General features: G+C 59.0%; 53 protein-coding genes, 1 tRNA gene and 4 pseudogenes (1 of these 58 running past the window's edge). 29 read left to right on the forward strand and 29 right to left on the reverse strand.

Going from position 1 to position 55,511, the window contains the following annotated elements; translation table 11 throughout:
• Window positions 1–236 precede the first annotated feature (236 nt).
• The 3 genes from CYD26_RS12780 to CYD26_RS12790 form a co-directional block, all read right to left on the reverse strand.
• Complete coding sequence (locus CYD26_RS12780; RefSeq protein WP_102052761.1) at window positions 237–1,532, reverse strand: NAD(P)/FAD-dependent oxidoreductase; 1,296 nt, start codon at window positions 1,530–1,532, stop codon at window positions 237–239.
• Between the two features lie 84 nt (window positions 1,533–1,616).
• On the reverse strand, window positions 1,617–1,790 hold the full coding sequence (locus CYD26_RS12785) for a DUF3094 family protein (RefSeq protein WP_099775779.1): 174 nt from the start codon (window positions 1,788–1,790) through the stop codon (window positions 1,617–1,619).
• A gap of 168 nt (window positions 1,791–1,958) precedes the next feature.
• Complete coding sequence (locus CYD26_RS12790; RefSeq protein ID WP_065758826.1) at window positions 1,959–2,588, reverse strand: DUF1780 domain-containing protein; 630 nt, start codon at window positions 2,586–2,588, stop codon at window positions 1,959–1,961.
• 189 nt (window positions 2,589–2,777) lie between these two features.
• Here CYD26_RS12790 and CYD26_RS12795 point away from each other — a divergent pair, with 189 nt between their 5' ends.
• Window positions 2,778–3,467: an energy-coupling factor ABC transporter permease gene (locus CYD26_RS12795; RefSeq protein WP_102052762.1), complete on the forward strand. Its 690-nt coding sequence runs from the start codon at window positions 2,778–2,780 to the stop codon at window positions 3,465–3,467.
• Here the strand turns inward: CYD26_RS12795 and yacG are convergent.
• From yacG to CYD26_RS12815, 4 genes are read right to left on the reverse strand one after another with little or no spacing between them, the layout of a single operon-like run.
• On the reverse strand, window positions 3,464–3,667 hold the full coding sequence (gene yacG, locus CYD26_RS12800; protein ID WP_065758824.1) for a DNA gyrase inhibitor YacG: 204 nt from the start codon (window positions 3,665–3,667) through the stop codon (window positions 3,464–3,466). The two genes, CYD26_RS12795 and yacG, sit on opposite strands and share 4 nt — an antisense overlap.
• Complete coding sequence (gene coaE / locus CYD26_RS12805) at window positions 3,664–4,287, reverse strand: dephospho-CoA kinase (protein ID WP_065758823.1); 624 nt, start codon at window positions 4,285–4,287, stop codon at window positions 3,664–3,666. The genes yacG and coaE overlap by 4 nt, the downstream gene beginning before the upstream one ends.
• Window positions 4,284–5,153, reverse strand: coding sequence for an A24 family peptidase (locus tag CYD26_RS12810; protein WP_102052763.1), 870 nt, complete (start codon window positions 5,151–5,153; stop codon window positions 4,284–4,286). Before CYD26_RS12810 ends, coaE begins: the two co-directional genes overlap by 4 nt.
• Window positions 5,154–5,155: 2 nt before the next feature.
• Window positions 5,156–6,319, reverse strand: coding sequence for a type II secretion system F family protein (locus CYD26_RS12815; RefSeq protein WP_102052764.1), 1,164 nt, complete (start codon window positions 6,317–6,319; stop codon window positions 5,156–5,158).
• A 212-nt stretch (window positions 6,320–6,531) separates the two neighbouring features.
• Here CYD26_RS12815 and CYD26_RS12820 point away from each other — a divergent pair, with 212 nt between their 5' ends.
• The 3 genes from CYD26_RS12820 to CYD26_RS12830 all read left to right on the forward strand — a co-directional run bounded on the left by CYD26_RS12820 (window position 6,532) and on the right by CYD26_RS12830 (window position 7,976).
• Window positions 6,532–6,942: a pilin gene (locus CYD26_RS12820; protein ID WP_065758820.1), complete on the forward strand. Its 411-nt coding sequence runs from the start codon at window positions 6,532–6,534 to the stop codon at window positions 6,940–6,942.
• Between the two features lie 82 nt (window positions 6,943–7,024).
• Window positions 7,025–7,099: transfer RNA gene (locus CYD26_RS12825), tRNA-Thr, on the forward strand.
• Between the two features lie 262 nt (window positions 7,100–7,361).
• Window positions 7,362–7,976 (forward strand): hypothetical protein, encoded by a 615-nt coding sequence (locus CYD26_RS12830; protein WP_102052765.1) that lies wholly within the window; start codon window positions 7,362–7,364, stop codon window positions 7,974–7,976.
• A 106-nt stretch (window positions 7,977–8,082) separates the two neighbouring features.
• Here the strand turns inward: CYD26_RS12830 and CYD26_RS12835 are convergent, their stop codons facing one another.
• The 4 genes and pseudogenes from CYD26_RS12835 to CYD26_RS12850 form a co-directional block, all read right to left on the reverse strand.
• Window positions 8,083–8,949 (reverse strand): oxaloacetate decarboxylase, encoded by an 867-nt coding sequence (locus CYD26_RS12835; protein WP_102052766.1) that lies wholly within the window; start codon window positions 8,947–8,949, stop codon window positions 8,083–8,085.
• A 211-nt stretch (window positions 8,950–9,160) separates the two neighbouring features.
• A complete protein-coding gene (locus CYD26_RS12840) occupies window positions 9,161–9,463 on the reverse strand; it encodes a hypothetical protein (RefSeq protein WP_102052767.1) in 303 nt (100 codons plus the stop codon).
• Window positions 9,464–9,528: 65 nt separating this feature from the next.
• Complete coding sequence (locus tag CYD26_RS12845; protein WP_256588016.1) at window positions 9,529–10,233, reverse strand: YafY family protein; 705 nt, start codon at window positions 10,231–10,233, stop codon at window positions 9,529–9,531.
• A gap of 126 nt (window positions 10,234–10,359) precedes the next feature.
• A pseudogene (locus tag CYD26_RS12850) lies at window positions 10,360–11,399 on the reverse strand (DMT family transporter).
• Between the two features lie 104 nt (window positions 11,400–11,503).
• Here CYD26_RS12850 and chrA point away from each other — a divergent pair.
• Complete coding sequence (gene chrA, locus CYD26_RS12855) at window positions 11,504–12,871, forward strand: chromate efflux transporter (protein ID WP_102052768.1); 1,368 nt, start codon at window positions 11,504–11,506, stop codon at window positions 12,869–12,871.
• Here the strand turns inward: chrA and CYD26_RS12860 are convergent.
• Window positions 12,854–14,326: a sensor domain-containing diguanylate cyclase gene (locus CYD26_RS12860; protein WP_256588017.1), complete on the reverse strand. Its 1,473-nt coding sequence runs from the start codon at window positions 14,324–14,326 to the stop codon at window positions 12,854–12,856. The genes chrA and CYD26_RS12860 overlap by 18 nt on opposite strands.
• Window positions 14,327–14,659: 333 nt before the next feature.
• Here CYD26_RS12860 and CYD26_RS12865 point away from each other — a divergent pair, with 333 nt between their 5' ends.
• The 3 genes from CYD26_RS12865 (at window position 14,660) to CYD26_RS12875 (ending at window position 16,424) form a co-directional block, all read left to right on the forward strand.
• Window positions 14,660–14,998, forward strand: coding sequence for a hypothetical protein (locus CYD26_RS12865; protein ID WP_065758808.1), 339 nt, complete (start codon window positions 14,660–14,662; stop codon window positions 14,996–14,998).
• Between the two features lie 155 nt (window positions 14,999–15,153).
• Complete coding sequence (locus CYD26_RS12870) at window positions 15,154–15,441, forward strand: DUF3077 domain-containing protein (RefSeq protein ID WP_065758807.1); 288 nt, start codon at window positions 15,154–15,156, stop codon at window positions 15,439–15,441.
• A 38-nt stretch (window positions 15,442–15,479) separates the two neighbouring features.
• Window positions 15,480–16,424: an alpha/beta fold hydrolase gene (locus tag CYD26_RS12875; RefSeq protein WP_099775768.1), complete on the forward strand. Its 945-nt coding sequence runs from the start codon at window positions 15,480–15,482 to the stop codon at window positions 16,422–16,424.
• Between the two features lie 257 nt (window positions 16,425–16,681).
• Here the strand turns inward: CYD26_RS12875 and CYD26_RS12880 are convergent, their stop codons facing one another.
• From CYD26_RS12880 to CYD26_RS12895, 4 genes are all read right to left on the reverse strand, one after another.
• Entirely contained in the window at window positions 16,682–17,023 is a 342-nt protein-coding gene (locus tag CYD26_RS12880) for a HopJ type III effector protein (RefSeq protein ID WP_102052769.1), read from the reverse strand.
• A complete protein-coding gene (locus tag CYD26_RS12885; RefSeq protein WP_065758804.1) occupies window positions 17,016–17,312 on the reverse strand; it encodes a DUF1244 domain-containing protein in 297 nt (98 codons plus the stop codon). Before CYD26_RS12885 ends, CYD26_RS12880 begins: the two co-directional genes overlap by 8 nt.
• A 36-nt stretch (window positions 17,313–17,348) precedes the next feature.
• The gene (gene folM / locus CYD26_RS12890; RefSeq protein WP_099775765.1) at window positions 17,349–18,044 is read right to left on the reverse strand and encodes a dihydromonapterin reductase; all 696 of its coding nucleotides are present in this window, start codon (window positions 18,042–18,044) and stop codon (window positions 17,349–17,351) included.
• 87 nt (window positions 18,045–18,131) lie between these two features.
• Window positions 18,132–18,707, reverse strand: coding sequence for an antibiotic biosynthesis monooxygenase (locus CYD26_RS12895; protein WP_102052770.1), 576 nt, complete (start codon window positions 18,705–18,707; stop codon window positions 18,132–18,134).
• Between the two features lie 218 nt (window positions 18,708–18,925).
• Here CYD26_RS12895 and CYD26_RS12900 point away from each other — a divergent pair, with 218 nt between their 5' ends.
• The gene (locus CYD26_RS12900) at window positions 18,926–19,876 is read left to right on the forward strand and encodes a MerR family transcriptional regulator (RefSeq protein ID WP_102052771.1); all 951 of its coding nucleotides are present in this window, start codon (window positions 18,926–18,928) and stop codon (window positions 19,874–19,876) included.
• Between the two features lie 11 nt (window positions 19,877–19,887).
• Here the strand turns inward: CYD26_RS12900 and CYD26_RS12905 are convergent, their stop codons facing one another.
• A complete protein-coding gene (locus tag CYD26_RS12905) occupies window positions 19,888–20,496 on the reverse strand; it encodes a hypothetical protein (protein ID WP_102052772.1) in 609 nt (202 codons plus the stop codon).
• Between the two features lie 69 nt (window positions 20,497–20,565).
• Complete coding sequence (locus CYD26_RS12910) at window positions 20,566–21,024, reverse strand: PAS domain S-box protein (protein WP_065758799.1); 459 nt, start codon at window positions 21,022–21,024, stop codon at window positions 20,566–20,568.
• A gap of 146 nt (window positions 21,025–21,170) precedes the next feature.
• Between CYD26_RS12910 and CYD26_RS12915 the strand changes: the two genes are divergently transcribed.
• Complete coding sequence (locus CYD26_RS12915) at window positions 21,171–21,626, forward strand: flavodoxin (protein ID WP_099775761.1); 456 nt, start codon at window positions 21,171–21,173, stop codon at window positions 21,624–21,626.
• A gap of 204 nt (window positions 21,627–21,830) precedes the next feature.
• A complete protein-coding gene (locus CYD26_RS12920; RefSeq protein ID WP_099775760.1) occupies window positions 21,831–22,730 on the forward strand; it encodes an alpha/beta fold hydrolase in 900 nt (299 codons plus the stop codon).
• A 743-nt stretch (window positions 22,731–23,473) separates the two neighbouring features.
• Here CYD26_RS12920 and CYD26_RS12925 read toward each other — a convergent pair.
• Window positions 23,474–23,692, reverse strand: coding sequence for a hypothetical protein (locus CYD26_RS12925; protein ID WP_099775759.1), 219 nt, complete (start codon window positions 23,690–23,692; stop codon window positions 23,474–23,476).
• Between the two features lie 333 nt (window positions 23,693–24,025).
• Here CYD26_RS12925 and CYD26_RS12930 point away from each other — a divergent pair, with 333 nt between their 5' ends.
• Window positions 24,026–26,797: a hypothetical protein gene (locus CYD26_RS12930; RefSeq protein WP_145991790.1), complete on the forward strand. Its 2,772-nt coding sequence runs from the start codon at window positions 24,026–24,028 to the stop codon at window positions 26,795–26,797.
• Here the strand turns inward: CYD26_RS12930 and CYD26_RS12935 are convergent.
• Window positions 26,769–27,548, reverse strand: a complete 780-nt coding sequence (locus tag CYD26_RS12935; protein WP_065758794.1) for an IclR family transcriptional regulator — start codon at window positions 27,546–27,548, stop codon at window positions 26,769–26,771. The two genes, CYD26_RS12930 and CYD26_RS12935, sit on opposite strands and share 29 nt — an antisense overlap.
• Window positions 27,549–27,720: 172 nt before the next feature.
• On the opposite strand from CYD26_RS12935, the gene hmgA reads away from it, so the two are divergent.
• The 3 genes from hmgA to maiA are packed head-to-tail and all read left to right on the forward strand — an operon-like array spanning window position 27,721 to window position 30,960.
• Window positions 27,721–29,022, forward strand: coding sequence for a homogentisate 1,2-dioxygenase (gene hmgA, locus CYD26_RS12940; protein ID WP_102052775.1), 1,302 nt, complete (start codon window positions 27,721–27,723; stop codon window positions 29,020–29,022).
• 3 nt (window positions 29,023–29,025) lie between these two features.
• Complete coding sequence (gene fahA, locus CYD26_RS12945; protein WP_102052776.1) at window positions 29,026–30,318, forward strand: fumarylacetoacetase; 1,293 nt, start codon at window positions 29,026–29,028, stop codon at window positions 30,316–30,318.
• Window positions 30,319–30,333: 15 nt separating this feature from the next.
• Complete coding sequence (maiA, locus tag CYD26_RS12950; protein WP_102052777.1) at window positions 30,334–30,960, forward strand: maleylacetoacetate isomerase; 627 nt, start codon at window positions 30,334–30,336, stop codon at window positions 30,958–30,960.
• 18 nt (window positions 30,961–30,978) lie between these two features.
• Here the strand turns inward: maiA and CYD26_RS12955 are convergent, their stop codons facing one another.
• Window positions 30,979–31,785 (reverse strand): SirB1 family protein, encoded by an 807-nt coding sequence (locus CYD26_RS12955; protein ID WP_102052778.1) that lies wholly within the window; start codon window positions 31,783–31,785, stop codon window positions 30,979–30,981.
• A 119-nt stretch (window positions 31,786–31,904) separates the two neighbouring features.
• On the opposite strand from CYD26_RS12955, the pseudogene CYD26_RS12960 reads away from it, so the two are divergent.
• A pseudogene (locus CYD26_RS12960) lies at window positions 31,905–32,924 on the forward strand (Leu/Phe/Val dehydrogenase).
• A 5-nt stretch (window positions 32,925–32,929) separates the two neighbouring features.
• On the opposite strand, the gene CYD26_RS12965 reads toward CYD26_RS12960, so the two are convergent.
• Window positions 32,930–33,196 (reverse strand): YebG family protein, encoded by a 267-nt coding sequence (locus CYD26_RS12965; RefSeq protein ID WP_065758788.1) that lies wholly within the window; start codon window positions 33,194–33,196, stop codon window positions 32,930–32,932.
• A gap of 276 nt (window positions 33,197–33,472) precedes the next feature.
• On the opposite strand from CYD26_RS12965, the pseudogene CYD26_RS12970 reads away from it, so the two are divergent.
• The 6 genes and pseudogenes from CYD26_RS12970 to CYD26_RS12995 form a co-directional block, all read left to right on the forward strand.
• A pseudogene (locus CYD26_RS12970) lies at window positions 33,473–33,721 on the forward strand (phosphate-starvation-inducible PsiE family protein); the annotation flags it as partial.
• 146 nt (window positions 33,722–33,867) lie between these two features.
• A complete protein-coding gene (locus tag CYD26_RS12975; protein WP_102052780.1) occupies window positions 33,868–34,305 on the forward strand; it encodes a phosphate-starvation-inducible protein PsiE in 438 nt (145 codons plus the stop codon).
• Window positions 34,306–34,754: 449 nt separating this feature from the next.
• Window positions 34,755–37,919, forward strand: a complete 3,165-nt coding sequence (locus tag CYD26_RS12980; protein ID WP_102052806.1) for an Eco57I restriction-modification methylase domain-containing protein — start codon at window positions 34,755–34,757, stop codon at window positions 37,917–37,919.
• A 68-nt stretch (window positions 37,920–37,987) separates the two neighbouring features.
• Window positions 37,988–38,221, forward strand: a pseudogene (locus CYD26_RS12985) (phosphate-starvation-inducible PsiE family protein); the annotation flags it as partial.
• 280 nt (window positions 38,222–38,501) lie between these two features.
• On the forward strand, window positions 38,502–38,861 hold the full coding sequence (gene tnpB, locus CYD26_RS12990) for an IS66 family insertion sequence element accessory protein TnpB (protein WP_244160011.1): 360 nt from the start codon (window positions 38,502–38,504) through the stop codon (window positions 38,859–38,861).
• A 17-nt stretch (window positions 38,862–38,878) separates the two neighbouring features.
• On the forward strand, window positions 38,879–40,423 hold the full coding sequence (locus CYD26_RS12995; RefSeq protein WP_102052781.1) for an IS66 family transposase: 1,545 nt from the start codon (window positions 38,879–38,881) through the stop codon (window positions 40,421–40,423).
• Window positions 40,424–41,150: 727 nt separating this feature from the next.
• Here CYD26_RS12995 and CYD26_RS13000 read toward each other — a convergent pair.
• Window positions 41,151–41,555 carry an HPF/RaiA family ribosome-associated protein gene (locus CYD26_RS13000; protein ID WP_102052782.1) on the reverse strand — a complete coding sequence of 135 codons (405 nt, stop codon included), beginning with the start codon at window positions 41,553–41,555 and terminating at the stop codon, window positions 41,151–41,153.
• 325 nt (window positions 41,556–41,880) lie between these two features.
• Here CYD26_RS13000 and CYD26_RS13005 point away from each other — a divergent pair, with 325 nt between their 5' ends.
• Window positions 41,881–43,848: a ligand-gated channel protein gene (locus CYD26_RS13005; RefSeq protein WP_102052783.1), complete on the forward strand. Its 1,968-nt coding sequence runs from the start codon at window positions 41,881–41,883 to the stop codon at window positions 43,846–43,848.
• A 21-nt stretch (window positions 43,849–43,869) separates the two neighbouring features.
• Here CYD26_RS13005 and CYD26_RS13010 read toward each other — a convergent pair whose 3' ends face one another.
• Entirely contained in the window at window positions 43,870–44,745 is an 876-nt protein-coding gene (locus CYD26_RS13010) for a helix-turn-helix domain-containing protein (RefSeq protein ID WP_065758834.1), read from the reverse strand.
• A 135-nt stretch (window positions 44,746–44,880) separates the two neighbouring features.
• Here CYD26_RS13010 and CYD26_RS13015 point away from each other — a divergent pair, with 135 nt between their 5' ends.
• Window positions 44,881–45,786 carry a DMT family transporter gene (locus CYD26_RS13015; protein WP_102052784.1) on the forward strand — a complete coding sequence of 302 codons (906 nt, stop codon included), beginning with the start codon at window positions 44,881–44,883 and terminating at the stop codon, window positions 45,784–45,786.
• Window positions 45,787–45,790: 4 nt separating this feature from the next.
• Here the strand turns inward: CYD26_RS13015 and CYD26_RS13020 are convergent, their stop codons facing one another.
• Both CYD26_RS13020 and CYD26_RS13025 read right to left on the reverse strand, forming a co-directional pair.
• A complete protein-coding gene (locus CYD26_RS13020) occupies window positions 45,791–46,762 on the reverse strand; it encodes a D-glycerate dehydrogenase (RefSeq protein WP_102052785.1) in 972 nt (323 codons plus the stop codon).
• Window positions 46,763–46,846: 84 nt separating this feature from the next.
• A complete protein-coding gene (locus CYD26_RS13025; RefSeq protein ID WP_099775749.1) occupies window positions 46,847–47,794 on the reverse strand; it encodes a LysR family transcriptional regulator in 948 nt (315 codons plus the stop codon).
• Between the two features lie 187 nt (window positions 47,795–47,981).
• Between CYD26_RS13025 and CYD26_RS13030 the strand changes: the two genes are divergently transcribed.
• Genes CYD26_RS13030 through CYD26_RS13045 form a run of 4 tightly spaced genes read left to right on the forward strand, consistent with a single transcriptional unit; the run spans window position 47,982 to window position 52,761 of the window.
• A complete protein-coding gene (locus CYD26_RS13030; RefSeq protein WP_099775748.1) occupies window positions 47,982–49,508 on the forward strand; it encodes an efflux transporter outer membrane subunit in 1,527 nt (508 codons plus the stop codon).
• Complete coding sequence (locus tag CYD26_RS13035) at window positions 49,505–51,691, forward strand: FUSC family protein (protein ID WP_102052786.1); 2,187 nt, start codon at window positions 49,505–49,507, stop codon at window positions 51,689–51,691. The genes CYD26_RS13030 and CYD26_RS13035 overlap by 4 nt, the downstream gene beginning before the upstream one ends.
• Window positions 51,681–51,881 (forward strand): DUF1656 domain-containing protein, encoded by a 201-nt coding sequence (locus tag CYD26_RS13040; RefSeq protein WP_065758779.1) that lies wholly within the window; start codon window positions 51,681–51,683, stop codon window positions 51,879–51,881. The genes CYD26_RS13035 and CYD26_RS13040 overlap by 11 nt, the downstream gene beginning before the upstream one ends.
• 10 nt (window positions 51,882–51,891) lie before the next feature.
• Entirely contained in the window at window positions 51,892–52,761 is an 870-nt protein-coding gene (locus CYD26_RS13045) for an HlyD family secretion protein (protein ID WP_102052787.1), read from the forward strand.
• Between the two features lie 35 nt (window positions 52,762–52,796).
• Here the strand turns inward: CYD26_RS13045 and CYD26_RS13050 are convergent, their stop codons facing one another.
• From CYD26_RS13050 to yaaA, 3 genes are all read right to left on the reverse strand, one after another.
• Entirely contained in the window at window positions 52,797–53,621 is an 825-nt protein-coding gene (locus tag CYD26_RS13050; RefSeq protein WP_065758777.1) for an SDR family oxidoreductase, read from the reverse strand.
• A gap of 71 nt (window positions 53,622–53,692) precedes the next feature.
• Window positions 53,693–54,157, reverse strand: a complete 465-nt coding sequence (locus CYD26_RS13055) for a multidrug transporter (RefSeq protein ID WP_102052788.1) — start codon at window positions 54,155–54,157, stop codon at window positions 53,693–53,695.
• 87 nt (window positions 54,158–54,244) lie between these two features.
• Window positions 54,245–55,024, reverse strand: a complete 780-nt coding sequence (gene yaaA / locus CYD26_RS13060) for a peroxide stress protein YaaA (RefSeq protein WP_065758775.1) — start codon at window positions 55,022–55,024, stop codon at window positions 54,245–54,247.
• A gap of 116 nt (window positions 55,025–55,140) precedes the next feature.
• Here yaaA and CYD26_RS13065 point away from each other — a divergent pair, with 116 nt between their 5' ends.
• Window positions 55,141–55,511, forward strand: the start of a protein-coding gene (locus CYD26_RS13065; RefSeq protein WP_102052789.1) for a polysaccharide deacetylase family protein. The gene runs 760 nt beyond the window's last position; only the first 371 of its 1,131 coding nucleotides appear in the window; it begins with the start codon at window positions 55,141–55,143; the stop codon falls past the right edge of the window.

The following is a 55,511-nucleotide window of genomic DNA, read 5'->3' on the forward strand; positions in this document are numbered from 1 at the left end:
GAACCGCCGTGTACGGAACCGTACGCACGGTGGTGTGAGAGGACGGCGGGTGTGAACTCGCCTCCTACTCGATTCTGTGTCCCTTCCCCGTGTGAGCTTTCTACAGCTCCTGCCGTTTGTTCCGCTATCAAAAGCGTTGAGCCTGAAAAGCTGCCTCAATCTACGGGCGCTATGTGCCATGCAGCGCAGAACACCTGTCGGGTGGCCACCTGAGCGACCACCCGACAGGTGTGGCATCAGTGCAGCTTCAAGCGTGGTTCAGTGCCGCGACCGATGCGGCTGCCGAGCATCAGCATCAAGGTGCGGAAGGTGCCGTAGAGCGCCATCTGGTGCATGCGGTACAACGAGACGTAGAACATCCGCGCCAACCAGCCTTCAAGCATGACGCTGCCCGTCAGGTTGCCCATCAGGTTACCCACTGCCGAGAAGCTGGACAGCGACACCAGCGAGCCGTAATCACGGTAGGCATAGGTCGGCAAGGGCTTGCCTTCCAGGCGAGCCTTGAGCCCCTTGGCCAGCAGCGAGGCCTGCTGGTGAGCGGCCTGTGCCCGTGGCGGTACATTGCGGTCGCTGCCAGGTTGTGGGCAGGCGGCACAATCGCCAAAGGCAAAGATGTCGTCATCCAGGGTGGTCTGCAGGGTAGGGCGTACCAGCAACTGGTTGATGCGGTTGGTTTCCAGGCCGTCGATATCCTTGAGGAACGCCGGTGCCCGAATACCAGCTGCCCAGACCTTGAGGCTGGCTTCGATGACCTCGCCAGTGCTGGTCTTGAGCGACTCGGCGGTCACTTCACTGACTGCCGCGTTGGTCATGACCGTCACCCCAAGCTTCTCCAGCGTCTTGTGCACTGGCACGCTGATACGCTCCGGCAGGGCCGGCAGCACACGTGGGCCTGCCTCGATCAGGGTAATGTGCATGTCCTGCGGCTTGATCCGGTCCAGGCCATAGGCCGCCAGCTCGTGCGCCGCGTGGTGCAACTCGGCTGCCAATTCCACCCCGGTAGCCCCCGCGCCAACAATCGCCACGCTGATCTTCTGGTTGGCGTTGTCGCCTGCGTGGGCGCGCAGGTAGTGGTTGAGCAACTGCTGGTGGAAGCGCTCGGCTTGTTTGCGGGTGTCGAGGAACAGGCAGTTTTGCGCCGCGCCCAAGGTGCCGAAGTCGTTGGTATTGCTGCCGACGGCAATCACCAGGGTGTCGTAACCCAGAGTGCGCGCCGGCAGCAGCTCACGACCGTCCTCGTCCAGGGTGGCGGCCAGTTGAATCTGCTTGTCGGTACGGTCCAGCCCACTCATGCGCCCGAGCTGAAACTGAAAATGATTCCACTTGGCTTGCGCCACGTAGTTCAGTTCGTCCTCGGACGTGTTGAGCGACCCGGCCGCCACCTCGTGCAACAGCGGTTTCCAGATGTGCGTCAGGTTGGCGTCGACCAGGGTGATTTGGGCTATGCCACGCTTGCCCAGGGTTTTACCCAGGCGGGTCGCCAGTTCCAGGCCGCCAGCGCCGCCGCCGACAATCACGATACGGTGAGTCATGGAGATATCTCATAAGGTTTACGGAATTCGGGGCCTGAGTGATCAGCCGCAGGCGGCGTGCGGCGTGGGCGAGCGCAAGGCAGCTCATAGCACCAGTTGACTCAGGAGGCGGCTGACCAGGCCCAAACCGATCGTCACGACCAGCACCAGCACAAGGAGCAGCCAAGGCCGGAAAGGCTTGCGCTCGACTTGATGCTGCGGGGCTCGCAGGTAGTGATCGACACGTTGTTGATCTTCGGGGGTCAGACGGCTTGTCATGGGGGCCTCGCCAGATAGACGTTTGTGACTATGGGAACGCTATAGCGTTCACTCTAGTCGCTTGCCAAAGGTCCGTCCGGCGGTAATGAAAGGGTGTTCACAGCGAGTGGTTAGGCTTTTTATCACCGGCGTTGATTTTTTGCCATAACGCTTTTGCACGAGGGCGCGTCAGAGGCTGATACCGACATCAAAGAGAATGCTGCGGCCCAGATTACTGCGCAAAAAGTCTGGGGCATCAGGGTGCGCGAACAGCACACGGGCAAAGGTCGGGCCGACCAGTGACAGCGACCGCCAGCCCTGACGCAGGTACTCGGTGGGCGGCGGGAAGTGGCTGTTCAGATCAAGCACCTCCCGTTTCAGGCTGGCAAAGGCAATGATGTCCAGCTCACCTAAATCGAGGCCGCGCTCCTTGTAGTTGTGCGCTTTTTTCCTCAGTGTTGGCGCCAGGCGCGCCAACAACTCGTGGGCGCTGATGCGCCTTGGGCGGGCCTCGCGGCGTACCAACTGGCTCAGTGAGAAAGCACTGCGGCGACGTTGCAACTCTTCGCGCCACTCATCGTTCAGGCGGCGGCCTTCGTCGAGCACGAAGAACACTTCAAAGGCCGCATCACGAAACAGTACATCCGGCGGCTCCTGGCCAGCAGGTGTAAAGTCGTCGTTGCGGTAGGGTATGTTCAGGCCTTGCAGCAGGCGCTGGCAGACCCAACGCTCGCGTTCCCATTTACGAGCATTGGAGAGGAACGCATTGGCCTGCTCGGCCTGAATCGTGAGCAGGCGTAGATAGTCTGAGTCGTCCATGGGACAAGCTTAGCGCTCAATTGTGATGCTTAAAGAAAAAATCTGTCGAAACAGAGGGTTCGGGGCGTTGGCGCTACTAAAGTGTCATCGCTCGACCCTCAATCGCAGCCTCTGAGCATCGGTTGTAGACTTTGCAGCAGCGTGACACTACCCCACAGGTGCTTTCAACATCACAAGGGCAATGAACGAGTGATAAGTGCTGAAGTTCTTTCCGATACAAGCCTGAGCGTTGGCTGGCTAGCCTACGTCCCGCTGCTGATGTGGGCGGTGGCGCGTACGCGCTGGGTTGAACTGTTTGCCGACAGTCGTCGCCAACACCTGTTGTTCGGTACCGTCTTTGCGTTGTTCGCGCTGTGGCTGGTACGACGGGACTTCGACACCGGCGTGTCCTATCACTTTATCGGTATGACCGCGGTAACCCTGCTACTGGACTGGCCGCTGGCGCTTGTGGGCGGCTTTATCGCACAGGTGGGCTTGGTGATGCTAGGGCGCCAGGACCTGGCGGCCATGGGTGTCAACGGCCTGTTGTTCATTGGTCTGCCAGTGCTGGTCACCGAGGTGTGCGCGATAGCCGTCGAGCGCGCCCAGCCAAAAAACCTGTTCGTGTATATCTTCTGTTCCGGCTTTTTCGCAGCGGCACTGGCGGCATTGCTCTGCCTGTTGGCGGGCTTGGGCCTGCTATGGCTGGATGGTCGCTTTGTAATGCCGGAATGGCTTGAGGATTTTATCGGCTACCTGTGGCTGATCATTTTCCCCGAGGCCTTCATCAACGGCATGGTGGTCAGCGCATTGGTCGTGTTTTGCCCGGAGTGGCTGGAAACCTTCAACAGGACCCGCTACCTGCAGGCCCCGTGGAAGGATGATGAGCCCAAGCCTTAGTGTTCGCGGTGGTTGAGTTCACCTGAAAACAGCTCATCTTCAGCGTCCGGTGCTACCGGAATCTTGTGCTCTTCGGCGGCCCAGGCGCCCAGGTCGATCAACTTGCAGCGGTCGCTGCAGAAGGGGCGGAAAGGGCTGGCAGCGCTCCATTCGACGGGTGCGCCACAGGTTGGGCATTCTACGGTCAGGGGTTGGCTCATGGTTGGCCTCCACGCAAAGTCAGGTAAAAGTGATGCAGGCGGTCGACCTCCGAATGCAGCCAGCTCAGATCGCGGTCGTTGACCACTACGTCGTGGGCGTGGCGCAGGCGTTCTTCACGGCTGGTCTGGGCCTTGAGAATGGCCTGGACCTGCTCGGGGTTGGTCTGGTCGCGCAACAGCGTGCGCTCGACCTGCAGGGCTTGCGGCGCGTCAATCACCAGCAAGCGCTGGGTGCGCTTGAACTGGCCGGACTCGATCATCAAGGGCGAGACGAACACGGCATAAGGTGATTCGGCCTTGGCCAGGTAGCTAAAGATTTCCTGGCCGATCAGCGGGTGCAGCAAGGCCTCCAGCCAGCGGCGTTGCTCCGGGTCGGCGAAGATCAACTGGCGCAGTGCTGCACGGTCCAGTTGGCCATCGGCTTGCAGCACGCCAGGGCCGAAGCGTTCGACAATGCTGGCCAGGGCAGGGCGCCCGGGTTCGACCACCCAGCGTGCTGCTTGATCGGCGTCTACCAGGTGCACACCCAGTTCGACGAAGCGCTGTGCAGCGGCGCTTTTGCCACTGCCAATACCGCCGGTCAGGCCGAGAATCCAGGGGGTGAAGGCAGGTGTTGTCATCGGAATCCAGCAAGCTGCAAATAGGAAGTGGTTATTTGACCACCCCAGAGCAGTGCGATCCAGCCTGCAATTGCCAGATAGGGCCCGAAGGGGATCGGCGTGCTGCTGAGCTTGCCGCTCAGGCGCAACATGATCAGGCCCAGCACGGCACCGATCAACGATGACAGCACCAGCGTCAGGGGCAGGATCTGCCAGCCGCCCCAGGCACCCAGCATGGCCAGTAGCTTGAAGTCGCCGTAACCCATGCCCTCCTTGCCGGTCACCACGCGGAACAACCAATACACCGTCCACAGACTAAGGTAGCCAGCGATGGCGCCCCAGAACGCGTTTTCCAGCGGTACGAACAACCCAAAGGCGTTGCACACCAACCCCAGCCAGAGCAATGGCAGTACCAGCGCGTCGGGCAACAGCTGATGTTCGATATCGATCAGGCTCAAGGCCAGCAATCCCCAGCTCAGCACCATGAAGGCTGCCGCTTGCAGGGTGAAACCAAAGTGCCAGGCGGCAAACCCGGTCAGGGTCGCGCACCCCAGTTCAACCAACGGGTAACGACAACTGATAGGGGTTCGACAGCTTGAGCAGCGCCCCCGCAAAAACAGGTAACTCAGCAGTGGCACGTTTTCCCAGGCGCGGATGCGGTGCTGGCAATGGGGGCAATGTGAAGCGGGCAGGAACAGGTCGTAGCGCTCAGCTGGCTGTGTTGGCAGCTCAAGGACTTCACGCGCCTCCTCGTGCCATTGCCGTTCCAGCATGATCGGCAAGCGGTGGACCACTACGTTGAGGAAACTACCTACGACCAGCCCCAGCAACAGGGTGGTGCTGAGGTAGACCAGGGGCTGGCTGGCCAGCGTATCCATGAGGTTCATGTTCAGATCACGTCGCCCAACTGAAAGATTGGCAGATACATTGCGATTACCAAGCCCCCCACCAGTACCCCCAGGATCAATACAATCAAGGGCTCTAGCAGACTGGCCAGGGTATCGAGCATCTGGTCGATGGTCGTTTCATAATGGCTGGCAGTTTTATCGAGCATATCGTCCAACCTGCCGGATGTCTCCCCTACCACGCACAACTGCACCGCAAGGCTGGGAAACAGGTGGCTGGCGTTCATGGCTGTACTCAGTGGCAGGCCATTCGAGACCTCTTGGCGAAGCCGATGCACCGCCTGTTCGAACAGCGGATTGCCGCAGGCTGCTGCCACCGAGTTCAACGCTTCGACGAGTGGCACGCCAGCAGAAAAGGAGGTCGCCAACGTGCGCGCGAAGCGTGCCAAGGCGACCTGTTGCAGCAGAGGGCCAGCCAGTGGCAGCTTCAACGCATGGTGTAATGCCCACAGCTTGAACGCCGGCTTGCGGCGCCAGGCCCAGTGCCCGGCCAACAGCCCAGCCCCAGCCATCAGCAGCAACCCGACTATGTGATCGCTCAACCATTGGGACACACCAATGACCTGGCGCGTAAACAGCGGAAGCTCTGCGCCAAAGCCTGCGAACAGTGACTGGAACTGCGGCACCACCTCAAGCAGTAGCACCGCCGACACCCCAAAGCCGACCAGTAGCACCAGTACGGGATAGGTCATGGCCTTTTTCACCCGAGCTTGCAGCGCCTGGCGCTTTTCCTGAAGGTTCGCCACCTGGTCCAGCAGCGTATCCAGGCTGCCCGAGTGCTCACCGACCGCAATCAGGTTGCAGTACAACGCATCGAAACAACGCGGATGCTTGCGCAGCGCATCGGCCAGGCTGCTGCCGGCAGCAATCGCCTGTTTAAGCGCCAGCAGCAGGCGGCGCAGGTGCACGTTACTGCAGCTTTCGGCCAGCATGTCGAAGGCTTGCAGCAGCGCGACGCCGGCCTTGAGCAAGGTCGCCAGTTGCCGGGTAAAACGGGCCAGCTCCGCTGAACTGATGGGGTTGCCGAGGTGCAAGGTGAGCAACTCGGCTACCCGCCCCGATGTGTATCGGGCCTGTGTATCGACTGAACGCCTGTGCGCGTTTCGTCGCAGGCGCTGTGCCCTGGGGCGTGTGATTCTGTTGGTCATCGCGACATCCTTGTTGCGCTGAACAGGTTCAAAATTGGTTACAGCTTGAGGTGTTGTAGGGGGTGTGCGTTCACATCCCAGCTTCTAGAGTAGTCGAGGCCGGATCAGGGATAGCGTCTGGCAGGGTGACAAAAGGTGTCTATTCGGGCCTACTGCGCGGCTGCCGGCAGAGCACCCCGGCAACCGATTCGGTCCAAACAGGGAGAACGTCCATGAACGGGCAGCGTGGCATCACATTAATTGAGCTGATGATCGTCGTGGCGATCATCGGCATCCTGGCGACCATCGCCTTACCCATGTACACCAACCATCAGGCGCGAACCAAGGCCACCGCCGGGCTGGCGGAAATCTCCGCCCTCAAGACCGCCCTCGAAGTGCGCTTGAACCAAGGCGCAGACGTTGCCAACGTCGCCGCCATTGGTGGCCAGGAGCGTACCGCCAACTGCGCCATTACCGCCGTGGGCAGCGCGGTGGCAGGCACCGGCAGCATCGTCTGCAGCCTGCTCGATGCGCCAGCGCCAGTGCTGGACAAAACCATCAGCCTGACCCGTTCGGCCACCGGCTGGAACTGCACCACCACCGTCGCCAAAGACTACGCCCCCGCCGGTTGCAGCACGCCTTGAGCGGCTAGCAGAACAGGTGGCAATAGCTGTTATTAAACAGTGATTTGCGTAACCGTCGCGGCAGTGGTAGCGTTGCTGTCACGCCGGTGTAGCTCAGTCGGTAGAGCAGCGCACTCGTAACGCGAAGGTCGCAGGTTCGATTCCTGTCTCCGCACCATTCAGCCGTTTCGATCACCCCCACAGGGCACGAAACACCCAACAAAGCCCGCCCAGTGCGGGCTTTGTTGTTTCTGCTGGTTTCCGGATCGGTGTCCATACGGCTAAGTCATCTACCCAGCCCTGCAAAGCCAATACATGGTGTGTGCCCAGCCTTGCACGCCCGCGAGTACGAAACGCTGCATGAAGGGATGCCGGCACAAGCCACACGGATGCCTGTAGGCTTGCAGGAGCAGGATAAATTTTGCGGAGTAGTCAGAACGATGATCGTAGTTGTCGACGGTATCAGCGCCAGCGGAAAAACCACCTGGTGCGCAAAGCATGGAGGGCAATATGTCGTTCCTGAAAATGGACGTTTCAAGGACGAGCCGAATCGACTGCAAGACCCCGTCGGAGCCGCAGCGTTCTGGGCAGAGCGAAACGTAGATCGCTGGCAGGCAGCGCTCGCTACGGAAGAAATGTCTTCGTGGGCTTTGTGCGACAGCGATCCCCTCAAGCTCCACTACATTTGGAGCCTCTGGCAGATCGGCGAGGCCAGCGAACACGACTGGCGATTGGAGTTGGCGGCTACACGAGAAACGGTAGCCCAAAGGCGGATTGGCTTCGCCGACTGTTACATTGTTGGCAGCATCGATCCGCAGCTCGCGCGCGAACGAGCCAACGCAGACACCACCCGCCGACGGCGTAATTTCGAGCTACACGTGCGTCTCCAAACCGCTCTTTTGAACTGGTACTCAGCCATCGAAAAGGTACTTCCAGGCCGGGTGCAATTCGGTTTTCCTTCAGAAATGCCGGCCTTGAAAACCCTTGATGGAAGGTATGCGCTAGAGGCTTTTGATCAAATGATCGCATCGCTCCCACGACCTCATACCGCTTAGTGTTTCAGTGCCTGGCCCAGGCTGCGCTTGTTTAAAGCGCTGCCATAAGCGCGGCGACGATTTTTTCGTGGCGGGCCTGGGTCGAATCTCGCCCCAAGCTGGCGCGTTATTCCTTCACGTTCATGTATTCCCGCGCCCAGGCGATGTAGTCGTTCGGGGCGGTGTACTTGGTTACCAGTTCCGAGGCATTGAGCGCGTTTTCGACAGGGATGCCGCGCTGCTCGCGAAGGCTGTCGTAGGTGGCTTTGATTACCGCGAAGTAGGCGGCATGGCCGTCTACCACGATGCGTACGCCCAGTTTGGCCAGGCGGCTGTCGTCGCGCAGTTCCGGGTTGCCGTAGGTGACCAGCATCAGTGGCACGCTCAGGCCTTCTGCGATGGCCTCCAGGTGTTCAAAGTCCTTCACCCCGACCAGGCAGATGCCGTCGGCGCCTGCGTCCTGATAGGCGCGGGTGCGGTGGATGACGTCGGTCAGCGGCTGCACGCCGGCATGGGTTCGGGCGATGATTGCCAGGGCGCTGTCGTCGCGTACTTCCAGGGCGGCGCGCAGCTTGCCGACGCCTTCCTCGACGCTGATCAGGTCGTAGGACTTGCGGCCGAATTGGGCTGGCAGCAGGGTGTCTTCAAGGGTCAGTGCGGCGACGCCGGAGCGCTCCAGCTCAATGACGGTACGCATGGCGTTGAGGGCATTGCCGTAGCCGTGGTCGGCGTCGGCGATCACGGGCAGGCGGGCCACACGGCCGATGCGTGTGGCTTGTTCGGCAAACTCGCTGAGGGTGATCAGGGCGATGTCCGGGGCGGCGAGCACTTGCAGGGACGCGACCGAGCCGCCGAGGATGCCGACTTCAAAACCGAGGTCGGCGGCGATACGCGCCGACAACGGGTCGAACACTGAGGCAGTGTGGTAACAGGCATGGCTGGCAAGCAGGGCACGAAAGGCATTGCGCAGCTCATGGTGACAGGTTTTTTGCATGGTCTGATCCCGTGAGTCGTTGTCTGGTCTTTTACTGTTCACATTTTGCAAGACCTGTACCCGAAGGTTGTAATGCAGATGTTACGGTTGTTGGGGCGGTGTTCCCGGCACTTGAATGGAGGAAACACGCCACTTTCCAGGACTATGATGGCGGAAATCCGCCTATTGCTGCGTAATGGTGCGCCTTAGATGCCAATGTGAGAAGAGGCGATCACTCCGGATGAAAGTGCCCCATGAAGGTAATCGCTTCAATGGCGTGGGCATACGGTGCGAATCTGGCGTCTCCGCGTTCGAAGGCCTGTGCAACGGCGTGTGCGCTCTCAAGGCTGTCCCACTTGGCAAGGTCGACGAAAACTCGGCCTTGAGGGGCAGGGCAGTAGCCGGTGTATTCAATCAAGCCATCAAAGTGCTTCAGGGCTTCGCGAAGCACTACTCGAAGCTCGGGCATCTGCTGTTCAAAACCTTCCTTGACGGTAAAGATCGCGAGTTCAAGTACATGGCTGTTCTGTGTCATAGGGTGCTCTCCAGGTGCAGTAAGAAGAGCGACCAGTGTCACGCAGGCCTACTGACAGCGTACTGTCAGTGCTTCATCGCAGGATGTGCCGCCCATTGCGCGGACTGGAACTGCATGTAGGCGCGCAGGTTCCATTCTGCCCCAAGCTTTTGACCGTCCGTCATGATCTGCAGGTTGTGCATCCGGTCGATCCGGAAGTCTCGGTAGGCCTGCCTGGACACGCACCAGGTGCCCACCGTCCACTTGCCTCCCCAATAGAACAGCCCCAAGGGAAACACCGTCCGGTCCGAAGTTGCCTCGTTCAGGCTGACATAGGAAAAACGTACCGCGCTCGCTTGTTGAATAGCCCGGTTCAGTTCATCCAGGTGGCGCTGGTGCGCTGTGGTGGGCCTGACGCGCAGCGCCCGAATGCTGGAGAGCGAGGGCGGTACATCGGCCGATGGCAACGCCGCGGTGATTTTGCTCAGAAGCGTCCTGGCAGAGGCGGCGAGTTCAGTACCCGCGGTAGTGGAGAGCATCTCAACGCCAAGCATCAGCGCATCGAGTTCAGTGCGGGTGAGGGTCAGAGGCGGCAGTTCAAAGCCTTCACGCAGTGAGTACCCCACGCCAGCAACCCCATAGAGGGGAATGCCACTGACAGACAGGTCATCGATGTACCGATAAATCGTGCGGGCTGAGACGCCAATGCGTTCGGCCAATGCGTCTGCGGTAATGGGTTGATGCACTCGTATCAGGTTGACCACCTGAAACAGTCGATCTGACTTGCGCATGTAGCATCCGGTCCATGGTGTGATCTTGGGCGAGCTTGCCCGGCGCTTTAGTCTCTCAGGTATCGAGTGTCGGGGGTACGCCGATCCTCGCACTCCGGGGGAACCCATCAACAACCAGGCACACCCTCAATGCTTGTGCCGGTGATGGATATCGGGAAAGTGCGGGTGGCTGTGTCGGATCGGTGCGTGGTGGTGCAGGTGGTTGTGGGGTTCAGTGCCATCCCAATCGAAGTCGTGTTCATGTTGGTGATGCTCGTCATGGGTATGTCGATGGCTGTGCACCAGTGGTTCGTGTTGATGCTCGTGTGCGTGGTTCTCGGTCAGGTGTATCCAGACACCCAGCGCCATCAGCGCGGCGGCGATCCAGAACAGCCATGACACCGACTCCCCAAGCATCAGGATCGAGAGGGCCGCGCCCAGAAAGGGCGCCGTTGAGAAATAGGCGCCGGTACGTGCGCTGCCGAGCCCACGCAGGGCCAGTACGAACAATACCAGGCTGACGCCATAGCCAAGGAAGCCCACCAGCAAGGTAGGCAGCAGTGTGCTGATTGCCGGCAGTTGGGCGCCGATAGCCAATGCCAGTGCGCAGTTCACCACACCCGCGCTCAAGCCTTTGAGGCCCGCGATGAACACGGCATCGGACGCTGAGACTTTGCGCGTCAGGTTGTTATCAATGGCCCAGCACAGGCAGGCGAACGCCACGGCCAGCGGGCCGGTCCAGTCATGGGCCGATGTGCTTTCCTGAGGCCAGGAGAGTACACAGCCCCCCAGAACGATGACGATCATGCCGAGCACGATTCGACGATCAGCGTTCTCCTTGAACACGACCCAGGCCAGCAGGGCGGTCAGCACCGACTCCAGATTGAGCATCAGGGAGGCGGTCGCCCTGAGGTACGTGTCAGGCCGAACATCAGCGCAATCGGCCCAAGCACGCCGCCGAATGCGATGGCGGCGAGCAGCCATGGCCATTCAGGGGCTGTCAGGCCGCTGCTGTGCCAGCCTCGGTCTCGAATGCACCGCACGAGGGTCAGGCCTAGGCCGCTACCCAGGTACAACAGCCCGGCCAACAGCACAGGAGAAAGGCCCACGCCCAGAAACTTGGCCAGTGGTGTGCTGGCGCCAAACAGGGCAGCTGCGGCCAGCGCGTACAGAACACTCACGTTCATTCGGGGGGAGCCTTCCACTTGAGCGGTTCAAGCGTTCATCATACGGCCTCACCCGAATGAATACCTTTACCGGGCCTTAATACGGGCAATCAGGGATCCTCAGTATGACGCACATCGCACCGAAGGCAGCCGACACCATCGCCGTACCACCGCCGCCGGTGAGTTTTTGGCACGCCTTCGTGTTTTGGCTCAAGATGGGCTTTATCAGCTTCGGCGGCCCGGCCGGGCAGATCGCGATCATGCACCAGGAGTTGGTCGAGCAGCGGCGCTGGATTTCCGAGCGTCGGTTCCTGCATGCCCTGAACTACTGCATGTTGCTGCCCGGCCCCGAAGCGCAGCAACTGGCCACCTACATCGGCTGGCTGATGCACAGAACCTGGGGCGGGGTGATTGCCGGCGTACTGTTCGTGCTGCCATCGCTGTTTATCTTGATTGGCCTGTCCTGGGTCTACATCGCCTTTGGTGACGTGCCGGTGGTGGCCGGGTTGTTCTATGGCATCAAGCCTGCCGTGACCGCCATCGTGATCCAGGCGGCTCACCGTATTGGCTCACGGGCACTGAAAAACAGCTGGCTGTGGGCGATTGCTGCGGCGTCCTTTGTCGCGATCTTCGCCCTTAATGTGCCGTTCCCGTTGATTGTGCTGGGCGCCGCTGTGTTGGGTTACCTGGGCGGTCGTTTTGCGCCGGCCAGGTTCAGTAACGGCGGTGGGCATGCTGCAAGCCGGGCCACCTTTGGCCCCGCGCTGATCGACGATGAAACCCCTACACCCGCACATGCACGTTTCCGCTGGTCGCGTCTGGTGCAACTGTTGGTTGTTGGCGCGGTGCTCTGGGTATTGCCAATGGGGGTGTTGACGGCGCTGTTTGGCTGGGGCGGTACCTTGACCCAGATGGGTTGGTTTTTCACCAAGGCTGCACTGCTGACCTTTGGTGGTGCCTACGCGGTGCTGCCCTACGTTTATCAAGGCGCGGTCGGCCACTATGGCTGGTTGAGCCCAACGCAGATGATCGATGGCCTGGCGCTGGGTGAGACCACCCCCGGGCCGTTGATCATGGTGGTGGCTTTTGTCGCCTTTGTGGGCGCTTACCTGCAGCAGGCGCTGGGGGGCGAACACCTGTTCCTGGCCGGCGCGGTTGCCGCGTGCCTGGTCACCTGGTTCACCTTCCTGCCGTCGTTTCTGTTCATTCTGGCGGGTGGCCCGCTGGTGGAGTCGACGCACAACGTGCTGAAGTTCACCGCGCCGTTAACCGCCATCACCGCGGCTGTCGTCGGGGTGATCCTCAACCTGGCGCTGTTCTTTGGTTATCACGTGCTCTGGCCCAAAGGCTTCAGCGGTGCGTTCGATGGGGTATCGGCGTTGATCGCCGTGTCGGCCGCAATTGCGCTGTTCCGCTTCAAGCGCGGCGTGATACCGGTTCTGATGGCGTGTGGGCTGGCCGGGGTGGTCGTGCAGTTACTGCGGCACGCATGACTGAACGGTGCCCTCAACGGCACTCGCGACCACGCGGTTGCGGCCCAACTGCTTGGCCTGGTACATCCGGTCGTCCGCCAGCTTCAGGGTTTCGGAGAGTTCTTTGGCGTCGTCCGGCCAGTGGGCGACCCCCAGGGAAATCGTGATGTGCCCAACAAGCGCCATGGGTGCTTGTTCAACGGCCACGCGCAGGCGCTCGGCAAAGTTGCCGGCGGCTTCAAGTGAGGTGCCAGGCAGCAGGATCAAAAACTCTTCGCCACCCACGCGGCATACGCTGTCCGCTTCGCGCGAATACTTCTGCATGATTTTCGAGAGCTGCACCAGGACCTTGTCGCCGGTGTCATGGCCATAGGTGTCGTTGACCCGCTTGAAGTGATCGATGTCGAGCACCACGACGGAGAAGGCTGTTTGCTCGCTGCGGTAGGTTTCCAGTACTTGGGCCATGGCCCGCCGGTTGAGCAGGCCCGTCAGCGGGTCGGTTTGTGCGTCCTTGTTCAACTTGCCGATCTTGCTTTGCAGCAAGGAGATGCCTAACAGCAAGGCGCGCTTGATCTGGGTTGACTCGAAGTACCAGGATTTTACCGCGCGGATCTTGCCCTGCACTTCCGGGCTGTCCATGTTCTTGGCGCAGTCGGCCAGCTGCCCCAACGGCGTCGAGATCAGCCGTGCCAGCCACCAGATGGCAAGCATTCCCAGCAGGCCAACCGGCAGAATGCCCTTGAGCATGTTGATCATCAGCGTGTTCAACGCCAGCAGCGATGTCTCGATCGGCTGCTGAGAAACGATGCCCCAATGCGCCGAGGTAATGGGCGCGTAGCCGGCCAGCATCTCGACATCGGCGGTGTTGATGACCTGGCTTTTTCCGCTTTCGCCACGAATCACGGCATCAATCACCGTGTTGGGGCCGACGGCCTCGCCGATCCGATTGGGGTCGGGGTGGTAGAGCAGCTTGCGGTTTTCATCGACGACGTAAATGTAGGAGCTGTCGGTGTAGAAGTGGCTGCCCAGCAGGCTGTGCAGCATGCTCTTTTGCTTGAGGTAAATAGTGCCGCCGATAAACCCGAGGTAGACGCCTTGGTCGGAAAAAATCGGATGGGAAATGAACACCACCAAGTTGCCGGCGAACGAGACGAAGGGTTGGCTGATAAAGGGCTTCTGTTCAGTCAGTGCGCGCTGAGCATTCACCGAAGTAAGTGTACTTCCCACGATCTGAATCGTTTCAGGTGATATGGCTACAACTTTTCCCGTGGCATCGGCAACGGTTACCGAGTTGAAACTGTCGGTCTGGGATTTCAGGCGTTCAACTTCGTCTAGTGCTTGGCCAAGCCCGTCCGGCTTGCTCATCATGCGCGCGCTGTAGGCGAGTTGTTGTTGGGCCGAATGCAGGAATTGATCGGTACTGGCAGCCAGTTTCGCCGCATAAATACGGTTTGATTCGAGTGTGTTGTCGATCAACTGCTGGCGCTAAACGCGATAACTTGAATAGAGCGCGTTGCCTAGCGTAATAAGTGCAGTCGCAATCGCGAGAAGCAGTATTAAACCACGAAGGTCAATCTTGAAAAGCGACTTGCCACTCATCTAAAACGAACCGATATTTGCATTTGGGCGGCATTATCATACGGCATTTCACCCTCGCTTGGCCGTGGCTTTTTGTCTAAGTTGGCTGAGCATTTTTGCAATCTGTGCTTGTACCCATGCACTGTGCGCGCTCATTCTGGGCAGCGCCCGCGCCTGTTAACAGGTGCGGTGCGGGTCAATATTCCCTGCATTACCCAGGTGGCATATCGCATGAAAGAGGCAACGCAGCACTTGGCACTGTATGTTCGCGCGCTGCATGGCGCAGAAAGTACGGTGTGTGTTCGCGACTATACCGTCAGCTCAAACAGCACCGTGGATGAAGGGCTTGAGGTCAGGGAAGACACCCTGACCGCGACGTTTACCAACGGTGTGGTCATTCGGCGCACCCTTGAACAAGACCGCTTGCCGGTCAGTGCGGACACCTGCCCCGAGTGCTGGATCATCTATGAAGTGCTGGAGTGCCCGGTCGACCAGTTTACGGTTGCGCCCGCACACATGACCTTCAATTCGACGTGCCGCGAAACCTGGTGGATGACCTACCACAACTAGTGCCCGCGCGCAGGTGAAGTGCTTTCACGCACAGAGCCACGCTTTGCTGTTGCGTGCACCGGGGGCCGCCGGTATGGTTGCGCGGTCACGGTCAATCCCGTGACCGACCTTGGCCGGTCGAGAACGTTAGGTTCACCTCTAATCAAGGAGTTCCTATGCACACCTCCGATTCCCCTCCGATTACGACCGCACAAGGTGTGGTGTTCCATTGCACGGGCGATGCACACCAGCAGCGCGCGCTGTTCTGCGTGGTTGACGGTGTACCGATAGCCGATGCGCTGAGCAGCATTTCCGATTTGTTGGCCCCCGCGCGAGCGGCGGTGTATGCCGCTGCCATGGGTGAGCAGGTGCTGGCCGGAGACAGCGCCTGGCTGGTGCACCATAGCCTCGACAGCGCCAAAGCCGTGGTGGATGCCCTGATCGGCACGCTCAACCCGCCGTAAAGGTGCTAGCGTTGACCCCACTATAAAAAGGGGGGCGCATGTCGATCATCCTTCAGCAGCACCCGGCGCCGGTTGCCGGTGCCTCAGGCGAGGCGTTTCGTGAGCAGGCCGCCGATGGTTTCAGCCTCGGCGGTTTTACTTGGCGTCATGGCAAGGCCGATACCGCGCGGGCGGTGGTCATCATCAACGCGGCTACCTCGGTACGCTGCCGGTTCTACTTCCGTTTCGCCGAGTACCTGTTTGCCAATGGCTTCGATGTGATCGTCTACGACTACCGGGGCATCGGTGAGTCGCGGCCGGCGTCGATGCGCGGGTTTCAGGCGTCCTGGTCCGACTGGGGCGTACTGGATTTCGAGGCGATGCTGCAGCGGGCGATGCGTGTGTTTCCCGGTCAGCCCATTGATGTCATCGGCCACAGTTTTGGAGGGTGTGCCGCGGGGCTGGCGCCTTCGTCGGCGGTGATTCGGCATTTGGTCACGGTGGGGGCGCAATTTGCCTACTGGCGTGATTACGCGGCGGCCAGCCGTTGGCAACTGGTGTGCAAATGGCATGTGTTGATGCCGTTGTTGACACGGTTGTGTGGCTATTTTCCGGGCAAGCGGCTGGGCTGGCTGGAAGACACGCCGGCTGGCGTGGTGCGGGACTGGAGCCGATCCAGTGCGCGCTATGAAACGCGGCCCAGTGGTCAGGCGTTGGCCGAGTTGCACTTTGCCCGGGTGACGGCGAAAACCCTGGCCATCAGCCTGAGCGATGATCCGTTTGGTACCGTACCGGCGATTGAGCGTTTGCTGGCGTATTTCAAGGCCAGCCCACGCGTGCACCTGCGTATTGCCCCTGAAGATATCGACGAGGCGCAGGTGGGGCATTTTGCGTTTTTTCGTAGCCGCTACGAAGGGCGTTTATGGCCGATTGCGTTGGGGTGGTTGAAGCGTGGCGAACTGACCGCGTGCGCACCGGGGCGGGTGGTCCCGCCCTACGCCTGACATGCGCGGCCTGCTCCAACAGAAAATGCAGCCTGTAGGAGCCGGGCTTGCCCGCGATGCAGACGCCGCTCAGCCACTGGCACCCCGCTGACGTCATCGCAGGCAAGCCAGCTCCAACAGGGATTGTAGGAGCCGGGCTTGCCCGCGATGCAGGCGCCTCGTATCCACTGGCACCGCGCCGGGGCCATCGCAGGCAAGCCAGCTCCAACAGGAAATGCAGTGTTCTGCAAAGATCCCTATTGGCGATGCCGTTTGGGTCAGGCTTTGCGCTTCAGCGGCTGTGCGCTGAATTTCACGCCCGCCAGGCCGTGCTCGATCAGGGCGCGGATGTTGGCGTGGTCGGTGCCTTGTGGTGTAGCCACTACGCTGCGGTAGTGTTCGCCGAACGCCAGCAGCGCTTCCTGGTCGCTCAGGCCTTCCAGCAGGGCCAGGCCCAGGGTTTTGCACGAGCCTTCGTTCTGCCCGGCTGCGTTTTCGACGCCGCCATTGTTGAACGCCTGTGGCTGGTAGTCGTAGCCCGCCGCGATGAACGCCAGGGTGTCGGCAAAGACGTGTTCGCCGCTGTTGAGGCTGGCGCGCAGGGTGGTCAGGTCAGTCATGGGTTTTTCCTTTGGCAAACGCCGCCTGTTGTTCTGGGCTGGCTTCTTTCTGGTATTGGCTTTTCCACTCGGCATAAGGCATGCCGTACACCACTTCGCGGGCGTCATCCAGGCTGAGGTCGATCTGGCGCTCGTCGGCAGCAGCCTTGTACCACTTGGACAGGCAGTTACGGCAGAAGCCGGAGAGGTTCATCAGGTCGATGTTCTGCACGTCGGTACGCTTGCGCAGGTGTTCGACCAGGCGGCGAAAGGCCGCCGCTTCGAGTTCGAGTTGCTCTTGAGGCGTCATGGCTAGTCTCGTGAAGGTGTGGCGCAGTGGGTCAGTTTACCGCGATACGGCTTTTTTCAGGTGACGACCGCCGTTGATCACCACGCTGCTGCCCGTGCTGTACTGGCTTTCCAGCAGGAAGAGCACCGCATCGATCAACGGTTGAGCCCCGGGCTCGAACTCCAGCAGGGCCTTTTTCAGGGTTTGCTGGCGGTACTCTTCGTCGCTGTTTTCCTTGAGGATCAGCAAGCCCGGAAGGATCGCGTTGACGCGTACGCGCGGTGCGTACTTTTCTGCAAAGGACAGCACCATGTTCTGCAGCGCCGCCTTGGTTGCGGCATAGCCAATATGGCTTTTGCTGCCGCGCGAGGAGGTTTCATCGCAGATATGGATGATGTCTGACTTGTCCAGCTTCAGCAGGTGTTCGCCCAGGGCCAGGTTGAGGTGGTAGGGCGCCTCTACATGCAACTTGAACATGGTATTGAGGTTGGCCAGGCTGTCGTCCAGCCACAGCGAGGCGTTGTGGATGATAGCGCGCAAGCCGTCGAAGTTGTCTTGCAGGAACTGGATCAGCGCCAGGCGATCTTGCTCGTCGCACAGGTCGGCCTGGAACTGGATGATGTTCGGGTGCGCGGCCTCTGGGCTCTTGCTACGGCTAGCGCTGACGACGGTATGGCCGGCTTGCGCAAGCCTCAGAGCCAGTGCCAGGCCAACACGTTGGCTGGCTCCGGTGACTAGAATTGGGCTGTTCATGTAAGGGCGGTCAACTTTTCTTACGTGTTCGCAGGGTTAGTGCCCAGCATACCCGAACTGCGCAGTGTTGCACGCGCCCTGAGCCGGCTAGCGGCTTTCCAGTGTGGGGGCCGTGGGCGCGGCGGGGTGTGTGCTGCTGGCGTTGAGCCAACCGGCCAGGCAACGGGTCGACAGTGGGATGAAGACGTAGACCATCATCGGCGTCAGGGCCAGGGTGCTGAGCAACACGCGTGGCAGCAGGCTCAGCTCGGCGAGCCAGTGGCCGAACAGCAGGTTGAAGGCCAGCGATACCGGGAAGAACGCCAGCCAGATCGCCACGGCTTGTTTCCAGCGGGGTGGGCGCTGTGCGGCATTGCTGCCAAACCAGCCGTCGATACCACTGACACGGTGTTCCGACGGTTGTTGAAACAGGCCGTTGCCGCGGGCGAGCCATGCCGTGCGTGAGGCCGAGTGCTCCCAGGCATGCAGGGTTTTTTCGTCGGCAAAGCGAAAGATGATCTGGAATTCATCGTCTTGCGGCGGCGGGGCCAGCACGCCCGAACCCAGATAACCGGGAAAGTCGGTGGCCAGTTGTTCGCCTTCACGTAACAAGGCGATCAGGTCCTGGTAGCGGCCATTGGCAACGCGGCGCGCCACCATCAAGGTAACGGGTGGGGTAGACATCGTGTATCTCCTGGCTTTATGGAGGCGGCGGGTAGCCGCGCCCATGGAACGCTGCCCGGGTTGGTGGGCAGCGTTTGAACACAAGCAAGGATTATTCCGTAAATGGGCTGGCGCGTCAGTGCTGATCTACGCCGGGTGGGTTCAGATCGGTCTTGTGCCTTGGCGGCAATAGCGGAGTAGAATGGCCTCCACCTTCTGAAAATGCGGCTGTCCCGGCGATGACTGAATCCGCTCATCCCTCCCTGAGCTCCACTGCCCTCGATTACGAGGAGCTGTTTCCTATCCGTGAGGTGTCCCGATTAACCGGTATCAACCCGGTGACGTTGCGTGCCTGGGAGCGCCGTTATGGGTTGATCCAGCCAACACGCACCGAAAGTGGGCATCGGCTGTATTCCCAGGCCGATATTGACGAGGTCCGTAATATCCTCGGCTGGATCGAACGCGGTGTGGCGGTGAGCAAGGTCGGTAGCCTGCTTGCCAAGAGCCAGGTCATCAAGGCGCAGACGCTGCAGGCACCACCACAAGGCGTGCAGAGCGATTGGGCGCAGTGGCAGGTTCAGTTGCGCCAAGCGGTGCGCTCGTTCGATGAGCGCCAGCTTGAGCAAGTGTATGGGCAGGTGTTTGCCAGTTATCCGCTGGTGGTGGTGTTCCAGGACATTCTGATGCCCGTGTGGCAGGAACTGCGCACGGCCCAGGAGGTGTTTGGCCAGCTCAGCGAGTGGCTGTTCCTCGACGGTTTCCTGCGGGCCCGCGCCTTGCAACGTTTGCAGTTGGCGCGTGAGCAGCAAGAGCTCCATGTCGTGCTGGCGGCAATCCCTGGGCAATGCCGTGAGCTGGAGCTGTTGGTGGCCGCGTTGTTGCTAGGCAGCAGCGAGGTCGCCGTGAGCGTGCTGTCGCTGGGGCAACCGCTGGAGGAGTTGAGCCTGGTGTGCGAGCGCATCAAGCCTCATGCCCTGGTGTTGTTTTCCAATCATCCACCGGCCCCTGACCTGCCCAAGCGTCTGGCGCGCCTGGCGTTGGGCCTGGAGTGCCCGCTGTTGTTCGCCGGCGAAGCCGCAGACCTCGCCCAAGACCTGTTGATCGGCTCGCAGGTGGCGTGTCTGGGCAGTGAAGGGCGGTTGATGCGCAGGCGGCTGCAGCAGTATCTGGCGGGGCACCTCGATACCTGAAGGTGCGGCCTTCAGGCCGCGTGCACATCCGGATGCGCGCGGCGGTGTTGTTGCAGAATGTACTCGCGCAGGCGCTCGGTCTCGGCAGGGTGGCGCTGGCTCAGGCGATAGGCGGCAAGGCCGTCCGCCGCGCGTCGTTGCAGGGTGCCCTCAAGCGCAATGGGCACCTCTGCGCTCCCGGGGTTGAACCACAGCGAGAATCGCGCAGGTGGCTCTGGCTGGCGCACTTCAAGCAGTACCCCTTTGAACGATATCTCCCGTACCCATAGATCCGTGCTCAGGCCCATGTCGTCTTCTAACGCAACCGGCGTGTCCAGGGTCAGGCGCCAGGGGCGTACCATCGGCCCGTCTTCGTAGATGCTCGGCGCGCCCACTTGCAGGTGCGTGGCGTGGAACTCGTCTTCGACCAACTGCAGGGGAAAACTCATCTGGTGGTTTTCGAACTGCGCTTGCAGGGTGACCTGTTCGTGGGCGATCAGGCGGGTCAGCAGGTTCTTGAGTTGGCTGTCGCTGTTGAGCAGCAGGCTGGCGGTCGCATCCGCCACATCGAACTGCGGCGAATGTTGCATGTTCTGAATGAAGTCCAGCTCATCCTGGGTGAGTAGGGCGTCTGTTTGCATGGTCAAACCCGGAAATCTTGATCGGTCTACGAGGCGGTAAATTGATGGACAACAATCTGCCCGCTTTGTTTACGACCGTTGGTCGCTTTCCAGTACCTTGATGCGGGCCAAGGCCTCGGCCAGTTGCTGCTCCAGCTGTGCCGCACGCTGTTCGGCTTCCACCTGGCGGCTGACATCGTTCTGAATGCCAATGAAGTACTTCAGCTGATCGGCTTCATTGTAGACGGGCGTGATCGACAGTTCGTTCCAGAAGGCGGTGCCATCCTTGCGGAAGTTGTGCAGGATTTCTCGGCAGGGGCGGCCTTCCTTGATGGCTTGGCGGATACGTGCGCGTGCCGGTTGGTCGCGCTCGTTCTGTTGCAGGAAACGGCAGTCGCGGTAGAGCACATCGTTGGCGGTATAGCCGGTGATACGCTCGAAGGCGGCGTTTACGTAGATCAGGATGGTGTCGTCGCCTTCCTGTTCCGCGACCACAATGCCGTCTGTGGAGGCGTCAATCATGCGTTGCAGCAGTTTGGCGTTGATCATGGACAAGGGCCTGCAAAATGGGAAGAACGACCTGACAGGATGGCTGATTCTAGAAGATTGCGCGTAGCCCTACACCTTTGGCGTGGGGCCATTTGCCAGCCTGCGGTGTTAGTATCCTACGTTTTTACTCAGTTTCGGAATCTACTATGAAAGTCGCCATCCTTTCCGGTTCGGTCTATGGTACTGCCGACGAAGTTGCTCGCCACGCCGAGTCGTTGCTCAAAGCCGCTGGTTTTGAGGCTTGGCATGCTGGCCGGGCGACCCTTCAAGACCTGCAAGGTTTTGCCCCAGAGGCTTTTCTGGCCGTGACGTCGACCACCGGCATGGGCGAATTGCCAGACAACCTGATGCCGCTGTTCTGTGAAATCCGCGATGCCTTGCCGGCAATTTGGCGTGGATTGCCTGGTGCCGTGATCGGTCTGGGCGATTCGAGCTACGGCGATACCTTCTGTGCTGGCGGTGAACAATTGCGCGAATTGTTTGCCGAGATGGGCCTGAAGGAAGTGCAGCCGATGCTGCGCCTGGATGCCAGTGAGACCGTTACCCCGGAGACCGATGCCGAACCCTGGTTGGCCGGGTTTGCTGCTGCCCTGCGCGGCTGAGCAGTGCTGTTGGTCGCCTTGTCCTGACATTTTTGCGCAATGACTCACACGGTCAATAGGCTGGCTGGCAATGCAACTCTCGGGTTGATCAAAGCTGGCTAGACTGTTTGCCAGCAGCGCACATGAACGTGCCGAGGTGATTGCAATGAATACCGCCAATACCTTGCTCAACAGGACTTCGACCACGCCACGGGGACTGCGCAGATGCCTCTTGCCGAGATACCGTTAAGTGTCTGGCGCACCCGGGGGCATCATTTTTCGTTCCGGGGCCAAACCCTCCGTTACTGGACCGCCGGCCATGGCGAACCACTGCTGTTGCTCCATGGCTTTCCAACCGCCAGTTGGGATTGGCACTATCTCTGGCAGCCTCTAGCACAGCGCTATCAGGTGATTGCCTGTGACATGCTCGGTTTTGGCGATTCCTCAAAGCCCCTGCACTACAGCTACAGCCTGATGGAGCAGGCGGATATCCAGCAGGCGTTGCTCGAGCACCTGCAGGTCACTGAGCCCGTGCATCTGTTGGGGCATGATTATGGGGCTACGGTCGCTCAGGAGCTGCTGGCGCGTCACCATGAAGGGCGGGCGCAGATCGCCAGTTGCGTGTTCCTCAATGCAGCGCTGTTCCCCGAGTGCCATCGGCCTCTGCTGATTCATAAGCTGCTGCTCAGTCGGCTTGGCTGGTTGGTGGCACGCTCTTTCCGGCGTGATGATCTGGTCAATTGCGTCAGCAAGATCTATGGGCCTCGCACCCGTCCCAGTGAAAGTGCGCTGGATGACTGCTGGAGCCTGATGGTTGCCAACCGTGGCATGCGGGTATTGCACAAGCTCAGTACCTACCCGTTGGAGTGCATGACCTATCGCGAGCGCTGGGTCGGGGCGTTGCTGGTGGGCGGTGTGCCGCTACGGTTTATCAATGGCCTGGTAGACCCGGTTTGCGGAGGCCATGTGGTTGAGCGTTACCGGCAGTTGGTGCCGGAGCCCGATACGGTGCTGCTGCCGGGAATTGGCCATTACCCACACACTGAATCACCGGTCCAGGTGCTGTATCACTACCTGGCGTTCCGCGCTTACTCCCGGCTGGGGCGGCCACTGAAACAGGCCTGATCCTGAATGTTGAGGATGTTCCTGTTGGTGTGGGCCCGGTGACGCTGCCACAAATGATTTGATTCTGGCACCGATCGCTCATCGCTTCACTGCGATGACGCGGCCGACTGAAGCCCGCAGCGGTACAGAATAAAAAAGGCCGCTGCAAAGCAGCGGCCAAGTAAGACGTAGATCAAGGAGCTTCAAAATCAACGTCGGTGAACTGGGTAGGTACTCCGCTATTGAGTAAGCCTACAAGCCTGCCAGGAGTTGCTTGTTGAGCGGCTCTACTGGGCAGGTGGGCTTAGAATAAGGCGCTGATCTTTCAGGAAAAATAGTGGTTTCTGACATTCTCTTTTACGCAGGCTGTAATAGTTTTAGGTTATGCAGCACTTTCACCGCAGGCAAGACGGCGTGTTGGTGTTTTGTTTGCGGGTGTTTTTTATGTCAGAAAACAGGCAGTAAGTGGGTTGTAAAAAAGCGCGCTGAAGGAAAACACTTTTAAGTACTGGGCGCATTAATTGGATCCATTAGTTCTGATTAATTTTGATACTTTTCAGGCACTTTCTCCTCTTGGGTTTGCACGTTCTTGTGGGTAGTTTCTTGGCCGCTAATAACCACATTCACAAGGATGGCGAATGAATACCTCTACACCGTTTACATTGTCCACTGAACGACTGGAGAACTTCAGTGTGCAAGAGCTTCTACTTGAAATGACCAATACCGTATTGAAGATACAGTCGGTTTTAAGCACGGCCCCTTCTTTAGCGCAGGTCATACGTCAACAGTTTCAGGTGCGAATGGCTGCGTTGGGTTGCGATGTTGATCTTCAGGCCTTGCGGGTTCAACAGGGCGTACCGCTGATCGACCTTGCGCTGCAGGCCATGATTGATCAGCAGGCACTGTCGCTTGAGCAAATGGGCCCGCAGCTTTTCGCGGCGGGTGTAACTCAGCCCATCGATGCCGATGTAAACCTTATTCATCAGGTGCTTGGCGAACTGCTTCCCCAGTGGGCTGATACATGGTTGGAGCAACTTCAAGATTTTTGGGCGGGTGCGTTAAGCCCCGATGAAGCGTTTGGCCCAAACAGGCTTCACCAACTGCTGGCCTATCTGTTCTTTCTCGATATTCATTTATGGGCCAAGGGGCGACCTGAAAGGGCCGCCCGTTGCAAGCAGTTGGAGGAGAGCATCTTTAATGCTGATGCGACGCTCAGGACACTTTCGCTGCTTGACGATAGCGGGCAGGCCATTCCACTTTCGCAGGCCTTCGTATCAGGTGATTTTGCCGAGCATCCCGCCGACACGGTGGTGTGTTTGTACAGCACCTGGGATGGGCTAGGGCTGTATGGTGATCTTCAGTCGCTGCTGGGTGACGTGACGTGGCGCCTGCAAAAAACTGAAACGCGTCAACCACTGTTACAGCACTTGGCGCCTGCGCAACAGGCCCTGCTTCAGGGGCAGACGCTCACGGTTGTCGAGCAGCCTTTTGCTGAAGACGTGTTCAAACAACACGTTGCAGATCTGCAGCGTACTCAGCGACAGTGGTTTCTCGACATCCTGCAGAACGCACGTGCTCACTCGCAGCCTGCACCTCAGGTGTGGGAAGCGCTGGCTGCGATGGAGCAGCAGCGCGTACTGGTTTCAACGCTTCAGGCGCGTCATGCCGATCGCCTCAGGCAGTACCGTGTTTCCCGTCAACCAGACTGGTTGCGGTTTCTGGTCGGTGACGAAAAAGTCGCTTATGAGCAGCGTGAAAAAACGCTCGAAGATGCCCAACTGCGTGTAGATACGTTGCTTGAGGGGCATGCCAGCCATGAGGATTATGCCCGCCTGCAAATCCAGGCATATGTGCAAAAGCATCTGGGGCTGACCATTGACGCTGAGCAGGTTGTGCTCAATGTCGCGTACTCAATAGACCTCGATGGCCATGTACAAACCGGCAGCCGGCAATTGAGCCTTGGCCAATGGGTGCTCTCGGGAGGCTATCAAGGGCAAGAGGCTCAGGTCGTTGTGCAGGTTGTCCAAGGGCCAGACCTTTCGGCGCAGTTCATTGCTGCGATGATTGCCGAGCTGAATCTGCGCATGGGTTACATCGATGCCGTGCAAGCCCTTTACCTGACAGAGGAGGGAACAGCGGCGATGGCCGACGCCCTGCAGGCGCGCTTGTCGTTGTCGTTTCTGAGTGCGCGTTATCAGGGCATGGACCCAACGGCATTTGAGGTGTTTGAACGCCTTGCTCAGCACAACGGCTCGTTGGCGTCGCTGGGTGTCGAGGTGGGATGTGTGTTGCTCAATGAGCAAGGGGTGGTACTGAAGGATCTGTTCTATGTGCGTTATCCCCAGGGTGATGACTGGCGCTATATCGTTTACGCGCCGGGTGCGCCAGGTGGGGATGTCAGGGTGTTTGACGCTGTGCATCATCTGAGCGACGCCATGGCTGGGTGGTCAGCTACAGCGCCAGGCTGTGATTATCTGGTCGGCCAGGTTGCCTTTGCAGAGCGGTCCGGCTTCAGGCGCCATCTTGAGCAACAGCATCGCTCCACCACGCATTGGATACGTAACAGCATGGTGCTGAAGCCTTGGGAGGCAAGCACATGGAGCGACGCGCTGTCCAAGATTGCCTCAATGAAAGTGGAGGGTCTGCTGGATGAGCTGCAGGCCGTCACGCCGCAATGGTACCGCGATGCTACCCCCAACGACCGTCAGGCACTGAGCAACCTGGACTTCATGTTGCAGGCACTTGGCCAGGAATATGAAAAACACTACAGCCTTCCCCATTTCCGAAGCTTTGCCCACCATGAAGTCGGGCAATGGCTCAACACGTTGCTCGGTTCGAACTCAACGGGTGGCTGGGTAGACCCTGACACGGTGTTGGTAACACTTGAGGCGGGCGCCGAGATGACGTTGACTCAAGTGGTGATAAGCGGATACGGCAGCAGTTTCAATTTCGAGGAGTTCGCCAGGTTCGCCTCAACCCGTGGGCAGGATCTGTCGAGGCTTGATCGTCGACGTGTGGCGAGCTACATACGTTCGGCAAAGTTGGGGGAGCGCTATATCGCGCAGGCCAAGCAGACACTGGTGAAGACCGATGCGAAATACGGCCTGTATCGCGCATTGCATGGCCACTTGTTGCGCCTGCAGATCACGCGGACCGCGCTCTGCGAAGTGTTGCAGGGGAACCTTTCGTCAGCGCAGCGCCGCTGGATGAAGGCGACGGTCGAATCGCTGCTGGAACTCGAACCGCCCGTGGTGGGTGGCGACAGAACCTACCAAAAGGACGGTGTGTACCAGCTTGCCTTGCGCGGCCAGCGTATCGAAGGTGTCTATATTCTCCGGCACATGCAGGGCAATGCCGCGGACGACCTGCTGTACACACCGGATGCCCCTGATGGCCGCTGGTTGCGCAGTCGGGAAGACCTGATCAGTCAATGGAAGGCGTATGGCCTCGGTGATTACTTCTATCGCCGAGTGGCGATCAAGGATCAGCGGATCATCGGTACCTTGATTAACGATATCGCGCGCGCGGGTGACCCCACCGATCTGATCGTCAGTGCCTACGGTGAGTACACCCGGATCAGTGATCTTGGTGATGAGTTCGATGCCATGACGCTGCGCATCATCGACGATGTTGATCACGACACGACCAGCGTTGCCGAGCGGATATCGCGGTTGTTGTTTGAGGTGGTGCTCAGTACCGCGTCCATTCTTTCGATGCCGTTTCCACCGGCGTCAATGGCGATATCGGCCTTTACTACGTTGCGAGCATTCACGAAGGGGGCGCTGGCCTACCGTGATGGTGACCGGGCTTCAGCGCTGGTTTCCTTTGCGTTGTCAGGGTTGGGGGTGTTCTCGATGGTAGGGGGATGGGGGCGCTTGCTTGCTGCCCTTTCCAAGTTGTCGAGTGGGCCGAGCTCTGCCCAGGTGGCGTTGCTCAAAAACTTGTGCAAGGAGCTCGTAGCACCCGTCGCCCCCAAGGCCGCGACCCCGACCTACAAGGTGTTCAAGGAAGAGCTGACGCTGTTCCTTGGTGACCTGGAAGCCAGCGCGCAGGCGCTCCCTAAAGGTCATGCCCCATTCGCCAGCTAATGGTTTTTGCAGTGGCCAGCAGCCGTTGAGCGGCTGGCCCCTGTTCATCGGCATGAAAGATCGAGGTCGGGCCGACCACGGTGATAACCGCCGCGATCTTGCCGACCGCGTTGAACACGGGTGCTGACAGCGCATCGACGCCCGGCATCAGCAGGCCGTGGATATGGTGCAGGCCACGTTCGCGGATTTGCGCAAACAAGGCGTCGTACTCACTGGCGGTCTGCTTCAGGGCCGCCAGTTCCTGATCGCGCAGCTCGAGGGTTTCGCGCTCCGGCAGGTAGGCCCCGAACACCAGTCCGGTGGATGAGCTGAGCAGCGGCAGTACCGAGCCGATCTGCGTGACTACGGTTACGGCACGCACGGCAGGCTCAATGCTGACCACGGTCGGGCCCTTATTGCCCCATACGGCCAAAAAGCAGCTTTCATTAAGCTCATCACGTAATTGCGACAGCGGCATTGCGCCGACCTTCAATACATCGATGCCACCCAGTGCGGCCAGGCCGATGCGCAGCGCTTCACGGCCCAGCCCGTAGTGGTTGGTCGCCGGGTTCTGTTCGGCAAAACCGCTGGCGATCAACGCCTGCAGGTAGCGGTGAACCTTGCTTGCGGGCATTTGAACGTGTTCGGCCAGGCGTGACAGTGACGTGGCGGGCGACAGTTCAGCCAGGGCCTTGAGGATGTCGGTGCCGACCTCTGCCGAGCGAACCTTCTGTTTGCCGGTGCTATCGGCGGTGGAGCTGGCTTTGGCCATGGGGCATTCGATCCGGGAGAGACAGGAGGGCGTCTTTATAGCTTGACGGACTTTGGCAATCAAATTACGTTATGCGTAATGTGATTACGATAAAAATAATGCAGACGTGCTGTCACCGCCTGGTCGGTTCGCAGCCAACTGCCCGTAACCGGCCTCATGGCCAGGAGTCTCGATGAACCTCGATTCCACGTCCTCACTCAGCTACCAGAGCGGTTTCGGTAACGAATTCGCCAGCGAAGCATTGCCGGGCGCCCTGCCCATCGGGCAAAACTCTCCGCAAAAGGCCCCGTACGGGCTGTACGCCGAACTGTTCTCCGGCACCGCGTTCACCATGACCCGCAGTGAACTGCGCCGCACCTGGATGTACCGTATCCGGCCGTCGGCCCTGCATCCGGCGTTCGAGCGCCTGGAGCGTCAGTTGGCCGGTGGCCCATTGGGCGCGGTGACGCCAAACCGGCTGCGCTGGAACCCGCTGGATATCCCCGCCGAGCCGACCGATTTCATCGACGGCTGGGTCGCCATGGCGGCCAACTCGGCTGCTGACAAGCCAGCGGGTGTGAGCGTCTACAGCTATTGCGCCAATCGCTCGATGGAGCGCGTGTTCTTCAACGCCGACGGCGAACTGTTGCTGGTGCCGGAGCAGGGCCGCCTGCGTATCGCCACCGAGCTGGGTGTGCTGGAGGTCGAACCACTGGAAATCGCCGTGCTGCCGCGTGGCTTGAAGTTCCGTGTCGAACTGCTCGACGGTACCGCGCGCGGCTACATCGCCGAGAACCACGGTGCGCCGCTGCGTATCCCGGACCTTGGCCCGATTGGCAGTAACGGCCTGGCCAACCCGCGTGATTTCCTGGCGCCGGTGGCCCATTACGAAGAGCACCAGGGCCCTGTGCCGTTGGTGCAGAAGTTCCTGGGTGAGCTGTGGGGCTGTGTGTTGCAGCATTCGCCTTTGGATGTGGTGGCGTGGCATGGCAACAACGTGCCGTACAAGTACGACCTGCGCCGTTTCAACACCATTGGCACCGTCAGCTTCGACCACCCGGACCCATCGATTTTCACCGTACTGACCTCGCCGACCAGCGTGCCGGGCATGGCCAACATCGACTTCGTGATTTTCCCGCCACGCTGGATGGTGGCCGAGAACACCTTCCGTCCGCCATGGTTCCACCGCAACCTGATGAACGAGTTCATGGGCCTGATCCAGGGGGCTTATGACGCCAAGGCCGAAGGTTTCCTGCCTGGCGGTGCGTCGCTGCACAGCTGCATGAGCGCCCATGGCCCGGATGCTGAAACCTGTGCCAAGGCGATTGCCGCTGACCTGGCACCGAACAAGATCGATAACACCATGGCCTTCATGTTCGAGACCAGCCAGATGCTGAGACCGACGCGCCATGCACTGGAATGCCCGCAATTGCAGGCCGACTACGATAGTTGCTGGGCATCGTTGCCGAGCACCTTCACCCCGAATCGGAGATAACCCATGAATCAGTCCGCCATTGCCCGTAGTTGGGTCGATCACGCCAACGGGCATAGCGATTTCCCGCTGCAGAACCTGCCCCTGGGTATCTTCAGCCGTAACGACCAGGCGCCACGCTGTGGTGTTGCCATTGGCGATGCCATCCTTGACCTGGAAGGCGCTTTGGCCGCGGGCCTGTTCGAGGGCCAAGCCCGTGCTGCTGTCGAGGCTACCCGTGGCGGTGCGCTGAATGCGTTCTTCGCATTGGGCCGTGGTGCCCGGGTTGCCCTGCGCGAGCGTCTGCTGGCGCTGTTGGGTGAACACAGCGAGCACCAGGCCGCACTGCGACCACTGCTGTATCCGGCTGCTGAGTGCCAGTTGCACCTGCCTGCTCGGATTGGCGATTACACCGACTTCTACGTAGGCATCGAACACGCCAAGAACGTTGGCAAACTGTTCCGTCCGGACAACCCTTTGCTGCCGAACTACAAGTATGTGCCGATTGGTTATCACGGCCGTGCTTCGACCATTCGTCCGTCGGGTACGGATGTCCGTCGGCCGAAGGGCCAAACCCTGCCTGCCGGGCAGAGCGAGCCGACCTTCGGCCCTTGCGCACGGCTTGATTACGAGCTGGAGCTGGGCATCTGGATCGGCCAGGGCAACGCGTTGGGCGAGGCCATTCCGGTGGCCGAAGCGGCTGAGCATATCGCCGGCTTCTGTCTGCTCAATGACTGGTCGGCACGTGACATCCAGGCGTGGGAGTACCAGCCACTGGGCCCGTTCCTGTCCAAGAGCTTCATCTCTACGGTTTCGCCGTGGGTGGTGACGGCCGAAGCGCTGGAGCCGTTCCGTTGCGCCCAACCGGCACGCCCGGAAGGCGACCCGCAGCCACTGCCTTACCTGCTCGACAAGCGCGATCAGGCGCTGGGCGCCTTCGACATCGAGCTGGAAGTGCTGCTGGTGACCGAGCGCATGCGTGAGCAGAACCTGCCGGCCCATCGCCTGACCCTGAGCAACACCTTGAGCATGTACTGGACCGTGGCGCAGATGGTCGCGCACCACAGTGTCAACGGTTGCCAGCTGCAATCGGGCGACCTGTTCGGTTCTGGCACCCTGTCGGGCGCTAAACCCGGCCAGTTCGGCAGCCTGCTGGAGATCACCCAGGGCGGCAAGGAGCCGATCGAGCTGGCATCCGGCGAAGTGCGCCGCTTCCTTGAAGACGGTGACGAGATCATCCTGCGCGCCCGTTGCATCCGCGACGGTGTTGCCAGCATCGGTTTTGGTGAGTGCCGCGGCAAGATCCTGCCAGCACACTAAAAAAGAGGGCAGGGCATGGAACTCTATACCTACTTTCGTTCGACGTCGTCGTACCGGGTACGGATTGCCCTGGCGCTCAAGGGGCTGGATTTCCAGTCCCTGCCGGTCAACCTGCTCAAAGGCGAGCAGCGTGAGCCTGCGTTTTTGGCGCTCAATCCTCAGGGCCGTGTACCGGCCCTGAGGGTCGACTCGGGGGCCTTGTTGTTACAGTCGCCGGCGATCATCGAGTATCTGGAAGAACGTTATCCACAGCCGGCACTGCTGCCTGCTGCACTTGAGCAACGCGCTCAAGTGCGTGGGGTGGCGGCGCTGATTGGTTGTGACATCCACCCGTTGCACAATGTCAGTGTGCTCAACCAACTGCGTCAGCTAGGGCATGACGAAACGCAGGTCAACCAGTGGATCGCCCACTGGATCAGCCAAGGGCTGGCGGCGGTTGAGCAGTTGATCGGTGACAGTGGCTACTGCTTCGGCGCACAACCGGGCTTGGCGGATGTCTACTTGATTCCCCAGTTGTATGCCGCGCAGCGGTTCAGCATCGATCTCGGCGCTTATCCTCGCATCAATCGGGTAGCGGCGCTGGCCGCGCAACACCCGGCGTTCATTCAGGCACACCCGTCTAACCAACCGGATACCCCATGACGCGGCAGGTGATTAGGTTCAATGAATCGATGTCGCTTTGGGGGGCAGGTGGCTCAGGCGCTCGGTCAGGCGTAAACGCTGGATCGGGTCTTCGCTGAGCAACAAGGCATGCTCCAGGTCGAAACGTTCGGCCTGTGGGCAATCCAGTCGCTGGTAGAGCGTGGCTCTGGCCAGGTAGTCACTGGCATTGGCTGCCCCTAGTTCGACGACCCGTTCAGCATCTTTCAGTGCTGCCAGGTCGTCGTCATGGGTGGTGTGCAATTGCCGCAGGTTGCGTGAAAGGCGTTGCAGCATCTGGCGTGGGCTGGCGGTCAGCAGGTGTTCTGCGCTCAAGGTCATTTGCGGGCCGAACTGCAGGCCGAGCAATTCGCGACAGTCGGCAGGGTACAGGCGACGTCCACCACACGGGTCGAGCAGGTGGTCGGCGCCCGGTACTCGCAGCAGGAAGTATCCCGGAAAGTTCACCCCCTCCAGTGGAATGGACAAGCTGCGGGCCAGTTCGAGGCTCAACAGTGCCAAGGCCAGCGGCTGGCCGCGACGGCGCAGCAGCACCTTGTCCAGCAAGGCTGCCTGAGGGCGCAAGGGGTAATACTCATCCTGCTGAAACCCCAACGCGCAGAGCTGCCGCAGCAGAGGCTGGGCCAGTTCGTTCACAGACAACATGGGCAGGCCAACACTGACCTCGCGTTGCAGCGTTTGCACCTGCGCCAGGCAGTCGGCAGGTTGCACGCCGGGGTCATGCTCGGCGGCGATCCACAACCCCGCTTCAAACAGCGCGACAGGGTCACGTTCGAGGCAGGCCAGACAGGCTTTGCGTGGGTTCATGAAAGTCTCCGCTTACGCTTATTTTTTAGCCCCCTGCGTGGCTTTCGTCCAGTAGCGCTATCAGTTGCCCGGAGCGTGCCTATACTTGCATCAGCACCCAGCAATTCGGGAGCTTGTCGATGTTTTCGCTGATGCAAAGCACGCGCACCCACTCGCTGCACCTGTGTATCGATCCTCCGACCGGGCTCAAGGCCGTGATTGCTATCCACAGTGAGCAGCGTGGCCCCGCCATGGGCGGGTGTCGCTACCTGGCCTACCCCGACGATGACAGTGCGATGATCGACGCCATTCGTCTGGCTCAGGGCATGAGTTACAAGGCTGCATTGGCCGGCTTGCCGCTGGGTGGGGGCAAAGCGGTGATCATTCGAAACCCGCATGTAGAAAACCGAGCCGCGCTGTTTGAGGCTTTCGGGCGTTTTGTCGATTCTCTCGAGGGGCGGTACATCACGGCTATCGACAGCGGTACGTCGACGCTGGACATGGACTGCATTGCGCAAACAACACAGCATGTCACGAGCACCACGGCGTCAGGTGATCCCTCGCCGTATTCGGCCATGGGCGTGTTTGCCGGTATCCGTGCGACTTCAATGGCGCGCTTGGGCAGCGACAACCTGGAAGGCTTGCGCGTGGCGGTGCAAGGGTTGGGTAATGTGGGCTTCGCCTTGGCGGAGCAGTTGCATGCGGCGGGCGCAGAACTGCTGGTCAGCGATCATGATCCTGGGCGGGTGCAATTGGCGATGGAGCAGTTCAATGCCCATCCGATTGCGTCTGAGGCGCTGATCAGTACCCCATGCGATATCTTTGCGCCCTGCGGTTTGGGTTCGATTCTTACAGGGCAGAGTGTAATGCAGCTTCGTTGTGCTGCCGTTGCAGGGTCGGCGAACAACCAACTGACCACCCTGCAGGTGGCCGATCAGCTGGAAAACCGCGGCATCCTGTACGCACCGGATTACATCATCAACTCAGGCGGCCTGATTTATGTGGCGCTCAAGCACCAAGGTGAATAGCTGCCGACCATTACCGAGCACCTGGCGCGCATTCCGTCGCGGCTGACAGAGGTCTTTGCCCATGCCCAGGCAGAGAAGCGCTCGCCAGCGCGCGTTGCGCAAACCCTGGCCGAGCGGCTGCTATACCCTTGAGTGGGTTACTCGGCAGGGCTTTCGTCACCCAGCAGTTCGCTGAGCGCGTCGGGTTGGCTCTTGAAGGCCTTGGCGAAGACGTCGCGGTTTTTCGCCATGTAGATACCGGCGTCCTCAACCTGCTGTTCACTCAGTGACGGCACGGCTTTCTTCAGCACTTCGGCCAGCAGTTCAGCCAGCTCGAGCATCTTGTCGTGACGGTCTGCTTCGGCTTTATCCATGAACAAGCGCTCCAGGTCTCGGCTGCTGCGGTACACCACTTCGACGGCCATTCATCACCTCACATGCCTTTCGATAATTGAACAATACGAATACTGTATTTTTGTACAGTAAAGAGGATAAGGCAATCCCTCGGCTTTGAATAGTGGCATTTTTGTAGCCCCTGCCTCGGTCTTTAGCCCCCGGTCGCATTGAACGGGTGCACGCGCACGTGCCTTGCGGCAATCTGCCGCCTTCTCAAACCCAGTGCCTGGCCTTTTTACTGCATGCAGATAAAGCGTCATGTACTTGCCGCATTCTCCTTCAAGCCGTATCAAGGAATCTGTACCGTGAATAACAATTGGGCTGACAAACTGCGAAAAAGCCTGCATGGCTCTGCCGACTCACTGGGTAACTTGTGCGTTGAGGCGTTCCATTACCTGGCGTTGTTCGGTATCGGTGCGATCACGGCTTACGCCGCTGTAGTGACCTTCCTGGAGATGCTGGGCAAGGGCGGTGTCAGTGTCGATGACATCCTGCTGTTGTTCATCTACCTGGAATTGGGGGCGATGGTCGGTATCTATTTCAAGACCAATCACCCTGTATCTAACATTTATTCTCAATGCATGACTTTTATAAAAACCAAGCAAAATCATTGGCTTATGGCGTAGGCTTTCTTCTTTTTTGTTCTGAAATGCTGTGTTGATTTTTTCTGCCGATTTCGGCGTGTGTTGGGAGAGAACGTATGAAATGGGCGGATCGGATGCGCGTAAGGGTTCATGCTGGGGCAAACAGCCTTGGGAACCTCGGGGTTGAGTTGTTCCACTACCTTGCGCTTTTTGCGATTGGGGCGATCACAGTCTACGCAGGCATTACCACCTTCATTGGAATGCTTCATCAAGACAAAATCAGCGTCGATGACATTTTGCTGCTGTTCATCTATCTCGAGCTTCTGGCTATGAGCGGAATTTATTTCCGCACAAATCACATGCCATTGCGGTTCCTGCTCTACATCGGCGTAACGGCTCTGATTCGACTGCTGATCAGCGATGTGTCGCATCATAAATCGCCAGATGAAGGGATTCTTTACCTCACAGGTGGCGTGGTGCTGCTTGCCGTTTCGATTCTGGTCGTGCGATATGCCTCGGCACGTTTCCCGTCTGTGAAAGAAAAGACGGATTGACAACGAATCAATGAATTTGGTCGCTATTATGCGGCCTTTTTTATGTGCGTGTTTTTATGAGTTAAGCCAGCGTCTGTTATCTCCGTGCGTTGGCGTGGTGTATATAATTTATTGCTTACGGTAATTTTGGTTTTCTAAGTTTGGTGTAAGGTATTGGTTAGCTGGCGGTGCAGGGTTTAATATTTGGTATGGTGTTGTGTTTTCTTGTGTTGAATTAATGTTATTTTATTTTTCGTTGTGCGCAATGTGATTTGAATATGCTCGCATATGTTCTGATTTCTATTTTTTAAGTTTGGTTGGGTGCGGGTCGCGGAATTAGAGAGTATTTAAAAGAGAAAGTTGGATTCTGTTAAATGAAAGGCTGGCCATTCCAATTGGCTCTGTAATGGTATAGAATGCCGACCATTTTTGAGTTTCGGCGGAAGCTGACGATAATATTGGAGAGCAGCTTGGAAAAGAAAGTTTATGATGCGATAAGCATCAAGCGAGATCGTCCTTGGGCTAATGAGGAAGAGGTTCGAGTTGCTTGGATTTCCGCTATCGAAAATGCGCTTGGTATTCATTTTGATGCTGAAAGAGCAAAGCAAGATGCCAGCTACAATAATGTAATTATTGAATTTAAGGCTCCAAGCTTTTTTAAAGGTTCAAAAAATAGTCCGAAATTTATCGAGGCTACGGAAGATCGGCTTCTAAAATATATTATTCGTCAGTCAGAAAAGCAGGGAATTCCGCAAGATGAGTATATTGGAATAGCCATAGATGGCGATCATGTATGCTTTGCTCAGGTCGTCAGTGGGAAAATAACTACCCAGCACCTCCTGCCTTTTTCAGAAGCTTCAGTAAAACTCGTAATTGAAGCCATTGGTAATAATTACCGTAGGGCAGTAACATCTGAAAATCTTATTGAGGACTTTGGGCAGGGCTCGCCCGAAGCTATTACGCTGATGCAGTGCTTGGCGGATGCGTTAGCTCGTAGTCTTGAAGATGCAAATAATAATAAGATAAAAATGCTATTCGAGGAGTGGAGGACTCTCTACGGCCAAGTCGCTGACTTGTCAGCAGAGCAGCAAAAAACGATCAATACTACTCTGAGATTCAAGTGGCATGGGACAGCCGCGCAGGCAATGTCGGGGCGACTTTTTGTAATCCATACCTACAACTCGTTGGTGATAAAGCTGTTGGCGGCTGAAATTGTCTCAGCTCACAATTTATCTTCACAAATCAGCCCTACTCAGAGAATTGCGTTTCTGCCTGATGGGAATCAATTGATAGAAAGCTTGGACTCTGATATCGAAAGAGGACGAATTTATACTGATGCTGGTATCAAGGGCTTTATCGAAGAGGCGATATTTAGTTGGTATCTGGATGCGAGCAGGACTGATCCGAAAAAAGATTCGATTATCGAAGCGTTGAGAGGTGTTCTTGGTAAGCTTGCTCTTTATCGCACTGATCGATTAGAGAGGACTCGCGATGTTCTAAGGGACTTCTATCAGGGTTTAGTCCCTGAAACGCTGCGTAAAAGTCTTGGTGAGTTTTATACTCCTGATTGGCTCGTTGAACATACTCTATCAAGCGCCGATGTGGCGGATTGGTTGAATGTTAGGGGCTTGGACCCTACTTGCGGCTCTGGTTCTTTTGTAATCGAGATGATAAGAAGAAAGAGGAATGCAGCTCTAGAGGCTGGGCTTGATGCTGCTTCTACAGTAGATCTCATTTGCGAAAACGTCTGGGGTTTTGACCTTAACCCTCTTGCAGTGCAAACAGCGCGTGTAAATTACGTTATGGAAATCGCTGATTTGCTCAGAGATTGCGCAGGCAAGGATGTGGAAATCCCCATTTTGCTTGCTGATGCGATTTATTCTCCGGCGAATGATCCCTCGTCGGAAGATGATGTGGTTTCTTATTACATCGGCAGTCAGGTAGCTAAGCTGAACATACGTTTGCCAGGTGCTCTCGCATGGGACAGGGCATTGCTTGATCAAGTATTCGAGGTTATGGGGGAGGCGGTTGAGGCTGATAAAGAATATGAGCAGGCTGAAAAAAGTCTTATCAGTTCAGGGTTGATTCCTCTCGAGAAAATAGGCTCATGGCGCAAGCCGCTGAATGAAACTTATGATCAGGTTCTAAGTTTGCACAGGCAGAATTGGAATGGGATTTGGTTTAGGATTGTCCGAAATTTTTTCTGGTCCGCAACTGCTGGTCAATTTGATTTGGTATGTGGCAACCCACCGTGGGTTCGCTGGTCTAAATTGCCAGAGGCTTATCGTGAAAGGGTAAAGCCTACCTGTGAACAATATTCTATTTTTTCAAAAACTAAATTTCATGGTGGTAATGAATTAGATATTTCGGCAATCATAACCTATACCACAGGCGATAAATGGTTGAAGGTGGGTGGTAAGTTGGCCTTTGTGATAACGCAAAGTATTTTTCAATCTCCTTCGTCATCAGGATTTAGAAAGTTTAAAGTTGATGAGAGTAACTGGCTGAATCCCAAGTTTGTTGAGGATTTGCAAAACGTTAAGCCGTTTCCGGATGCCGCTAATAAAACTGCGGTTGTGCTTTTTGAAAAAGGCGCTGAAGCACCTACTTACCCTATTCCGTATCGGGTTTGGGATGCAGCGAAAAAGGGTGGAAGATCCATCAAACCTTCTTCCAGTCTTGAAGTTGTTCTGAACTCAATGAGCGTTGTTGATAAAGAAGCAGTTCCGGTTGGTGATGAGGGAAGTCCTTGGGCTATTCTAACTCCCGGTCGTTGGGGGGCTATTAGCGCTTTGGCTGGTGCATCTTCGTGGGTTGCTGGCCGTAAAGGTATAACCGCAGACCTCAATGGTGTCTATTTCGTGCCTATTGAGAAGGTATTGAGCAATGGTTTGGTTCAGATAAAGACAAGGCCAGAGGCTGGTAAGCGTGATATCGGGGCTGCACGCTCTGTTCGCATCGAAGCAGATATGCTTTTTCCTTTGATTAAGGGCGCGAGTGATTTCGAAGCCTGTTATTTCAAACCTTCGCATGGCTTGTATGCATTAGTTCCTAATGCCGGAATAGTGCAGAAGGCATATGCAGACTCTTTAAAGCAACTGGAATCCCTGCCAAAAACTAAAGCCTATTTCAATTCTTTTGAAGGGGTCTTGAGAAGTAGGTCCACCTACAAAGGTAGGATGCCCGGTGCTCCATATTATGCAATTTACAATGTGGGTGATTTTACCTTTAAGCCTTGGAAGGTGGTATGGGCTGAGATGTCTGGAAGTTTTTCGGCGGCGGTAGCCGGAATGGGAGACGTTCCACACATCGGTCCACGACCGTTTGTTCCTGATCATAAAGTTTATTTCGTGGCTTTTGATGACTCAGCATCAGCTTGTTTTCTATGCGGAATACTAAATTCCGAGATGGTGAAGGAGTATGTAGAAAGTCATAACATTGCTATTCAAGTGGGTAATATATTTAAGCATATGAATTTGCCTAAATATGATCCGGCAAAAAAGATGCATGTTGAACTTGCTGAACAGGTTAAGATCGCACATGAAGAGAATGATGCTGAGAAACGGGCAGTCATATTGGCGTATATTAGAAAGCGTGGGGATGAGATTTTAAATCTATGGATTAATAATAAATAAGCTGAGGCTGTGCCGCTGCGCACTATAGTGGTGCGCGGTGGTGATTGTGGCAGGCGGCGGCCCGAGACAAGACCAACCACATGCCAATCCGCTTCCTGTTGTATGTGGCGATCACCGCCTTGACCCGTCTGCTGATCGGCGATGTATCGCATCACAAGGCCCCCGACGTAGGCCTGTTGTATGTGTGTGGCGGTATCCTGCTGCTGTCGTTCTCGATCCTGGTGGTTCGCTTCGCCTCGTCCCGCTACCCCTCGAGCAGGGCAATTAACGCCAGCGGTAAGGACATCGAAGAGGCCAAATAGGGCTGCTCGGTTTGTGTTGGAGCAGGCTGCCTGCGATGGCGTCGGCGTTGTGCCAGTGAGTGCGCGGCGACTGCATAGCGGGCAAGCCCAGCTCCTACAGGCTGCATTCTCTGTTGGAGCTGGCTTGCCTGCGATGGCGCCGGTGGGGTGCCCGCGAGTGCGCGGCGTTTGTATCGCGGGCAAGCCCGGCTCCTACGTAACCGCGCCATGAACCCCACATTCAAAGCCGTCCTCTGATCCCCGATGCTGTGCTCTCGAATTTCTCAGGAGCCCGCCTGCCATGATGCGACCCGATGCCAAAGTCGAAAAGGTGTACCTCTACCCCAAGCCCGTGGACTTCCGAAAATCCATCGACGGCCTGGCCGCCCTGGTCGAGCTGGATATCAAAGTCGCCGTGTTCGATCCTGTCCTTTTTGTTTTTCTGAATCGCCACCGTAACCGAGTGAAAATCCTCTACTGGGAGCGCAACGGCTTCTGCCTTTGGCTCAAGCGTCTCGAGTCTGAACGGTTCAAAACATCGCCCGACGTTACCGACGAAGCCATTATGTTGAGCGTTCAGGAGTTGAACTGGCTGCTTGATGGTTTTGATCTCTGGCGTAACCGCCCTCATCAAGTTCTGACACCACGTTTCGTGGCCTGAGCCGGTATAATCCGGGCATGACTTTCATGCCCGACGATCTTCCAGACGATCCTGTTTTGCTCAAGCAAATGCTGCTTGAAGCATTCAGCCGTCAAGAGGAAGTGGCTCAGTCCTACCAGACCCACATCGTCGATCTGAAAGAACAGATCAAGTTGCTGCGCGACCGTCTGTTCGGACGTAAATCCGAACAGACGGTGGAGCCCAACACGCCGCAACTGGCTCTGTTCAACGAGCCAGAAAGCGAGCCGATACCTCTCATCGTCGATACCGAAGAAGAAGTCGTTGCACCGACCACCCGCCGTGGCAAACGCAAACCGTTGTCGGCTGACCTGCCGCGTATCGAAGTCATCCACGAACTGCCTGAACACGAACTGACCTGCGCCTGCGGTTGCCTCAAGCATGTGATTAGTGAAGAAACCAGCGAGCAGCTGGACATCGTGCCGATGCAGATCCGGGTGATCAAACACATCCGCAAAGTCTACGGTTGCCGTGGTTGTGAAACGGCTCCGGTCACTGCTGACAAGCCGGCTCAATTGATCGAAAAGAGCATGGCCAGCCCCAGCGTGTTGGCCATGTTGTTGACCACCAAGTACGTTGACGGCCTGCCGCTGCATCGTTTCGAGACGGTATTGAGCCGACACGGTATCGATATTCCGCGTCAGACCCTCGCCCGCTGGGTCATCCAATGCGGTGAGCATTTGCAACCGCTGCTGAATCTGATGCGTGATCGGTTGCTGGAAAGCCCGGTCATCCACTGTGATGAAACCCGCGTCCAGGTACTCAAAGAGCCTGATCGAGACCCGACCAGCCAATCCTGGATGTGGGTGCAGGCCAGCGGGCCGCCGGATCGCAAAGTGGTGCTATTCGACTACACATCCAGCCGTGCGCAGGACGTGCCGCTGCGTCTGCTGGAAAATTATCGTGGCTACGTCATGACCGATGATTACGCCGGTTATAACGCGTTGGCGCTGCAACCGGGCGTGGAGCGTCTGGCGTGCATGGCCCATGCGCGACGCAAGTTCGTGGACGCTCAGAAAGTGCAGCCCAAGGGTAAGACCGGGCGTGCCGATATCGCGCTGACGCTGATCAACAAGCTGTATGGTTTCGAGCGTGAACTCAAGGACGTCAGCGATGAGCAGCGATTTATCGTCCGCCAGGAAAAGAGCCTGCCGATCCTGGCTCAGTTGAAAAGCTGGCTGGATAAAACGCAGTCACAGGTGACGCCACAAAGCGTGCTGGGCAAGGCTGTTAATTATCTGGCCAGCAACTGGAGCCGACTGGAGCGTTATGTAGAAGCTGGTTTTTTACCGATCGACAACAACCCGGCGGAGCGTGCAATTAAACCGTTTGTGATCGGGCGCAAGGCCAGGCTGTTCAGCGACACGCCCAAGGGCGCCACCGCCAGTGCGCAGATATACAGCCTGGTCGAAACCGCCAAAGCCAACGGCCAGGAACCCTATACGTGGCTGCGCCACGTACTGGAGCGCTTGCCGCATGCGCAGTCGATTGAAGACTACGAAGCGCTAATGCCATGGAGCTGCTCGCCTGAAATGCCACGGTAAACACGAAGCGCTTCTGGCGGTAGGTGTAGTTAATGGATCGGATACGCTCCTACAGGCTGCATTCTCTGTTGGAGCTGGCTTGCCTGCGATGGCGCCGGTGGGGTGCCCGCGAGTGCGCGGCGTTTGTATCGCGGGCAAGCCCGGCTCCTACAGGTTGCATTTTCTGTTGGAGCTGGCTTGCCTGCGATGGCCTCGGCGCGGTGACCGTGAGTGCGCGGCGTCTGCATCGCGGGCAAGCCCGGCTCCTACAGGCTGCATTTTCTGTTGGAGCTGGCTTGCCTGCGATGGCGCCGGTGGGGTGCCCGCGAGTTCGCGGCGTCTGCAACGCGGGCAAGCCCGGCGCCTACAGGTTGCATTTTCTGTTGGAGCTGGCTTGCCTGCGATGGCCTCGGCGCGGTGACCGTGAGTGCGCGGCGACTGCATCGCGGGCAAGCCCGGCGCCTACAGGTTGCATTTTCTGTTGGAGCAGGCTTGCCTGCGATGGCGTCGGCGGGGTGTTCGTGAGTATGCGGCGTTTGCATCGCGGGCAAGCCCGGCTCCTACAGGCTGCATTTTCTGTTGGAGCTGGCTTGCCTGCGATGGGGTCGGCGGGGTGTCCGTGAGTGCGCGGCGTTTGTATCGCGGGCAAGACCCGCTCCCACAGGGATCAGCGCCAGAATTTCGTTGGCTAAAAAAAGAACCCCCGCTAAAAAGCGGGGGTTCGTCAGCAACCTGGGGTTAGCCGTCTTCAGCTATTGAGGGCTTGCTGATTTTCCTCGAAGTCTTCCTGTAGCAACTGATCGGTGTGTTCGCTTTCGGCGCTTTGCTGAGGCACTGCACGTTTACTGCGCAGTTTTCCGTAGAAGTGTTCCAGCGCGTGGTTGAGCTTCTCGGCTGCACCGTCCACCGCCTGCTCAAGCGAAGCGGCCTTGTGGGTTACGGAGATCGGTTGGTGGCCTTTGGGGCGAGCCTCCATCTGGCAACGTTTGTCGTGTGGGCCGGGCTTGGTACCGTTTTCGTCCCCCAGATGAACTTCGATGCGTGTGAGGTCCTCTTCGAAGCGGTCGAGCTGTTGTTCGACGGTGCTGCGGACCCACTGTTCCAGCCGGATGCTGCTTTGAATATGGTTGTCGCTATTGACATGGACTTGCATAGATCAATCCTTATTCAGCTAGCTCGCAAGAGAATCGATGATGCCGGTATGGACCGTGGCAGTCATCGCCTCTTGACTACAAGGTCAGGCAGTTGGCGAAACAATTCAAGCCCTTTTGAAAGAAAAATATCTTGTCGCAAAAAGCAGCCGTTGGAAGGGCTGCGGGCTTGCTCTGGATCAAGAGGCCTCATCGCTGGCGTGCTGGGTGGATTGTTACTGAAAGTGTAAAAAAGCGTAAAGGCGCTTTACTCGCTGGTGAGAATAAATATCATTCGCCCCCAGTTTCTATTTACGTAGAATTTACATTTCCAGGGAGAGGTTCACCATGTCCCCCAGCTTCACCAAGTCCTGCCTTGCACTCGCCTTGTGTTCGCTTTATACCGCCCAGGCTTCGGCCCAGAGCCAGCCTCTGGAGTTGGACAACATGGTGGTGACCGCCTCCGGTTTTTCCCAGCAGATCAAGGATGCCCCGGCGTCGATTTCGGTCATTTCCCGTGAGCGGATCGAGAACAAGTCCTACCGTGATGTCACCGATGCGCTGCGTGATGTGCCGGGTGTGGTGGTAACTGGTGGTGGCAGTTCCAGTGACATCAGTATTCGTGGCATGGCCTCGAAGTACACCTTGATGCTGGTAGATGGCAAACGCCAGGACTCGCGCGCTACGCGTCCCAACAGTGATGGTGCCGGGATCGAGCAGGGCTGGATGCCACCGCTGGAAGCTATCGAGCGAATCGAGGTGGTGCGTGGGCCGATGTCGTCGTTGTATGGTTCCGACGCCATGGGCGGTGTGATCAACATCATCACGCGCAAGGTCACGCCACAGTGGTACGGTGGCGTTCGCACCGAGACGACGTTCCAGGACCGCTCCGATTCCGGGGACTACTCCAGCACCAGCGCGTTCATTTCCGGGCCTTTGGTGGAGAACCTGGTGGGCCTGCAGTTGTATGGGCAGCGCTCACGCCGTGACGAGGACCACATCGTCAACGGCTTCAATGAGCAGAGTACCGACAGTGCCACGGCCAAACTGTCGTTCACCCCGGACACGAACAACGACATCACCGTTGAAGCCGGAAAATCCGAACAGGAACGCAATGCCACCCTGGGCCGCTCGGCGCGCTCTTCTTCCTCACAGAACGATTACGACCGTACGCATTTCTCTGTGAGCCACTCGGGCCGCTGGGAAAGCGTCACCACCGACAGCTACCTGCAGCGGGAGAAAATCGAGAACCCCGGCCGCAAGATGGAGCTGGAGAACACGGTGCTCAACTCCCAGGCGTCGTTCTACAGTGACTCGCACACCACGACCTTCGGCGGTCAGTACAAGTACGAAGACCTGAGCGATCAAGGCAACCAGCTTGCCTCGGCGGCTACCCTCAATCAGCTTACCCGCTGGTCCTGGGCGTTGTTCGCCGAAGACGAGTGGCGTCTGACCGATCAGTTCGCCCTGACCGGCGGCTTGCGCATGGACCGTGACGAGAACTACGGCACGCATTGGTCGCCACGCCTGTATGGGGTGTATCACCCGACCGAGCAGTGGACGATCAAGGGGGGTGTGTCCACCGGCTATCGTTCGCCGGACATCCGTGCAGCTGTTGACGATTGGGGCCAGATCACCGGCGGTGGTGGCGATCCGGCGATTATCGTCGGTAATTCGGCACTGAAGCCGGAGGAAAGCGTCAGCCAGGAGATCGGTTTCATTTGGGACAACCTGGAGGGCTTCTCGACCGGCTTGACCGTGTTCAACACCGACTTCAAGGACAAGATCACCGAGCAGCGTCGTTGCACCGACAGCACGGGCAATGCGTCTGGGCAGTGTCAGATCGCTGGCACTTCGTACAAGTTCATCAGTGATCGGGTGAACGTCGATGAGGCGCAGATGCGTGGCGTCGAGGCCACTCTGGACTGGGCCATTACCCAGCGCCTGACATTGGCGACCAACTACACCTTCACCGATTCCGAGCAGAAGAGTGGGGCGCTCAAGGGCAAGGCGTTGAACCAGATGCCCCGGCACATGTTCAACGCCACCCTGGACTGGCAGAACACCGATCAGGTGGGCACATGGACGCGCCTGAACTACCGTGGTAAGACCTCCGACTATCTGGGGCGTACCACGATGTCTGATGGCACGCCGTCCTACACCTTTGTCGATGTTGGCGGCACCTACAAGGTGACCAAGAACCTCAAGCTGCTGGCGGGTGTGTACAACGTTTTCAACAAGGAAGTGGATTACGCCGAGTATCAAACGGTTCTGGACGGGCGTCGCTACACCGTCGGTATGGACCTGTCGTTCTGACCGAAGGGCGACGATACGGGGTTAGCTGCGCAGTGCCTGACGGTACTCGCCCGGTGTTGCGCCGAGGGCCTGACGGAAGCGGTTACTGAAGTGGCTGGCGCTGGCAAAGCCGCAGAGCAGGGCCACCTGGAGCATGGGCAGGTCACTGAAACGTAGCAGTTGGCGTGCCTTGGCCAGGCGTCGGGCCAGCAGGTACTGGTGCGGTGGCAGCCCAAAGCTGGTGCGGAACATCCGTGCGAAGTGGTACTCGGACAGGTTGCACAGGGTGGCCAGCTCACCCAGGCTGATCGGCTGGTCGAGGTGCTGCTCGATAAAGTCGGCCAACTGCCGGCGTTGGTGCGGCGCCAGGCCACCTTTGAGCCTTACCCCCTGGCGCAAGCCAACCTGGTTGAGCAGGGCATGGCTGACCAGCTCATGGGCCAGGCTGCTGGTCAGCAGGCGCTCGGCAGGTTCGTCCCAGTCCAGGGCGATCAGTTGGCGAAAGCGTCGGGCCTGCTCGGGATCATCCAGAAAGGTGTTCTCTTGCAGTTGCAGCTCCCGCGGCTCACGGTCCAACAGGCGCACGCACTCCAGGGCGAATTGTTCCTGGGTGATGTACAGGTGTACCAGGCGGATCTTGCCGTTGATCACCCAGTTCGAGTCATGCCCGGCTGGAAGAATGCACAGCTTGTCCGGGCCTCCCTTGGCAGAGGGCCGTTCGCGGCGAAACGTGCCCGTGCCGCCGTCGATGTAGCACGACAGGGTGTGATGGCTGGGCGCCTGATAATCGCGGGCGTCGTCTTGATTGTTCCACAAGGCCGCTACCATGCCGTCACCCAGTTGCGCGCTGTGTTCCAGGCGGGTGTTGGGGGAATCATGCAGGGCGTTGAAGACTTGCAGTGTGTCCAGCGGTGTCATGATGGTTACCTCTGTGGCCATCCTACCGCTGTCCACCACAGCACACAGCAGGTGGCGATGGAAAAGCGCAAGTTTGTGCAAGCCCGGCCCAGTGCTCTGGGCAGACACTGAACCTCAGCCCAGAGGAGCTTTGTCATGAACCTGTTCTTGTACCTGTTGACCGTTGTGATCTGGGGCACCACCTGGATTGCCCTGAAACTGCAACTGGGCGTGGTCGCGATCCCGGTATCGATTGTCTACCGCTTTGCCTTGGCCGCCTTGCTGCTGTTCGCCATTCTGCTGCTCAGCCGCCGTTTGCAACCGATGAACCGGCGGGCTCATGGCCTTTGTCTGGCGCAGGGGCTGTGCCTGTTCTGCGTGAACTTCATGTGCTTCCTGACGGCCAGCCAGTGGATTCCCAGCGGCCTGATTGCCGTGGTGTTCTCCACGGCGACCTTGTGGAACGCGCTCAATGCCCGGGTGTTCTTCGGGCAGCGGATCGCGGCCAATGTCACGGGCGGTGGTGCGCTGGGGTTGTTAGGGTTGGCGCTGTTGTTCTGGCCAGAGCTGTCGGGGCATGCCGCCAGCCGTGAAACCCTGATCGGCCTGGCGCTCGCCTTGCTCGGCACCTTGTGCTTCTCGGCGGGCAACATGCTCTCCAGCCTGCAGCAGAAAGCCGGCCTGAAACCGATGATGACCAACGCGTGGGGCATGTTCTACGGGGCCACGATGCTGGCAGTGTATTGCCTGGTCAGCGGCATTCCCTTCGCCATGGAGTGGAACACGCGTTACATCGGCTCACTGCTGTACCTGGTGATTCCGGGCTCGGTGATCGGCTTTACCGCTTACCTGACCCTGGTCGGGCGCATGGGGCCGGAGCGTGCTGCGTACTGCACGGTACTGTTCCCGCTGGTGGCGCTGAACGTTTCGGCGTTCGTCGAAGGCTATCAATGGACGCCGCCTGCGTTGTTCGGCCTGTTGCTGGTGATGCTCGGCAACGTGCTGGTGTTCCGCAAGCCCAAGCCTCGGGCGCCCTTGGGCACCCTGGCTCAGCGCCTGTAGTCGTTTACTTCCAGACCTGCGGATTGACCAGGTCACGTGGGCGTTCGCCGTTCAAGGCGCTGCACAGGTTGTCGATGGCGCGGTTGGCCATGGCTTCGCGGGTTTCGGCAGTAGCCGAGCCGACATGGGGCAGGGTAACGGCATTCTTGAGCTGGAACAGCGGCGACTCGCTCAGCGGTTCCTTCTCATAAACGTCCAGGCCGGCGCCGCGAATGGTGCCGTTCTGCAGGGCTTGAACCAGTGCCGCTTCGTCTACCACGGGGCCACGGGAGACGTTGATCAGGAAGGCACTGGGCTTCATCAGTTGCAGCTCACGCTGGCCGATCAGGTGCTGGGTCTGGGTTGTGAGCGGTACGACCAGGCAGACGAAGTCGGCTTCGGCCAGCAGGTGTTCCAGGCTGCAGTATTGTGCGTCGAGTTCCTGCTCCAGTGCCGGTTTGCGGCTGTTGCCGCTGTACAGCACGGGCATGTTGAAGCCCAGGCGGCCACGGCGGGCGATGGCGGCACCAATGTTGCCCATGCCGACGATACCGAGGGTTTTGCCGAAGACATCGCTGCCAAAGTGCGCCGGGCCCACGGTGGCCTGCCATTGCCCGGCCTTGGTCCAGGCGTCCAGTTCGGCCACCCGGCGGGCAGCCCCCATGATCAGGGCAAAGCCCAGGTCAGCGGTGCTCTCGGTCAGCACATCGGGGGTGTTGGTCAGGGCGATGCCGCGTTGGTTGAAGTAGGCCAGGTCATAGTTGTCATAACCTACCGAAACACTGGAGACCACCTCAAGCTTGGCTGCGGTTGCCAGTTGTGCCTCGCCCAGCTTGCGCCCGGCGCCGATCAGACCGTGGGCCTCGGGCAGTGCTTCGTTGAACTGTGCGCTGATATCGCCGAGCTTGGGGTTCGGCACAATCACGTTGAACGTCTGCTGCAGGCGCTCGACCATCGGCGGGGTGATGCGGCTGAAGGCAAGGACAGTCTTTTTCATCGGTGAAATCTCTGCTGGCGGTCAAGAATGAAGCGGCTATTGGGTAGCACGCTATCATTCTCGACCCCGATCGTGCAGCAGGTTTTACGTCGCGATGCGCAGCTGGTGGGTCTTCAGGTCGGCTTCGTGGGCCGCGAGGATTTCCGGCAGCGAGCTGCGCAGGTACTCGACCCAGGTCTTGATCTTGGCATCCAGGTACTGGCGCGACGGGTAGATCGCGTACAGGTTCAGCTCCTGCAGACGGTAGTCAGGCATCACCCGTACCAGCGAGCCATCACGCAGGCCGTCGATTGCCGAGTAAATCGGCAGCACACCAATGCCCATGCCGCTGCGGATGGCGGTCTTCATGGCGTCGGCCGAGTTTACCTGGAATGGCGCCTGGGTGATGTTGACCACTTCCTGGCCTTCAGGGCCGTCGAACAGCCACTTTTCCAGTGGAATCACCGGGCTGACCATGCGCAGGCAAGAGTGACCGAGCAGGTCGGAGGGCTTTTGCGCGCCACCTTTGCGTTTCACGTAGTCCGGCGAGGCACAGCAAATGCTGTAGGTAATCCCCAGACGCTGCGAGACAAAGCCTGAGTCCGGCAGCTCGCTGGCCAGTACGATGGACACGTCATAGCCTTCATCCAGCAGGTCCGGCACGCGGTTGGCCATCGTCAGGTCAAAGGTGACGTCCGGGTGGGTCTCGCGGTAGCGGGAGATGGCATCAATGACGAAGTGCTGCCCTACGCCTGTCATCGAGTGCACTTTCAACTGGCCAGCCGGTCGAGAGTGGGCATCGCTGGCCTCGGCTTCGGCTTCCTCGACATAAGTGAGGATCTGCTCGCAGCGCATCAGGTAGCGCTTGCCGGCTTCGGTCAGGGCGATTCGCCGGGTGGTGCGGTTGAGAAGACGTGTTTGCAGGTGCGCTTCTAGGTTGGAAACCGCCCGCGAGACGTTCGCGGTGGTCGTATCCAGTTGAACGGCAGCGGCAGTAAAACTGCCAACCTGGGCCACACAACTGAATGCACGCATATTTTGCAGGGTGTCCATGGGTCGCTCTCAAAGTAGACGACAAATTGTGACACGAAGTTACAGTGTTGGTCTTCAGACTAAAGCCGGATTATCACCGTTTTCGTAACAAAGATTCGCAGTAATACACGCTTATCGCCAGTGCTGTCGCCCCCTAGAATTGCGTTCTCCAAGCGTCATCCACCTTCTATGTCGGGAATTCGCAGCTGTGCCGCGTCGCATCATCAGAGCGTTGAATGCGCTCAGTGTCTGTGCCTTTAGCTTGACCTTGAGCGGCTGTATCGGAACCTGGGGCATTGCCCCGGAAAGCAAGACGCTGCAAGCCAATACCCTGACCACCGACGAGGCGATCCGCGAGGCCGCTCGCGATGCCCATTGGCCCGACCAGCAATGGTGGCATGCCTATGGTGACCCGCAGCTCGACCGCTGGATCGCCCTGGCCGTCAAGGACAGCCCTACCATGGCCATGGCGGCTGCACGTGTCCGTGAAGCCAAGTCCATGGCGGGTATCATCGAGTCGGCCGAGAAACTGCAGGTCAACGGGGTCTCGACGATCAAGCGTCATAACTGGCCGGAAGACCAGTTCTATGGCCCTGGCGCCTTGTCGGGCAGCAACACCTGGGACAACAACGCGGCGTTGGGCTTCAGCTACGCGCTGGACCTCTGGGGCCGCGAGCGCAATGCCAGCGAGCAGGCCGTGGACATGGCCCACATGAGTGCTGCGCAGGCCCGCCAGGCCCAGCTTGAGCTGCAGAACAACATTGTGCGGGTGTACATCCAGTTGTCGCTGTACTTCGCCCAGTACGACATCGTCAAGGCCACCCTGGAACAGCAGGAGCAGATCCTGGCCCTGGCCGAACGACGGTTGGCCGGTGGCATCGGCACTCACTTCGAAGTCAGCCAGGCGCAGACGCCACTGCCGGAAACCCACCGTCAGTTGGACGCGCTGCATGAAGAAATTGCCCTGGCGCGTAACCAGTTGGCCGCGCTGGCAGGCAAAGGGCCGGGCGAGGGCGCACAACTGCAGCGTCCTACCTTGTCGCTCAATGCTGCACTCAAGCTGCCATCGGCCTTGCCGGCGGAGCTGGTTGGTCAGCGTCCGGACGTGGTTGCCAGCCGCTGGCAGGTCGCCGCACAGGCCCGTGGCATTGATGTCGCCCATGCCGGTTTCTTCCCTAACGTCGACCTGGTCGGCAGCCTGGGTTACATGGCTACCGGTGGCGGGGCCATGGAGTTCCTTACCGGGAAGAAATTCAACTACAACATCGGGCCGGCCATCAGCCTGCCGGTGTTTGATGGTGGCCGTCTGCGTTCGCAACTGGGTGTGGCTTCGGCGGGTTACGACATCGCGGTGGCCCGTTACAACCAGACCGTGGTCGAAGCGCTCAAGGGGATCTCTGATCAGTTGATTCGCCGCGAGTCGATGAACGAGCAGCAGCATTTTGCCGCAGAGTCGGTGGCCTCGGCGCAGAAGACCTACGACATCGCCATGGTGGCGTTCCAGCGTGGCCTGACCGACTACCTCAATGTGCTGAACGCGCAAACTCTGCTGTTCCGCCAGCAGCAGATCCAGCAGCAGGTCCAGGCGGCGCGCCTGATGGCCCATGCCGAGCTGGTGACGGCACTGGGTGGTGGTCTGGGAGCGGGTAACGACGTACCGGACGAAGACCGCCAGGCCGCACCGAAGACCCCTAAAACCTTGGCGATCTTCGACAAACCGAGCCACGCCGAATGAATGCCGTGACCTTTCCGTTTCGCTGGCTGGCGTCGCTGGAGTGGCGCCGTGGGTTCTTTGAATGGGCGCGTAGCGACGGGGTAACCTGGGTCTACATCTTCAAGGTCCTGTGCGCTGCGTTCCTCACCCTGTGGCTGGCCATGCGCCTGGAGCTGCCGCAGCCGCGTACGGCGATGATCACGGTGTTCATCGTCATGCAGCCGCAGAGCGGCCATGTGTTTGCCAAGAGTTTTTATCGCTTCCTGGGCACGTTGGCCGGATCGTCGATGATGGTGGCGTTGATTGCCATCTTCCCGCAGAACACCGAGCTGTTTCTGCCGAGCCTGGCCGTGTGGGTGGGTATCTGCTCGGCGGGTGCCATGCGTTATCGGACCTTCCGTTCTTATGGTTTTGTGCTGGCCGGTTACACCGCTGCGATGGTTGGCCTGCCGGCACTGGCCAACCCCGACGGCGCTTTCATGGCGGCGGTGTGGCGGGTGCTGGAAATTTCCTTGGGTATTCTGGTGTCGACTCTGGTCAGTGCGGCGATCCTGCCGCAATCGGCCAGTGCCTCGATGCGCAACGCCCTGTACCAGCGTTTTGGGGTGTTTGCCGGGTTCGTTGCCGAAGGTTTGCGTGGCGAAAGCCAGCGCGAGCGTTTCGAGAGCAGCAACGTGCGTTTCATCGCCGAAGCGGTGGGCCTGGAAAGCCTGCGTAGCGTCACCGCTTTTGAAGACCCGCACATGCGCCGGCGCAGTGGTCGCCTGGGCCGCTTGAACAGTGAGTTCATGGCCATCACCACGCGTTTCAACGCCCTGCACCAGTTGCTTGAGCGCTTGCGTCTGCGCGGGCCATTGCAGATCGTCACGGCCATCGAACCCGGCCTGAACGCGCTCGCCGAACTGCTCGACGGTTACGCCGGGCGCGGCCTGACCGACGCCGACGCGGCGCGCCTGGCCCAGCAACTGGCGATCTACAAGGAGGGTTTGCCGGAGCGGGTGCGCAGCTTGCGCGCAGCCTTTGTCGAGAGCTCGCCAAGCGACGCCGACCTGCTCGACTTCCACACCGCCTACGAACTGCTCTATCGCTTCGTCGACGATATGCACAGCTATGCCCTGACCCACGCGTCCTTGGCTGATCACAGCCATGCACGTGAGCAGTGGGATGAGCCGTATGTGGCCCAGACCAACTGGCTGGTCTCGCTTGCTGCAGGCGTACGTGCTTCGTTCATCCTGCTGGTGCTGGGCAGCTACTGGATCATCACGGCCTGGCCCAGCGGGGCAATGATGACCCTGATCGCGGCGGCTACCGTGGGCCTGTCGGCAGCCACGCCGAACCCCAAGCGGATGTCGTTCCAGATGGCATGCGGCACCTTGCTGGGAGCCTTGATCGGCTTCTTCGAAATGTTCTTCGTGTACCCCTGGATTGATGGTTTCCCGTTGCTCTGCATGGTACTGGCACCGGTTTACATCCTCGGCGCGTTCCTCTCGTCACGCCCGGCCTATTTCGGGGTCGGGGTGGGCCTGTTGATCTTCTTTTCCACCGGTTCAGTACCGGACAACATGACGGTCTACAACCCCTACAACTTCATCAACGACTACATCGCCATGGTGATCGGCATGTTGGTCTGCGCCGCGGCCGGGGCGATCATCCTGCCGCCGAACAGCCGCTGGTTGTGGAGCCGACTGGAGCAGGACCTGCGTGGCCAGGTGCTGTTTGCGATTACCGGGCGCCTGCGCGGCCTGGGCTCGGCGTTCGAGAGCCGTACCCGTGACCTGCTGCACCAGGCCTACGGTCTGGCGGCCGGCAAGCCACTGGTGCAGAGCTCGCTGCTGCGCTGGATGTTCGTGGTGCTGGAGGTGGGTCATTCGATCATCGAGTTGCGCAAGGAGCAGGCCGTTCTGCCGGTGCATCCGTGTTATGCCGAGTCGCAACCCTGGCGCCAGGCGATCAGGGTGATGGGCCGGGCGCTGGCGCGATTGTTCCTGCAGCCTTCGGCGAGCAACCATGAGCGTGCACTGGTGGCGGTGGACCATGCCATCAGCCGCGTCCAGGCAACCGATGAGCCGTTTGCCCGGCACTTCGACACGTCGGCCTTGCGCCGGGTGCAGAGTTACCTGCACTTCATCCGTACTTCCCTGCTTGACCCGCAATCGCCGCTGGCCGAACTGGCTCCGGTGAAAGGACTGCCCGATGCCCCGTGAAATTGCCTTCCATGGCATTTACATGCCCACCATGACCTTGATGTTCCTGATCGCTGCCCTGCTGGCGTGGGGCTTGGATCGCTTTATCGCCGGCTACGACGGCTACCGCTTTTTCTGGCACCCGGCGTTGCTGCGCTTGTGCCTGTTCATCTGCCTTTTTGGCGCCATGGCGCTGACTGTCTACCGTTGAGACCTTGTTGATGAAAAAGTTTTTCAGCCTGATCGCCACCCTGCTTGTACTGGCCGCCGCCGTGGTGATCGGCCGGCAGCTCTGGGTCCAGTACATGAACACGCCCTGGACCCGCGATGGCCGGGTGCGTGCCGACATCATCAACGTTGCCGCCGACGTACCCGGTTATGTGGTCGATGTGCCGGTGCGTGACAACCAACTGGTAAAGAAGGGCGATCTGTTGATGCAGATCGACCCTGAGCACTACGAGTTGGCAGTCAAGCAGGCCCAAGCGCTCGTCGCTTCGCGCAAGGCCACCTGGGAGATGCGCAAGGTCAATGCCAGCCGCCGGGCCGACATGGACAACCTGGTGATCTCCAAGGAAAACCGTGATGACGCCAGCAACATCGCCAACTCGGCCATGGCTGATTACCAGCATGCCCAGGCGCAACTGGCGGCCGCCGAGCTGAACCTCAAGCGCACGCGGATCCTGGCCACTGTCGACGGTTACGTCACCAACCTCAACGTTCATCGCGGCGACTATGCGCGTACCGGTGAGGCGAAAATGGCCGTGGTCGACAAGAACTCCTTCTGGGTCTACGGCTTCTTCGAGGAAACCAAGTTGCCGCATGTGCGTGTCGGTGACCAGGCCGACTTGCAGATGATGAGTGGTGAAGTGCTCAAGGGGCATGTGGAGAGTATTTCGCGGGGTATCTACGACCGTGACAACCCGGAAAGCCGCGAGTTGATCGCCGACGTCAACCCGACGTTCAACTGGGTTCGCCTGGCTCAACGGGTACCGGTACGTATCCACATCGACGAAGTACCGGAAGGCTTCCTGCTGGCGGCGGGTACCACCTGCACGGTGGTGGTCAAACAGGGTAAATCCGAGGCGCAATGACCTGCGCTGGTCGCGCGCCGAATGCCCTGACGGGTTCAGAGGCTGCGGTTGAGACCAAAGCGTTTTTTCAGCACCCACTGCTGCAGCCCATGGGGTAGCAATGCCTGTAGCAGGGGGAGTGCGCGGCTGCCATTGCCCAGGCGCACCAGAGGTGCGGGCTTTGCTTGCTGCACTGCCTTCAGCAGGCCTTGGGCAAACTCACTGGTGGGGGTCGGTTTGTCCTGCGAGGCACGGGCGCGGGCGCGAATGCCTTCGCGCAGCGGCCACCACGGCGATTCTTCGTGCAACAACTGTTCGGCTTCGCGCCCGGCATTGCTGGCAAAGCTGGAAGCAATTGCACCAGGCTGCACTTCCATCACCCGTATACCGAAGGGCGCCAGCTCCAGGCGCAGGGCGTCGCTCAAGGCATGCACGGCCGCTTTGGAGGCGCAGTAGGCGCCGGCGAACGGCGTAACCAGCACGCCCGAGACGCTGCCAATGTTCACCACCAGGCCACGTGCTCGTCGCAGTGCCGGAAACAAGGCGCGGGTTACGCCGACCAAGGCGAATACGTTGGTTTCAAACTGGCGACGTATCGCCTCGACGCCGCCGTCGAGCAGCGGCCCCATGGCACCGTATCCGGCGTTGTTGATCAACACGTCGAGGCCGTTGCCGCGCTGCTCCAGCTCTGCCGCCAGTGTTGCAAGGCCGGCTTCATCATTGACATCCAGTTGCCGTGCCGTAAGCCCGATGGCCTGCAGGCGGGCGACATCCTCGGGTTTGCGCGCACTGGCCCAGACCTCGAAGCCTGCTGACTGGAACGCTTCGGCCAAGGCGAGACCAATGCCGCTGGAGCATCCGGTGATCAGAACGGTGGGCATAGGACGATCCTTGGCGGTAGATGAGCCTCGGATCATACGTCATCAAGCAGGGGGCAGGCGTACCCCAGGGCTCAATCCGCGAAGCGGCCCTGCAGGTGTTCGGCGCGAAACTCCAGCGTTTGCGGGCGATAGCCAGAGCGCAGCGGCGGTAATGGCAAGCAGGCCTCCCAACTGGCGCCGGCCTGCAGGTCACCCGGGCCGCGATAACGCGGTGCCGAGTAGGTGTTTTCCGCCAGATTGACCTGATCGCCCGGGGCATACGCGGCAATCCGCCAGCGCAGCTCCACCAGGGGTTGCGGGTTGGTATTGGTCAGTTTGACCTGCAACGGCCGGTCGGCCGGGCAATGCTCGGGCGCGTAGCTCAGGCGCATGTCCAGGCGTGCCAGTTGAGCCGCCTCACGGTTGTCCTGCCAGAGCACCCACAAGCCGACCAGACCGAGGCCGAACACTGCGGCCATGGAGATGGGCAGGGCCTTGGCTGGGTAGCGTAGCAGCAGGATCAGCCAGGACAGGATCAGGACGACGCCGATAAGCATAGGGGGCTGCCTTGAGTGCGTGATATCACCATCGTAGCGATAAAATGGCACTCGACCAAGCAGCGGGCGGCTTACCGGCGATTGCCTTCAGTCGACCGGATGATCGCGCAGGAACACCAGGTTGTCCGGCTTGGACTGCTCGGCACTGTAGTAGTAGCCCTGGACATCGAACTGTTTCAGCCGGTCAGGATTGTCGATGCGTTCCTGGATGACGAAGCGGCTCATCAGGCCACGGGCTTTCTTGGCATAGAAACTGATGATCTTGTACTGGCCGTTTTTCTGGTCGCGAAATTCGGTGTTGATCACACGGGCATTCAGCGCGCTGCGCTTGACCGCGCTGAAATACTCGTTGCTGGCCAGGTTGAGCAGCAGGTCATCGCCTTGATCGGCCAGCGCCTGGTTCAGCCATTCGCTGATGCGCGTACCCCAGAAGGCATACAAGTCCTTGCCGCGGGCGTTGGCCAGCTTGGTGCCCATCTCCAGCCGGTACGGCTGCATCAGGTCGAGCGGGCGCAGCAGGCCATACAGGCCCGAGAGCATGCGCAGGTGGTCCTGTGCGTAGCTGAAGTCGTCTTCGCCAAGGCTTTCGGCGTCGAGGCCTGTGTAGACATCGCCCTTGAAGGCCAACAGTGCCTGCTTGGCGTTGGCCGGCGTGAAATCGGGCGTCCAGCTGCCGAAGCGTGCGGCGTTGAGCCCGGCCAGTTTGTCAGACAGGTGCATCAACGCTGCGATTTGAGCCGGGGTGAAGTCCCGCAACTGAGCAATCAGCACCTGTGAGTCGTCCAGGTACTGCGGCAGTGTGAAACGCTGGGTCACCGGCGGGGTTTCGTAGTCGAGGGTCTTGGCGGGGGAAATCACCGTCAGCATGTCATAGGCTCCTTCAATCGTGCTGCGGATTCTACGGGGCAGGGCGGTCGATCTCCAGCTATGGGCACGATAGTCCCTGCGTTATAGTGCCGGCGATCAAAACGGAGAGTGTTGTCTTGCGCATTGCCCTTTTATTGCTGGCGGGATGGTTGAGCCTGTCGACTGCCATCGCCGGTGCTGCCGAGGTTGCTACCTACGATCGCAGCAGTTGGCCTGAACAGCTCAATTCTCCGGCACTGTTCGATGTCGCCTCGCGTGCCGAGATTCTGGGGTTCGCCAAAGCCCTGCATGACAGTGAGGCGCTGGATCAGGCTGAGCTTACGGCGGGTCTTGGCCTGCGGCAGATCAACCTGTTGTCCGTCAATGCCCTGCGTGAGCGGCTGTGGCAGCGGTTGTGGCGCAACTATGACCTGGCCCAACAGAGCTGCGAGCAGGACGCCTCGTTCTGTTATGCCCTTGAGAGCCTGGCGGATTTGCGTGCCCAGGC

It is taken from the genome of Pseudomonas sp. FFUP_PS_473, from assembly GCF_002858665.1.
Taxonomy (GTDB): Bacteria; Pseudomonadota; Gammaproteobacteria; order Pseudomonadales; family Pseudomonadaceae; genus Aquipseudomonas; species Aquipseudomonas defluvii.

Bases quoted from the DNA above. Each gene is read 5' to 3' on its own strand.
- CYD26_RS12780 (WP_102052761.1), bottom strand. From the start codon at position 1,532: ATGACTCACCGTATCGTGATTGTCGGCGGCGGCGCTGGCGGCCTGGAA.
- CYD26_RS12785 (WP_099775779.1), bottom strand. From the start codon at position 1,790: ATGACAAGCCGTCTGACCCCCGAAGATCAACAACGTGTCGATCACTAC.
- CYD26_RS12790 (WP_065758826.1), bottom strand. From the start codon at position 2,588: ATGGACGACTCAGACTATCTACGCCTGCTCACGATTCAGGCCGAGCAG.
- yacG (WP_065758824.1), bottom strand. From the start codon at position 3,667: ATGAGCCAACCCCTGACCGTAGAATGCCCAACCTGTGGCGCACCCGTC.
- coaE (WP_065758823.1), bottom strand. From the start codon at position 4,287: ATGACAACACCTGCCTTCACCCCCTGGATTCTCGGCCTGACCGGCGGT.
- CYD26_RS12810 (WP_102052763.1), bottom strand. From the start codon at position 5,153: ATGAACCTCATGGATACGCTGGCCAGCCAGCCCCTGGTCTACCTCAGC.
- CYD26_RS12815 (WP_102052764.1), bottom strand. From the start codon at position 6,319: ATGACCAACAGAATCACACGCCCCAGGGCACAGCGCCTGCGACGAAAC.
- CYD26_RS12820 (WP_065758820.1), top strand. From the start codon at position 6,532: ATGAACGGGCAGCGTGGCATCACATTAATTGAGCTGATGATCGTCGTG.
- CYD26_RS12830 (WP_102052765.1), top strand. From the start codon at position 7,362: ATGATCGTAGTTGTCGACGGTATCAGCGCCAGCGGAAAAACCACCTGG.
- CYD26_RS12835 (WP_102052766.1), bottom strand. From the start codon at position 8,949: ATGCAAAAAACCTGTCACCATGAGCTGCGCAATGCCTTTCGTGCCCTG.
- CYD26_RS12840 (WP_102052767.1), bottom strand. From the start codon at position 9,463: ATGACACAGAACAGCCATGTACTTGAACTCGCGATCTTTACCGTCAAG.
- CYD26_RS12845 (WP_256588016.1), bottom strand. From the start codon at position 10,233: ATGCGCAAGTCAGATCGACTGTTTCAGGTGGTCAACCTGATACGAGTG.
- chrA (WP_102052768.1), top strand. From the start codon at position 11,504: ATGACGCACATCGCACCGAAGGCAGCCGACACCATCGCCGTACCACCG.
- CYD26_RS12865 (WP_065758808.1), top strand. From the start codon at position 14,660: ATGAAAGAGGCAACGCAGCACTTGGCACTGTATGTTCGCGCGCTGCAT.
- CYD26_RS12870 (WP_065758807.1), top strand. From the start codon at position 15,154: ATGCACACCTCCGATTCCCCTCCGATTACGACCGCACAAGGTGTGGTG.
- CYD26_RS12875 (WP_099775768.1), top strand. From the start codon at position 15,480: ATGTCGATCATCCTTCAGCAGCACCCGGCGCCGGTTGCCGGTGCCTCA.
- CYD26_RS12880 (WP_102052769.1), bottom strand. From the start codon at position 17,023: ATGACTGACCTGACCACCCTGCGCGCCAGCCTCAACAGCGGCGAACAC.
- CYD26_RS12885 (WP_065758804.1), bottom strand. From the start codon at position 17,312: ATGACGCCTCAAGAGCAACTCGAACTCGAAGCGGCGGCCTTTCGCCGC.
- folM (WP_099775765.1), bottom strand. From the start codon at position 18,044: ATGAACAGCCCAATTCTAGTCACCGGAGCCAGCCAACGTGTTGGCCTG.
- CYD26_RS12895 (WP_102052770.1), bottom strand. From the start codon at position 18,707: ATGTCTACCCCACCCGTTACCTTGATGGTGGCGCGCCGCGTTGCCAAT.
- CYD26_RS12900 (WP_102052771.1), top strand. From the start codon at position 18,926: ATGACTGAATCCGCTCATCCCTCCCTGAGCTCCACTGCCCTCGATTAC.
- CYD26_RS12905 (WP_102052772.1), bottom strand. From the start codon at position 20,496: ATGCAAACAGACGCCCTACTCACCCAGGATGAGCTGGACTTCATTCAG.
- CYD26_RS12910 (WP_065758799.1), bottom strand. From the start codon at position 21,024: ATGATCAACGCCAAACTGCTGCAACGCATGATTGACGCCTCCACAGAC.
- CYD26_RS12915 (WP_099775761.1), top strand. From the start codon at position 21,171: ATGAAAGTCGCCATCCTTTCCGGTTCGGTCTATGGTACTGCCGACGAA.
- CYD26_RS12920 (WP_099775760.1), top strand. From the start codon at position 21,831: ATGCCTCTTGCCGAGATACCGTTAAGTGTCTGGCGCACCCGGGGGCAT.
- CYD26_RS12925 (WP_099775759.1), bottom strand. From the start codon at position 23,692: ATGAATAAGGTTTACATCGGCATCGATGGGCTGAGTTACACCCGCCGC.
- CYD26_RS12935 (WP_065758794.1), bottom strand. From the start codon at position 27,548: ATGGCCAAAGCCAGCTCCACCGCCGATAGCACCGGCAAACAGAAGGTT.
- hmgA (WP_102052775.1), top strand. From the start codon at position 27,721: ATGAACCTCGATTCCACGTCCTCACTCAGCTACCAGAGCGGTTTCGGT.
- fahA (WP_102052776.1), top strand. From the start codon at position 29,026: ATGAATCAGTCCGCCATTGCCCGTAGTTGGGTCGATCACGCCAACGGG.
- maiA (WP_102052777.1), top strand. From the start codon at position 30,334: ATGGAACTCTATACCTACTTTCGTTCGACGTCGTCGTACCGGGTACGG.
- CYD26_RS12955 (WP_102052778.1), bottom strand. From the start codon at position 31,785: ATGAACCCACGCAAAGCCTGTCTGGCCTGCCTCGAACGTGACCCTGTC.
- CYD26_RS12965 (WP_065758788.1), bottom strand. From the start codon at position 33,196: ATGGCCGTCGAAGTGGTGTACCGCAGCAGCCGAGACCTGGAGCGCTTG.
- CYD26_RS12975 (WP_102052780.1), top strand. From the start codon at position 33,868: ATGAAATGGGCGGATCGGATGCGCGTAAGGGTTCATGCTGGGGCAAAC.
- tnpB (WP_244160011.1), top strand. From the start codon at position 38,502: ATGATGCGACCCGATGCCAAAGTCGAAAAGGTGTACCTCTACCCCAAG.
- CYD26_RS12995 (WP_102052781.1), top strand. From the start codon at position 38,879: ATGACTTTCATGCCCGACGATCTTCCAGACGATCCTGTTTTGCTCAAG.
- CYD26_RS13000 (WP_102052782.1), bottom strand. From the start codon at position 41,555: ATGCAAGTCCATGTCAATAGCGACAACCATATTCAAAGCAGCATCCGG.
- CYD26_RS13005 (WP_102052783.1), top strand. From the start codon at position 41,881: ATGTCCCCCAGCTTCACCAAGTCCTGCCTTGCACTCGCCTTGTGTTCG.
- CYD26_RS13010 (WP_065758834.1), bottom strand. From the start codon at position 44,745: ATGACACCGCTGGACACACTGCAAGTCTTCAACGCCCTGCATGATTCC.
- CYD26_RS13015 (WP_102052784.1), top strand. From the start codon at position 44,881: ATGAACCTGTTCTTGTACCTGTTGACCGTTGTGATCTGGGGCACCACC.
- CYD26_RS13020 (WP_102052785.1), bottom strand. From the start codon at position 46,762: ATGAAAAAGACTGTCCTTGCCTTCAGCCGCATCACCCCGCCGATGGTC.
- CYD26_RS13025 (WP_099775749.1), bottom strand. From the start codon at position 47,794: ATGGACACCCTGCAAAATATGCGTGCATTCAGTTGTGTGGCCCAGGTT.
- CYD26_RS13035 (WP_102052786.1), top strand. From the start codon at position 49,505: ATGAATGCCGTGACCTTTCCGTTTCGCTGGCTGGCGTCGCTGGAGTGG.
- CYD26_RS13040 (WP_065758779.1), top strand. From the start codon at position 51,681: ATGCCCCGTGAAATTGCCTTCCATGGCATTTACATGCCCACCATGACC.
- CYD26_RS13045 (WP_102052787.1), top strand. From the start codon at position 51,892: ATGAAAAAGTTTTTCAGCCTGATCGCCACCCTGCTTGTACTGGCCGCC.
- CYD26_RS13050 (WP_065758777.1), bottom strand. From the start codon at position 53,621: ATGCCCACCGTTCTGATCACCGGATGCTCCAGCGGCATTGGTCTCGCC.
- CYD26_RS13055 (WP_102052788.1), bottom strand. From the start codon at position 54,157: ATGCTTATCGGCGTCGTCCTGATCCTGTCCTGGCTGATCCTGCTGCTA.
- yaaA (WP_065758775.1), bottom strand. From the start codon at position 55,024: ATGCTGACGGTGATTTCCCCCGCCAAGACCCTCGACTACGAAACCCCG.